At 57.9% G+C, this 54,624-nt stretch carries 58 protein-coding genes, 5 tRNA genes and 1 riboswitch (1 of these 64 only partly in view); of the genes, 32 read left to right on the top strand and 31 right to left on the bottom strand.

Features of this window, described 5'->3' with window-relative positions:
* Both trxB and G5182_RS09800 read left to right on the top strand, forming a co-directional pair.
* Positions 1-857 carry the 3' portion of a thioredoxin-disulfide reductase gene (gene trxB, locus G5182_RS09805; RefSeq protein ID WP_019445530.1) on the top strand. It extends 94 nt beyond the left edge of the window, so only the last 857 of its 951 coding nucleotides appear in the window; the start codon falls outside the window, past its left edge; the stop codon is at positions 855-857.
* Between the two features lie 62 nt (positions 858-919).
* Positions 920-2,167 (top strand): diguanylate cyclase, encoded by a 1,248-nt coding sequence (locus tag G5182_RS09800; protein ID WP_193860409.1) that lies wholly within the window; start codon positions 920-922, stop codon positions 2,165-2,167.
* A 108-nt stretch (positions 2,168-2,275) separates the two neighbouring features.
* On the opposite strand, the gene G5182_RS09795 is transcribed toward G5182_RS09800, so the two are convergent.
* Entirely contained in the window at positions 2,276-2,746 is a 471-nt protein-coding gene (locus G5182_RS09795; protein ID WP_227342589.1) for a glycine zipper 2TM domain-containing protein, read from the bottom strand.
* Between the two features lie 19 nt (positions 2,747-2,765).
* Here G5182_RS09795 and aat point away from each other — a divergent pair, with 19 nt between their 5' ends.
* The 3 genes from aat to infA all read left to right on the top strand — a co-directional run bounded on the left by aat (position 2,766) and on the right by infA (position 4,473).
* Positions 2,766-3,473 carry a leucyl/phenylalanyl-tRNA--protein transferase gene (gene aat, locus G5182_RS09790; protein ID WP_042080501.1) on the top strand — a complete coding sequence of 236 codons (708 nt, stop codon included), beginning with the start codon at positions 2,766-2,768 and terminating at the stop codon, positions 3,471-3,473.
* Positions 3,470-4,186, top strand: a complete 717-nt coding sequence (locus G5182_RS09785; protein ID WP_227342588.1) for an arginyltransferase — start codon at positions 3,470-3,472, stop codon at positions 4,184-4,186. The genes aat and G5182_RS09785 overlap by 4 nt, the downstream gene beginning before the upstream one ends.
* A 68-nt stretch (positions 4,187-4,254) precedes the next feature.
* The gene (gene infA, locus G5182_RS09780) at positions 4,255-4,473 is read left to right on the top strand and encodes a translation initiation factor IF-1 (RefSeq protein ID WP_005300033.1); all 219 of its coding nucleotides are present in this window, start codon (positions 4,255-4,257) and stop codon (positions 4,471-4,473) included.
* 68 nt (positions 4,474-4,541) lie between these two features.
* On the opposite strand, the gene clpA is transcribed toward infA, so the two are convergent.
* Both clpA and clpS read right to left on the bottom strand, forming a co-directional pair.
* Complete coding sequence (gene clpA, locus G5182_RS09775) at positions 4,542-6,797, bottom strand: ATP-dependent Clp protease ATP-binding subunit ClpA (protein WP_100653551.1); 2,256 nt, start codon at positions 6,795-6,797, stop codon at positions 4,542-4,544.
* Between the two features lie 59 nt (positions 6,798-6,856).
* Positions 6,857-7,174: an ATP-dependent Clp protease adapter ClpS gene (gene clpS / locus G5182_RS09770; protein ID WP_005337111.1), complete on the bottom strand. Its 318-nt coding sequence runs from the start codon at positions 7,172-7,174 to the stop codon at positions 6,857-6,859.
* A 229-nt stretch (positions 7,175-7,403) separates the two neighbouring features.
* Between clpS and cspD the strand changes: the two genes are divergently transcribed.
* The gene (gene cspD / locus G5182_RS09765; protein WP_005300025.1) at positions 7,404-7,622 is read left to right on the top strand and encodes a cold shock-like protein CspD; all 219 of its coding nucleotides are present in this window, start codon (positions 7,404-7,406) and stop codon (positions 7,620-7,622) included.
* Positions 7,623-7,739: 117 nt separating this feature from the next.
* On the opposite strand, the gene folD is transcribed toward cspD, so the two are convergent.
* On the bottom strand, positions 7,740-8,594 hold the full coding sequence (gene folD, locus G5182_RS09760) for a bifunctional methylenetetrahydrofolate dehydrogenase/methenyltetrahydrofolate cyclohydrolase FolD (RefSeq protein WP_005337113.1): 855 nt from the start codon (positions 8,592-8,594) through the stop codon (positions 7,740-7,742).
* 213 nt (positions 8,595-8,807) lie between these two features.
* Between folD and G5182_RS09755 the strand changes: the two genes are divergently transcribed.
* The 8 genes from G5182_RS09755 (at position 8,808) to G5182_RS09720 (ending at position 15,175) form a co-directional block, all read left to right on the top strand.
* Positions 8,808-8,884, top strand: a tRNA-Pro gene (locus G5182_RS09755).
* Positions 8,885-8,921: 37 nt separating this feature from the next.
* Positions 8,922-8,998 (top strand) — tRNA-Arg (locus tag G5182_RS09750).
* 52 nt (positions 8,999-9,050) lie between these two features.
* Positions 9,051-9,126 (top strand) — tRNA-His (locus G5182_RS09745).
* A gap of 317 nt (positions 9,127-9,443) precedes the next feature.
* Positions 9,444-10,154, top strand: coding sequence for a two-component system response regulator RstA (rstA, locus tag G5182_RS09740; protein ID WP_227342586.1), 711 nt, complete (start codon positions 9,444-9,446; stop codon positions 10,152-10,154).
* Positions 10,155-10,175: 21 nt separating this feature from the next.
* Positions 10,176-11,501 (top strand): two-component system sensor histidine kinase RstB, encoded by a 1,326-nt coding sequence (gene rstB, locus G5182_RS09735; protein WP_227342585.1) that lies wholly within the window; start codon positions 10,176-10,178, stop codon positions 11,499-11,501.
* Positions 11,502-11,555: 54 nt separating this feature from the next.
* Entirely contained in the window at positions 11,556-11,735 is a 180-nt protein-coding gene (locus G5182_RS09730) for a hypothetical protein (RefSeq protein WP_227342582.1), read from the top strand.
* Positions 11,736-11,891: 156 nt separating this feature from the next.
* The gene (gene mprF / locus G5182_RS09725; protein WP_227342580.1) at positions 11,892-14,441 is read left to right on the top strand and encodes a bifunctional lysylphosphatidylglycerol flippase/synthetase MprF; all 2,550 of its coding nucleotides are present in this window, start codon (positions 11,892-11,894) and stop codon (positions 14,439-14,441) included.
* Positions 14,442-14,452: 11 nt separating this feature from the next.
* Positions 14,453-15,175 carry a virulence factor gene (locus G5182_RS09720; protein WP_216953396.1) on the top strand — a complete coding sequence of 241 codons (723 nt, stop codon included), beginning with the start codon at positions 14,453-14,455 and terminating at the stop codon, positions 15,173-15,175.
* Positions 15,176-15,469: 294 nt separating this feature from the next.
* Here G5182_RS09720 and G5182_RS09715 read toward each other — a convergent pair.
* Positions 15,470-15,557, bottom strand: a tRNA-Ser gene (locus tag G5182_RS09715).
* Between the two features lie 134 nt (positions 15,558-15,691).
* A complete protein-coding gene (locus tag G5182_RS09710) occupies positions 15,692-16,147 on the bottom strand; it encodes a YbjN domain-containing protein (RefSeq protein WP_005337119.1) in 456 nt (151 codons plus the stop codon).
* A gap of 158 nt (positions 16,148-16,305) precedes the next feature.
* Here G5182_RS09710 and G5182_RS09705 point away from each other — a divergent pair, with 158 nt between their 5' ends.
* Positions 16,306-17,643: a flavohemoglobin expression-modulating QEGLA motif protein gene (locus tag G5182_RS09705; protein ID WP_216953395.1), complete on the top strand. Its 1,338-nt coding sequence runs from the start codon at positions 16,306-16,308 to the stop codon at positions 17,641-17,643.
* Between the two features lie 78 nt (positions 17,644-17,721).
* Here the strand turns inward: G5182_RS09705 and G5182_RS09700 are convergent, their stop codons facing one another.
* Together G5182_RS09700 and G5182_RS09695 are read right to left on the bottom strand one after the other, a co-directional pair.
* Positions 17,722-18,303 (bottom strand): thymidine kinase, encoded by a 582-nt coding sequence (locus G5182_RS09700; RefSeq protein ID WP_005351181.1) that lies wholly within the window; start codon positions 18,301-18,303, stop codon positions 17,722-17,724.
* A gap of 91 nt (positions 18,304-18,394) precedes the next feature.
* On the bottom strand, positions 18,395-19,975 hold the full coding sequence (locus G5182_RS09695) for a Na+/H+ antiporter NhaC family protein (protein WP_005351177.1): 1,581 nt from the start codon (positions 19,973-19,975) through the stop codon (positions 18,395-18,397).
* An 88-nt stretch (positions 19,976-20,063) separates the two neighbouring features.
* Positions 20,064-20,235, bottom strand: a riboswitch (Lysine riboswitch).
* A gap of 302 nt (positions 20,236-20,537) precedes the next feature.
* Between G5182_RS09695 and G5182_RS09690 the strand changes: the two genes are divergently transcribed.
* Entirely contained in the window at positions 20,538-20,942 is a 405-nt protein-coding gene (locus tag G5182_RS09690) for an H-NS family nucleoid-associated regulatory protein (RefSeq protein ID WP_075115902.1), read from the top strand.
* A gap of 69 nt (positions 20,943-21,011) precedes the next feature.
* On the opposite strand, the gene G5182_RS09685 is transcribed toward G5182_RS09690, so the two are convergent.
* The 5 genes from G5182_RS09685 to G5182_RS09665 all read right to left on the bottom strand — a co-directional run bounded on the left by G5182_RS09685 (position 21,012) and on the right by G5182_RS09665 (position 23,900).
* Positions 21,012-21,587, bottom strand: coding sequence for a cob(I)yrinic acid a,c-diamide adenosyltransferase (locus tag G5182_RS09685; protein WP_100646101.1), 576 nt, complete (start codon positions 21,585-21,587; stop codon positions 21,012-21,014).
* Positions 21,584-21,814 carry a DUF3820 family protein gene (locus G5182_RS09680; RefSeq protein ID WP_005337126.1) on the bottom strand — a complete coding sequence of 77 codons (231 nt, stop codon included), beginning with the start codon at positions 21,812-21,814 and terminating at the stop codon, positions 21,584-21,586. Before G5182_RS09680 ends, G5182_RS09685 begins: the two co-directional genes overlap by 4 nt.
* Position 21,815: 1 nt before the next feature.
* Entirely contained in the window at positions 21,816-22,487 is a 672-nt protein-coding gene (gene queE, locus G5182_RS09675; RefSeq protein ID WP_227342578.1) for a 7-carboxy-7-deazaguanine synthase QueE, read from the bottom strand.
* Between the two features lie 61 nt (positions 22,488-22,548).
* Positions 22,549-23,256: a 7-cyano-7-deazaguanine synthase QueC gene (queC, locus tag G5182_RS09670; protein ID WP_201990205.1), complete on the bottom strand. Its 708-nt coding sequence runs from the start codon at positions 23,254-23,256 to the stop codon at positions 22,549-22,551.
* A gap of 20 nt (positions 23,257-23,276) precedes the next feature.
* On the bottom strand, positions 23,277-23,900 hold the full coding sequence (locus tag G5182_RS09665) for a tRNA-uridine aminocarboxypropyltransferase (RefSeq protein WP_201990207.1): 624 nt from the start codon (positions 23,898-23,900) through the stop codon (positions 23,277-23,279).
* On the opposite strand from G5182_RS09665, the gene rrtA reads away from it, so the two are divergent.
* Positions 23,899-24,492, top strand: a complete 594-nt coding sequence (gene rrtA / locus G5182_RS09660) for a rhombosortase (protein WP_179214420.1) — start codon at positions 23,899-23,901, stop codon at positions 24,490-24,492. The two genes, G5182_RS09665 and rrtA, sit on opposite strands and share 2 nt — an antisense overlap.
* On the opposite strand, the gene pyrF is transcribed toward rrtA, so the two are convergent.
* From pyrF to cmk, 6 genes are all read right to left on the bottom strand, one after another.
* Positions 24,467-25,168 carry an orotidine-5'-phosphate decarboxylase gene (gene pyrF / locus G5182_RS09655; protein WP_227342577.1) on the bottom strand — a complete coding sequence of 234 codons (702 nt, stop codon included), beginning with the start codon at positions 25,166-25,168 and terminating at the stop codon, positions 24,467-24,469. The two genes, rrtA and pyrF, sit on opposite strands and share 26 nt — an antisense overlap.
* Before the next feature lie 18 nt (positions 25,169-25,186).
* Positions 25,187-26,353: a lipopolysaccharide assembly protein LapB gene (lapB, locus tag G5182_RS09650; protein ID WP_227342575.1), complete on the bottom strand. Its 1,167-nt coding sequence runs from the start codon at positions 26,351-26,353 to the stop codon at positions 25,187-25,189.
* 9 nt (positions 26,354-26,362) lie between these two features.
* Entirely contained in the window at positions 26,363-26,647 is a 285-nt protein-coding gene (locus G5182_RS09645) for a LapA family protein (RefSeq protein ID WP_005337143.1), read from the bottom strand.
* Between the two features lie 158 nt (positions 26,648-26,805).
* Complete coding sequence (gene ihfB, locus G5182_RS09640; protein WP_005299934.1) at positions 26,806-27,090, bottom strand: integration host factor subunit beta; 285 nt, start codon at positions 27,088-27,090, stop codon at positions 26,806-26,808.
* 92 nt (positions 27,091-27,182) lie between these two features.
* The gene (gene rpsA / locus G5182_RS09635; protein WP_005337148.1) at positions 27,183-28,853 is read right to left on the bottom strand and encodes a 30S ribosomal protein S1; all 1,671 of its coding nucleotides are present in this window, start codon (positions 28,851-28,853) and stop codon (positions 27,183-27,185) included.
* 94 nt (positions 28,854-28,947) lie between these two features.
* Positions 28,948-29,640 (bottom strand): (d)CMP kinase, encoded by a 693-nt coding sequence (gene cmk, locus G5182_RS09630; RefSeq protein ID WP_019444698.1) that lies wholly within the window; start codon positions 29,638-29,640, stop codon positions 28,948-28,950.
* Between the two features lie 247 nt (positions 29,641-29,887).
* Here cmk and ribA point away from each other — a divergent pair, with 247 nt between their 5' ends.
* Positions 29,888-30,481, top strand: a complete 594-nt coding sequence (ribA, locus tag G5182_RS09625) for a GTP cyclohydrolase II (protein ID WP_005337152.1) — start codon at positions 29,888-29,890, stop codon at positions 30,479-30,481.
* Between the two features lie 81 nt (positions 30,482-30,562).
* On the opposite strand, the gene G5182_RS09620 is transcribed toward ribA, so the two are convergent.
* Both G5182_RS09620 and G5182_RS09615 read right to left on the bottom strand, forming a co-directional pair.
* Entirely contained in the window at positions 30,563-31,519 is a 957-nt protein-coding gene (locus G5182_RS09620) for a LysR substrate-binding domain-containing protein (RefSeq protein ID WP_216950608.1), read from the bottom strand.
* A 63-nt stretch (positions 31,520-31,582) separates the two neighbouring features.
* Complete coding sequence (locus G5182_RS09615) at positions 31,583-32,458, bottom strand: LysR family transcriptional regulator (RefSeq protein ID WP_216978982.1); 876 nt, start codon at positions 32,456-32,458, stop codon at positions 31,583-31,585.
* A gap of 95 nt (positions 32,459-32,553) precedes the next feature.
* Between G5182_RS09615 and G5182_RS09610 the strand changes: the two genes are divergently transcribed.
* Positions 32,554-33,777: an MFS transporter gene (locus tag G5182_RS09610; protein WP_021231402.1), complete on the top strand. Its 1,224-nt coding sequence runs from the start codon at positions 32,554-32,556 to the stop codon at positions 33,775-33,777.
* 145 nt (positions 33,778-33,922) lie between these two features.
* Here G5182_RS09610 and G5182_RS09605 read toward each other — a convergent pair whose 3' ends face one another.
* From G5182_RS09605 to G5182_RS09585, 5 genes are all read right to left on the bottom strand, one after another.
* Positions 33,923-34,477: a VOC family protein gene (locus tag G5182_RS09605; protein WP_031227877.1), complete on the bottom strand. Its 555-nt coding sequence runs from the start codon at positions 34,475-34,477 to the stop codon at positions 33,923-33,925.
* Entirely contained in the window at positions 34,471-35,235 is a 765-nt protein-coding gene (locus G5182_RS09600) for a DNA repair protein (protein WP_216953387.1), read from the bottom strand. Before G5182_RS09600 ends, G5182_RS09605 begins: the two co-directional genes overlap by 7 nt.
* Before the next feature lie 192 nt (positions 35,236-35,427).
* Positions 35,428-36,153, bottom strand: a complete 726-nt coding sequence (gene nfsA, locus G5182_RS09595) for an oxygen-insensitive NADPH nitroreductase (protein WP_216978983.1) — start codon at positions 36,151-36,153, stop codon at positions 35,428-35,430.
* Between the two features lie 71 nt (positions 36,154-36,224).
* Complete coding sequence (locus tag G5182_RS09590; protein ID WP_227342572.1) at positions 36,225-37,790, bottom strand: AbgT family transporter; 1,566 nt, start codon at positions 37,788-37,790, stop codon at positions 36,225-36,227.
* Positions 37,791-37,933: 143 nt separating this feature from the next.
* A complete protein-coding gene (locus tag G5182_RS09585; protein ID WP_421172599.1) occupies positions 37,934-39,886 on the bottom strand; it encodes a putative bifunctional diguanylate cyclase/phosphodiesterase in 1,953 nt (650 codons plus the stop codon).
* Positions 39,887-40,719: 833 nt separating this feature from the next.
* Between G5182_RS09585 and G5182_RS09580 the strand changes: the two genes are divergently transcribed.
* Genes G5182_RS09580 through G5182_RS09570 form a run of 3 tightly spaced genes read left to right on the top strand, consistent with a single transcriptional unit; the run spans position 40,720 to position 43,175 of the window.
* The gene (locus G5182_RS09580; protein WP_216953384.1) at positions 40,720-41,658 is read left to right on the top strand and encodes a LysR family transcriptional regulator; all 939 of its coding nucleotides are present in this window, start codon (positions 40,720-40,722) and stop codon (positions 41,656-41,658) included.
* A 54-nt stretch (positions 41,659-41,712) separates the two neighbouring features.
* Complete coding sequence (locus G5182_RS09575; RefSeq protein WP_103251765.1) at positions 41,713-42,735, top strand: response regulator; 1,023 nt, start codon at positions 41,713-41,715, stop codon at positions 42,733-42,735.
* An 8-nt stretch (positions 42,736-42,743) separates the two neighbouring features.
* On the top strand, positions 42,744-43,175 hold the full coding sequence (locus G5182_RS09570) for a PAS domain-containing protein (protein WP_005337175.1): 432 nt from the start codon (positions 42,744-42,746) through the stop codon (positions 43,173-43,175).
* Between the two features lie 89 nt (positions 43,176-43,264).
* Here the strand turns inward: G5182_RS09570 and ltaE are convergent, their stop codons facing one another.
* The 3 genes from ltaE to G5182_RS09555 form a co-directional block, all read right to left on the bottom strand.
* A complete protein-coding gene (gene ltaE / locus G5182_RS09565; RefSeq protein WP_227342570.1) occupies positions 43,265-44,284 on the bottom strand; it encodes a low-specificity L-threonine aldolase in 1,020 nt (339 codons plus the stop codon).
* 112 nt (positions 44,285-44,396) lie between these two features.
* Positions 44,397-45,098 (bottom strand): short-chain dehydrogenase, encoded by a 702-nt coding sequence (locus G5182_RS09560; protein WP_227342568.1) that lies wholly within the window; start codon positions 45,096-45,098, stop codon positions 44,397-44,399.
* A gap of 87 nt (positions 45,099-45,185) precedes the next feature.
* Positions 45,186-45,593: a helix-turn-helix domain-containing protein gene (locus G5182_RS09555; protein WP_033137628.1), complete on the bottom strand. Its 408-nt coding sequence runs from the start codon at positions 45,591-45,593 to the stop codon at positions 45,186-45,188.
* Positions 45,594-45,742: 149 nt separating this feature from the next.
* Between G5182_RS09555 and G5182_RS09550 the strand changes: the two genes are divergently transcribed.
* Positions 45,743-46,642, top strand: a complete 900-nt coding sequence (locus G5182_RS09550; protein WP_227342566.1) for an aldo/keto reductase — start codon at positions 45,743-45,745, stop codon at positions 46,640-46,642.
* Positions 46,643-46,713: 71 nt separating this feature from the next.
* Here G5182_RS09550 and G5182_RS09545 read toward each other — a convergent pair whose 3' ends face one another.
* Both G5182_RS09545 and G5182_RS09540 read right to left on the bottom strand, forming a co-directional pair.
* Complete coding sequence (locus G5182_RS09545; protein WP_005337180.1) at positions 46,714-46,995, bottom strand: RNA recognition motif domain-containing protein; 282 nt, start codon at positions 46,993-46,995, stop codon at positions 46,714-46,716.
* Positions 46,996-47,211: 216 nt separating this feature from the next.
* A complete protein-coding gene (locus G5182_RS09540) occupies positions 47,212-47,754 on the bottom strand; it encodes a hypothetical protein (RefSeq protein ID WP_042057259.1) in 543 nt (180 codons plus the stop codon).
* Positions 47,755-47,860: 106 nt separating this feature from the next.
* On the opposite strand from G5182_RS09540, the gene G5182_RS09535 reads away from it, so the two are divergent.
* The 9 genes from G5182_RS09535 to G5182_RS09495 all read left to right on the top strand — a co-directional run bounded on the left by G5182_RS09535 (position 47,861) and on the right by G5182_RS09495 (position 54,150).
* Positions 47,861-48,631, top strand: a complete 771-nt coding sequence (locus G5182_RS09535; protein WP_421254348.1) for an amino acid ABC transporter ATP-binding protein — start codon at positions 47,861-47,863, stop codon at positions 48,629-48,631.
* The gene (locus G5182_RS09530; protein ID WP_227342561.1) at positions 48,624-49,421 is read left to right on the top strand and encodes an amino acid ABC transporter permease; all 798 of its coding nucleotides are present in this window, start codon (positions 48,624-48,626) and stop codon (positions 49,419-49,421) included. The genes G5182_RS09535 and G5182_RS09530 overlap by 8 nt, the downstream gene beginning before the upstream one ends.
* A gap of 2 nt (positions 49,422-49,423) precedes the next feature.
* Positions 49,424-50,245, top strand: a complete 822-nt coding sequence (locus G5182_RS09525) for a transporter substrate-binding domain-containing protein (RefSeq protein WP_227342560.1) — start codon at positions 49,424-49,426, stop codon at positions 50,243-50,245.
* A complete protein-coding gene (locus tag G5182_RS09520; RefSeq protein ID WP_321537293.1) occupies positions 50,245-51,150 on the top strand; it encodes an amino acid ABC transporter permease in 906 nt (301 codons plus the stop codon). Before G5182_RS09525 ends, G5182_RS09520 begins: the two co-directional genes overlap by 1 nt.
* The gene (gene mepA, locus G5182_RS09515) at positions 51,144-51,881 is read left to right on the top strand and encodes a penicillin-insensitive murein endopeptidase (RefSeq protein WP_227342556.1); all 738 of its coding nucleotides are present in this window, start codon (positions 51,144-51,146) and stop codon (positions 51,879-51,881) included. The genes G5182_RS09520 and mepA overlap by 7 nt, the downstream gene beginning before the upstream one ends.
* A gap of 85 nt (positions 51,882-51,966) precedes the next feature.
* A complete protein-coding gene (locus G5182_RS09510; RefSeq protein WP_227342554.1) occupies positions 51,967-52,557 on the top strand; it encodes a LemA family protein in 591 nt (196 codons plus the stop codon).
* A complete protein-coding gene (locus G5182_RS09505) occupies positions 52,554-53,279 on the top strand; it encodes a TPM domain-containing protein (RefSeq protein WP_227342552.1) in 726 nt (241 codons plus the stop codon). Before G5182_RS09510 ends, G5182_RS09505 begins: the two co-directional genes overlap by 4 nt.
* Positions 53,280-53,299: 20 nt before the next feature.
* A complete protein-coding gene (locus tag G5182_RS09500; protein ID WP_227342551.1) occupies positions 53,300-53,917 on the top strand; it encodes a TPM domain-containing protein in 618 nt (205 codons plus the stop codon).
* Positions 53,918-54,062: 145 nt separating this feature from the next.
* Positions 54,063-54,150: transfer RNA gene (locus G5182_RS09495), tRNA-Ser, on the top strand.
* Positions 54,151-54,624 lie beyond the last annotated feature (474 nt).

Below are 54,624 nucleotides of genomic sequence, written 5' to 3'. Positions count from 1 at the left end.
CCCTGCTCATCACCGGCATGCAGCAAGGGGGTCAGCTGACCACCACCACCGAAGTGGAAAACTGGCCAGGTGATCCGGAAGGCCTGACCGGCCCGGCCCTGATGGAACGCATGAAAGAGCATGCGGAGAAGTTCGATACCCGCATCCTGTTTGATCACATCAACAGTGTCGAACTGACTCAGCGCCCGTTCCGCCTCAAAGGGGACAACGGCGAATACACCTGCGATGCCCTGATCATTGCGACCGGCGCCTCCGCCAAGTATCTGGGCCTGCCCTCCGAAGAGGCCTTCAAAGGGCGCGGCGTCTCTGCCTGTGCCACCTGTGACGGTTTCTTCTACCGCAATCAGGAAGTGGCGGTGATCGGCGGTGGCAACACCGCAGTTGAAGAAGCCTTGTATCTGGCCAACATCGCCAAGAAGGTGCACCTGATCCACCGCCGCGACGAATTCCGTGCCGAGAAGATCCTGATCAAGCGTCTGCACGACAAGGTTGCGAGCGGCAACATCGTGCTGCACACCCACCAGACCCTGGACGAAGTGCTGGGTGATCAGATGGGGGTCACCGGTGTGCGCCTGCGCAACACTCAGGACAACAGCACCAGCGAGCTACCGCTGATGGGCGTCTTCATCGCCATCGGCCACCAGCCCAATACCCAGATCTTCGATGGCCAGCTTGAGATGCAAAACGGCTATCTGAAGGTACGTGGCGGCCTCGACGGTTTTGCCACCCAGACCAGCATTGAAGGAGTCTTCGCTGCTGGCGATGTGGCCGATCACAACTACCGTCAGGCGATCACCTCTGCCGGTACCGGCTGCATGGCAGCCCTCGATGCCGAACGCTACCTCGACGCGCAATAAACAAGCGCAGTTGTGATATAAGGCATACCAGTCGGTATGCCTTTTTTATTTAAAGGAGTCTAATGAAACAGAAGATATTGATTGTCGAAGATAGCCTGACCATCCGCCGTATGCTGACTCAGGCCATTGCCCAGCAGACAGGCCTCGAGATCGATGCCTTCGATACCCTCGAAGGCGCCCGTCACTGTCGGGGCGAGGAGTATGTGGTCGCGCTGGTGGACTTAACCTTGCCGGATGCGCCCCGTGGCGAAGCGGTCAACGAGCTGCTGGCTCGAGGTTTGCCGGTGGTGATCCTCACTGCCGACATCAGCGAGGATAAACGTGCCGCCTGGCTGGAAACCGGCGTGTTGGACTATGTGATGAAGGATTCCCGCCACTCGCTGCAATATGCAGTCAGTCTGGTGCACCGCCTCTATCTCAACCAGTCGATCGAAGTGCTGGTAGTCGACGACTCACGCACCTCCCGTCACCGCACCATGGCCCAGTTGCGCAAGCAGTTGTTGCAGGTGCATGAGGCCAGTCATGCCCGTGAAGCGATGGCGATGCTGGAGCAACACCCGGACATCCGGCTGGCACTGGTCGACTACTATATGCCGGATATCGATGGCATCAGTCTGGTGCGGATGCTGAGAGAGCGTTACAGCAAGCAGCAGCTCGCGATTATCGGGATCTCGGTCTCGGACAAGCGCGGTCTCTCTGCTCGCTACCTCAAGCAAGGCGCCAACGACTTTCTCAACCAGCCGTTCGAGCCGGAAGAGCTGCAGTGTCGGGTCAGCCACAATCTGGAAGCGCTCGAGCAGTTCAACAGCATTCAGGAGTCAGCCAATCGTGATTACCTGACCGGTCTCTACAACCGGCGCTACTGGTTCAACGAAGGGCAAAAATGGTTTGAAGAGCATCAGCGCCAACAGACGCCTCTTGCACTCTGTGTGCTCGATGTGGATCACTTCAAGCAGGTCAACGATCACTGGGGCCATGCCATCGGCGATCAACTGCTCTGCCATCTGACCCGGCTACTGACCCAGTTCTTCCCCGATGCCATGATCGCCCGGTTTGGCGGAGAGGAGTTTGCCATGATGGTGCCTCACTGTACCGTCCCCGTGTTGATCAAGCGTCTTGAAGGGCTGCGTCAGCAGCTGCGCCAGCAACCCTTGTCACCGGAAAACCCGCTCTTTGTTCGCGCCAGTTACGGCGTGATCAGCGTCGGGCGGATATCCATGGACGAGGCGCTGAGCGTAGCGGATCGGCTGCTCTATCAGGCAAAGAACACCGGTCGCGATAAGATAGTCTCTCAAGAGACAGCTATCTGAATCCTCAGGGCATCAGTCCCGTGTATTACCGCCCGACAGACTTTCCGACAGGAGAGTCTGCGGGTTCCTTCCCTGCCACAGTCTCCCCATCACCATGACTATCGAAAGTCAGTAAGTCTTGTCGACTCGCACCCCATCATCGAAGTAGAGAATGCGCACCTTGTCCCCATTGGCAAAGACCATGGCGGGATCATAATCCTGGATCACGTTGATAAGGGCATTTTGCTCGTTGCGGATCAGCAGCTCCACCAACTTGTTTTCCACCACGGTTCCCTCGGACTGGTATTGCTGCGCAGCCGCAGCACCTGCGAGCGCGCCGACGGCGGTGGCGATTTCACGGCCATGACCGCCACCAAACTGGTTCCCCAGCAGGCCGCCCAACACAGCCCCCCCCAGCGTCTTCCAGCCAGAGTGCTCTGACTCCAGGATCTGGCGCTGGGTAATATTGCGCACCGTTTCGACCTGACCAAACACCACCAGATTGACCGGCCGCGCGGTATTGCGCTGGTAGACCTCCGCCCCGGCGGGCGCCGTGACAAAGCAGAGCAAGCTGGATACTATCAGGATAATGGCCTTCATCTATGAACCTCGTTGCCTTATGTCTCGCTATCTTACCCAACTGGATGATGAGCTTTGCTGGTTTCCCGACCCCAGCCATGCGCTGGAAGAGCCCAACGGCTTGCTGGCGATCGGCGGAGATCTCTCCCCTGCCAGATTGCTGGCAGCTTACCACAAGGGGATCTTCCCGTGGAATGAACCCCACCAGCCGACCCTGTGGTGGTCACCGGACCCCCGCGGAGTGATCCGCCCAGACCAACTCCATGTGGGACGGACACTGCAGAAGATTATCCGCCGTACCCCATTCGATATTTCCGTCAATCGCGCCTTTAATGAAGTCATTACCGCCTGCGCCGCCCCTCGTCGCACTGCCGATGGCACCTGGATCAGCCAACCCATGATCGAGGCCTACCAGCAGTTGCACCGGCTGGGTCATGCCCACTCTATCGAGATCTGGCAGGAGGGAGAGCTGCAAGCGGGACTGTATGGCCTCTCTATCGGCCGACTGTTTTGCGGTGAATCCATGTTCAGCCGGATTGATAACGGCGCCAAACTTGCCATGGTGGCACTCTGTCGCCACTTCGCCCGCCATCACGGCGCCCTCATCGATTGCCAGATGCAGAACCCGTTTCTGGCGACCCTGGGTATCGAGGAGTGGCCAAGGGCCCGTTTTCTGGCAGAGCTGGCGCGCCTTGGCCATCAACCACTGTTGGCTTCCTGCTGGCAAGAGGGGGAGATCAGCTTATGACTGAAGAAGTGATCCTCAAAGTAGGGCTGACTCCCAAGCATCCCTGCAGTTATCTGGATCATGAACAGGAGCAGTTGCTGGTGCTCATGGATCACAATCTGCTCAACGCCAACGGTTACGAGCGATTGTTGACTGCCGGTTTTCGCCGCAGTGGCAACGACATCTATCGCCCCCACTGCCCGGCGTGCCATGCCTGCCAGTCCCTTCGTATTCACAGCGAACGCTTTCGTCCCAGCCGCGGCCAGAAGCGGATCCGCCAGCTCAACAGGGATATCGAGATCGTCCTGAGCTACGATGACAAGCCCGAGTATTACCTGCTCTACGAACGCTATATCCGCGAACGCCATCACGATGGCAGCATGTATCCCCCCAACCGCAGCCAGTATCGCGGGTTTCTCCATTGTGACTGGATGCCGCCGCTCTACCTGGAGATGCGCAAAGATGGCCACCTGATCGGTGTCGCCACCACAGACCTGCTGCCCCACTCCTTGAGTGCCATGTACACCTTCTTCGATCCGGATTATGCCGATCGCTCCCTGGGCACCTTTGCCATCCTCTGCCAGCTCGATCTGGCCAGGAGAACCGGGCGAAGCTGGCTCTATCTTGGCTATCTGGTAGAGGCGTGTCGCAAGATGAATTACAAACGCAATTACCTCCCTCACGAGCTGTTAATTCAGGGGGAATGGAAAAATATCGACACCAAGCCCGAGTAAACTTTACACATAGCCTTAAATCCGGCATGATCCAGCGGTTTTTTGTTGTGGCTTATCAAGAGGATTCAATGGCTAAAGAAGACAGTATTGAGATGCAGGGCACTATTCTCGAAACCCTGCCCAATACCATGTTCCGTGTGGAACTGGAGAATGGTCACGTGGTTATCGCTCATATTTCAGGCAAGATGCGCAAAAACTACATTCGTATCCTGACTGGAGACAAAGTAACGGTAGCACTGACTCCCTACGATCTCTCCAAGGGACGTATTGTTTTCCGCTCTCGCTAAGCCAGGAATTCAGCAAAAAACCCCAACCTTTCGGTTGGGGTTTTTTGTCGTTTTCTGATCACTGACGCTTAGTGGGAAACAGCTTCAACATTGACCTGAAAATCAAAGCTGAGGCTGTCATTTACCAACTCAACCTTCACAATTCCCCCGTCAACCAGTGAACCGAACAGGATCTCGTTGGCCAGGGGTTTCTTGAGGTGCTCCTGGATCACCCGCCCCATCGGTCTGGCGCCCATGGCTCTGTCATATCCCTTCTCTGCCAACCAGTGGCGGGCACGCTCGGACACCTCGAGAGAAACTCCCTTCGCATCCAGTTGAACCTGCAATTCGACAATGAACTTGTCGACCACCTGATGGATCACCGTCATATCGAGATGGTTGAACCAGATGGTGTGATCAAGCCGGTTACGAAACTCCGGACTGAAGGTCTTGTTGATCACCGCCATGGCATCGTGGCTCAAATCCTGTTGCTGGAAGCCAATCGATTTGCGTTGGGTCTCCTGCACACCGGCGTTGGTAGTCATCACCAAAATGACGTTACGGAAATCCGCCTTGCGCCCGTTGTTATCGGTCAGGGTGCCGTTGTCCATCACCTGCAACAGCAGATTGAATACGTCCGGGTGAGCTTTCTCAATTTCGTCAAGCAACACAACGGAATGAGGATGCTTGATCACCGCATCAGTCAGCAGACCACCCTGCTCAAAACCAACATAGCCGGGAGGCGCACCAATCAGACGAGATACGGTGTGGCGTTCCATGTACTCGGACATATCAAAGCGCAGCATCTCGACACCCAGCGCCTTGCCAAGCTGCTGGGTGACCTCGGTCTTACCCACCCCGGTCGGACCAGCAAAGAGGAAGCAACCAACCGGGCGACGCTCGTTACCCAAACCTGAACGAGAGAGGCGAATCGCATCGGTCAGCACCTCGATGGCTTTATCCTGACCAAAGACCACCATCTTCAGATTGCGTTCCAAGTTCTTCAGTACTTCTTTATCTGAAGAGGAGACTGATTTTTCCGGAATGCGGGCGATCTTGGCCACAATGGACTCAATTTCCTGCACATTGATCACTTTCTTGCGCTTGCTCGCCGGCAGCAACCGTTGACCGGCACCCGCCTCATCGATCACATCGATCGCCTTGTCGGGCAAGTGACGATCATTGATGTACTTGGCAGAAAGCTCGGCAGCTGCACGGATCGCCTTGGCGGTATAGCGCACGCCGTGGTGGGCTTCATAGCGACTCTTGAGCCCCATCAGGATGCGAGTGGTGTCATCGATAGTCGGCTCGACAATATCGATCTTCTGGAAGCGACGGGCCAGCGCACGGTCTTTCTCGAAGATCTGGGCATACTCCTGATAAGTGGTGGATCCCACACAGCGGAGCAAACCATTGGAGAGCAGCGGCTTGATCAGGTTGGCTGCATCCAGCTGACCACCGGATGCCGCACCGGCACCGATGATGGTGTGGATCTCGTCGATAAAGAGGATGGCCCCTTCCTGACGCTCAATCTGCTTGAGCAATACCTTGAGGCGCTTCTCGAAATCACCACGGTATTTGGTGCCCGCCAGAAGAGAACCCATATCCAGCGAATAGATGGTACTGCCCGCAATCACCTCGGGGACATCCCCCTTGACGATGCGATAGGCCAACCCTTCGGCAATGGCGGTTTTACCCACGCCCGCTTCACCCACCAGCAGCGGGTTGTTCTTGCGACGGCGGCAGAGCACCTGAATGGTACGGTTGAGCTCCTGATCACGACCAATCAGCGGATCGATGCGCCCTTCCAGCACCAGCTGGTTCAGGTTGGTGGCAAAGCTTTCGATCTGGGCGGCCGAAACATCATCATCAGACTCGGGATTGTTATTGCTGCCGAGATCCGGCTTGTTATCCTTGCGCACCCCGTGGGAGAGGAAATTGACGACGTCGAGACGGCTGATCTCGGCTTTTTTCAGGAAATAGGCAGCTTGTGACTCCTGTTCACTGAAGATAGCGACCAGCACGTTGGCACCACTGACTTCGGTATTGCCGGAGGATTGCACATGGAAGACTGCACGCTGCAACACGCGCTGGAAGCCCAAAGTCGGCTGGGTTTCCCGATCTTCATCGTCGCGCGGTATGAGCGGAGTAGTTTGGGTGATGAATGCGCGGATCTCCTTGCGCATCTGCTCAACATCGGCACCACAAGAGCTCAGCGCCTCATGGGCTGAACTGTTATCCAGAAGGGCTAACAACAGGTGCTCGACGGTCATGAATTCGTGGCGCTCGTCACGGGCCAGTTTGAAAGCCTCGTTCAGCGTCTTTTCTAGATCTTTATTCAACATAGGCACCTCCCCTAGTACAGCTACAATGTGGTGTCACACTCGCCATCAAGTCATCAGATTCAAGCCTTTTCCATAGTACAGAGCAGTGGATGTTCGTTGTTACGTGCATAGGTGTTGACTTGGACAACCTTGGTTTCGGCGATCTCTGCGGTAAACATGCCGCAGACACCCTTACCACTATAATGCACACTCAGCATGACCTGAGTCGCCTTGTCCAAATCCATACCAAAGAACTTTTGCAGCACCTCCACCACAAACTCCATGGGCGTGTAGTCATCGTTGTTCAACACAACCTTATACATGGGTGGCGGCTGCAGCTTTGTTTTCTCTGCTTCTGCAATCTCTTCATTAGCAAAGAGTTCTTTCTGCTTGCTCATAATCGCGCTTTGGTACCTCTAGATTACTACCGTCTAACACAAGGTTGTCAATAGACTTGTTAACCAGATCACATCAGCTGTTAACAACTTCTTGACTCGCTCAAAAGTTAGACTAGATTGGTTACTTGCTAATCTGTGCCCGTCTGCTATGGGCCCATGTCCCTAGTTATAAAGGGCTGGCGCAGGTTACTCAACGACTTCTGGGTAATCAATAAAAGGATGTAGAAGTATGGCAACCGGCACAGTTAAGTGGTTTAACAACGCAAAAGGATTTGGGTTTATCTGTCCGGAAGGGGGCGGTGAGGATATCTTCGCTCACTACTCCACGATTCAAATGGAGGGCTACAAGACCCTGAAAGCGGGTCAGGCTGTCAATTTTGAACTGCAACAGGGGCCGAAAGGAAATCACGCTTCTGTGATTGTGCCAAACGAAGCACAAAATATGTAAATAACACTCGTTGGATAAATAAAAAACCGGTTCCTCTCTGAGCAACCGGTTTTTTATTGTCAGATTTCTGGCCAACCCTGCCTCCTCACGGGATCACAGGGTTATCACCAACCATGATCAGTCGTGATATTCACTGCAGGCGATCAGGGTATTTTCCATCAGGCTGGCGACCGTCATCGGGCCCACGCCACCGGGTACCGGGGTAATGAAGGAGGCATGGCTGCGCGCCGTCTCAAACTCTACATCCCCGACCAGCGAGCCATCAGCCAGGCGGTTGATGCCCACATCGATCACCAATGCCCCCGGTTTGATCCACTCGCCAGGTATGAAGTTGGGCTTGCCGACCGCAACAACCAGCAGATCGGCACGGCGTACCTGCTCTTCCAGATCCCGCGTAAAACGGTGACAGGTCGTGGTTGTGCAGCCCGCCAGCAACAATTCGAGGGTCATGGGACGCCCGACGATGTTGGAAGCACCGACCACAACGGCGTGCAAACCATGGGTTTTGACACCGGTGGTTTCAATCAGCGTCATGATCCCTTTCGGAGTGCAGGGGCGCAGCGCCGGAATACGTTGGGCCAGACGGCCGACGTTATACGGGTGAAATCCATCTACATCCTTGTCAGGCTGGATCCGCTCCAGCACCTGAGTGGTATCAAAGTGATCCGGCAACGGCAGCTGAACCAGAATGCCATCTACGTGGCTATCCGCATTCAACTGGTCGATCAGCGCCAGCAACTCTTCCTGACTGGCGGTTGCACTCAGATCATAGGAGCGGGAGAGAAACCCCACCTCCTCACATGCCCGACGCTTGCTGCCGACATAGACCTGAGAGGCGGGATCCGCCCCCACCAGAATGACTGCCAGCCCTGGAGCCCGTTTCCCTGCCGCCAACCGCTGTTGGACTTGCGCCGCGACCTGGCTGCGAATCGTTTGCGCAACCTGTTTTCCATCTATGATTTTGGCAGACATCGTTCTCCACTCACCATGTGTTCAACTGCCGCGCATTGTCGCATTTTTTTAGCCGGGATGTTAGCGGCAGACGCACGCCATACCTGTAGCGGGCAATAAGTAGGCACTTGAATTTACTGGGGGAAAAAGTCGTTGACGCTGGCCCTTACGCTTGGCTATGATGCCCGCCCGTTGCCCAGCACGACTCTTGTCGATATGCTGGTCAGGGATTTTCGGTGATTAGCGCAGCCCGGTAGCGCATCTGGTTTGGGACCAGAGGGTCAAAGGTTCGAATCCTTTATCACCGACCATGTTCATCAACTCGTCATCAAGACGAGTTGATACAAAGCGCCCTTAGCTCAGTTGGATAGAGCAACGGCCTTCTAAGCCGTGGGTCGCAGGTTCGAATCCTGCAGGGCGCGCCATTGATACTCTCCTTTTCTTCTGGATTGGCGAGTGTTGATGAAGATTTTAGTGGTGGCTGTAGCTCAGTTGGTAGAGTCCCGGATTGTGATTCCGGTTGTCGTGGGTTCGAGCCCCATCAGCCACCCCATTATTTTGTCGATAATCGCCGCAAGGTGGTGTCCATCGACTTGGAGCAGTGACCTTCTGGTCTGCTCCGCGAAAAACCGGCCTTGGCCGGTTTTTTTGTTTTTGCGCTCGACAGCACCTTACCTTGTCTGCAAGGCCATCATCCTCCAGATCGATAAACGCGGCTCCGCCCATTTGTCACGATGTGCGCCTCCTCATCGATACACACAGCCACTCTCCCCCACACATCAGCCTGCCCGGTTCTTTTTCTGTATTTCCCAAGCGCCATTGATATGCTGATCGCTCTTCTTCTCTCCTGCTTTCCGTTGGAGCTTTTCTATGCAACGCATTCTTTTTGTCGAAGATGATCCCGAGATTGGCCAGCTCATCAGCAGTTGGCTCGGTCGCCACGATATGGACGTGATCCTCGAGCCCAGAGGGGACATGGCGCTGGCCCGAATCGAGGCCGAACAGCCCGATCTGGTGCTGCTCGATATCATGTTGCCGGGGCAAGATGGCATGTCCCTCTGTCGGGATCTTCGGCCACGCTTCGACGGCCCCATCGTAATGCTCACCTCGCTGGATAGCGACATGAACCAGATCCTGAGTCTGGAACTGGGCGCCAACGACTACATCCTTAAAACCACCCCGCCCCCCGTGCTACTGGCCCGACTTCGGGTGCAGTTTCGCCAACACCAGCAAGCATCAACCCAACCGGCCGCCACCAGCAGCGTTCCCCAGCAACTGCAATTTGGTCTGCTGCGGGTGGATGGTCCGGGGCGAGATGTGCGCCTCGATGGCGAGAGCATTGCTCTCTCGACCGCCGACTTTGATCTGCTGTGGGAGCTCGCCTGCCACGCGGGCCAAATCTTGAGTCGGGAAGCCCTCTTTCGCAGCTTGCGCGGCCGGGAGTACGACGGCCAGGATCGCAGCATGGATGTGGCCATCTCCCGCCTGCGCCGCAAACTGGGTGATAACCACGACAACCCGACCCGGATCAAGACGGTGCGCCAGAAAGGTTACCTCTTCGTCCCCCACGCCTGGGCATAACCCTCTTTCGGGAGCACCGCCATGCGCCGCCTCTTTATCCAGTTCTATCTGTTGTTGATCGGCTGTTTCACGCTGGCCATCCTGCTGGTTGGCGTGGTCTATCAGGTGACCGCCGAACGGGCGGGTGATCGCTATCTCGAACGCATGATGCAGGGCTCTCTTGGCCTGTTGACCGGCGAGTTGGCAAGAACTCCACCCGAGCGCTGGCCCGATCGACTGGCCGAGCAGAGCAGTCAGTTTACCCTCCCCCTCAAGATCGGCGAGCTGACACGCCAGCCCTTGGCCAGCGAGGATCAGGCCTTTCTGGCCGCCGGCAACATTGTCATCGTCGAGGAGGATGACACCTTCCTGCAGCGCATCCCCGATACCGATCGGGTGCTGATTGTCGGCCCTGTCCCCTACCTCTCCTACCTGCATGAGCTGCACTGGGTCGATGTAGGGCTGTTGCTGGTGATCGGCCTATCCCTCGGCCTGCCCATCCTTCTGTGGTTGCGTCCCCACTGGCGCGGCTTGCAGCAGTTGGAGCAAACCGCACGTCGCGTAGGCGATGGGGATCTCTCCTGCCGAACCAATCTGCCACCGGGCAGCAGTCTGGCCCGGGTGGGGCTTACCTTCGATCAGATGACCGCCCAGCTGCAAGCCATGCTCACCAGTCGCAAGCAGCTGACCGATGCCATCGCCCATGAGCTGCGTACCCCGCTGGTCAGATTGCGCTATCGGCTTGCCATGCTCGATCCTGCCCCTGCCGCAGAAGAGCAGCGAGCACTGGAGCGGGATCTGGGCGCGCTGGACTCGCTTATCGAAGAGATGCTGACCTACGCCAAGCTGGACAGGCCGGAGCTTCCGCTGCAGCGGGATGAACTGGAGCTCGGCAGTTGGGCAGAGCATCACCTCGGCGACTGGCAAGCGTTGCGGCCGGAGAAACATCTGACCCTCGCTCTGCCTCCCATCAAGATGCCCTGGTGCGGCGATCAGCGTCTGCTGACGCGCGCGGTGGAGAACCTCATCGGCAATGCCCTGCGCTACGCCGAGAGGGAGGTTACCCTCTCCATCTCGCGGCTGCAGGAGAACTATTTGCTGGAGGTGAGCGACAATGGGCCGGGGATCGATCCGGCGCTGGCGCCCCAGATCTTCGAGCCGTTCGTGCGTCTTGATCAGAGTCGGGATCGCCGCACCGGCGGCACCGGGCTGGGGCTCGCCATTGTGCGCAGCATAGCGCTCCACCATGGTGGTGATGTGGCATTGCTTCCCGCCGCCAAGGGAGCCCGCTTCTGCCTCACCCTGCCTGTACATTTGGATACAAACCGTCACCAACCGCTCACTGAAGGGCCGCTGCTACCGTCATAGGATGACTGTCATGGAGAACGCTCCATAACATCAACCCGAATAAGGAAATTGAACATGAAAAAGATCATTCCTCTGACCCTGGCAGCCGTCTTCGCCCTCACTTCCGGTTTCACCATGGCGGCCACCCCGACCAAGACAGCCACACCGCAGGCGACCCAGACCAAGGTGGTGAAAAAACACCATAAAACCACTCACGCCAAGACTCCTGCCGTCAAAGTCGCGCCGAAAACCTAGTGATCCAACCGGTCACTGGATATCACAGAGGGAGGCTGACGCCTCCCTTTCCATCTCTTCCCGAAATTTTCCTGACGAGCGCCTCCCTCGTCCAAACCGGATCCACGACCCGGCTCCCCCTTTGCGGGAAACGGTCAATGACCACAGGAACATGGCATGTGGCGTCATCTGCTTAAATGGCTCGGCCCCTTGTGCAGCTTGCTGCTGCTCGGCACCGCACTGACCGTGCTGTATCACCTGACTCAGGCATGGCACTGGCACGATATTCGTGTGGCCATCTGGTCCCAACCCCTGCCGCGACTGGCGGGCGCCCTGCTGCTGACCCTGCTCAGTTATGGTTGCCTCTGCAGCTATGACATGCTGGCGCTCCATGCGCTGGGCAAGCGCCTTCCCTGGCAACAGGTCAGCATTACCTCCTTTATCGCCTACACCTTCTCCAACACCCTGGGATTTGCCCTGCTGACCGGCACCTCGGTACGCTATCGCCTTTACTCCGCACTGGGGCTCGCCACCGGGGAAGTGGCACGCGTGGTGCTGTTCTGCTCCATCACCTTCTTCCTCGGCCTGCTAGCGTGGGGAGGTGGCGCCCTACTGACCTGCGATGCATCACAGTTGCTGCCTGACTGGCCGCAATGGGCAGATACCTTGCTCAATCTGGCTGGCGCTATGGCGCTGCTGTTGGTGGCCTGCTACCTCTGCTGGCCCGCCCCACATCTCTCTTTGCGGAAACACACCCTGACCCTGCCGGGCTTTCGGATACGTCTGTTGCAACTGCTAGTCGCGCTGGCCGACTGGATGGCCGCCGCCGCCGTGCTGTTTGTGCTGTTGCCTGCAGATAGCGTCCCCTACCCTGTGCTGCTCAGTGCCTTCGTGCTGGCCAGCTTCCTCGGGGTACTGGCCCACGTGCCGGGCGGGATCGGCGTGTTCGAAGCAAGTATGAGCCTGCTGCTGGCCCACTACCTGCCGGCCGACAAGCTGCTCGCCTCGCTGCTACTCTACCGCTGCATCTATTATCTGCTTCCCTTTCTCTGTGCCCTGCTGCTCTTTGCGAGTCAGGAGATGCTGCAACAAAAAGCGCGCTGGCAGCGGCTACAGGGGCTGATGAGCGCGGTGCGCGAATTTCTGCCTGCCCTTATCAGCATGGGCACCTTTGCCGCCGGCAGCCTGCTGCTCTGCTCGGGCATGATCCCGACCATGCGCAGCCACATCGAAGTGTGGTTGCAGGTGCTGCCGCTCCATCTGCTGGAGCTCTCCCACGTGCTCGGCAGCGTGAGCGGTATCCTCCTGATCCTGCTGGCGCGCAGCCTCTACCGCCGTCACGACGCCGCGTTTCGCATCACCCAGCTGCTGCTGGCACTGGGTGTCGCCTTCTCCCTGCTCAAGGGCGGAGACTGGGAGTCAGCCCTGCTGCTCGGCAGCTTCCTGCTCATCATGACTCCCTGCAGCGCCCTCTTCTATCGCAAGGGATCGCTGCTCTATCCCCAGTACACCCCGGGCTGGCTCATCTCGGTCGGCGCCGTGCTGCTGGGAGCACTGTGGCTGCTGCTCTTCTCCTATCGTCAGGTGGAGTATGACCACGCCCTCTGGTTCCACTTCTCGCCCCACGGCGGGGCTGCCCGCGGCCTGCGCGCCATGGGGAGCGTGGTGGCAGTGCTGGCCGTGGCCGGGGCTGCCCAGCTGCTTGCGCCGCTGCGCGTGGTCGGTGAAAAACCGGACAAGGAGACGCTGGCGCGCGCTCACGAGCTGGTGGTTCGCGAAGGGGGGATCCACGGTTATCTGGCCCAGCTGCAGGACAAGTCCCTGCTATTCCACCCCGCCGGCGACGCCTTCCTGATGTATGGCATCGAGGGCAACAGCTGGATTGTGATGGGGGATCCCGTCGGTCGCCCCGAGCAGATCGAAGAGCTGCTCTGGCAATTTCGCGAGCGATGCGACGAGCACGACGCCAATCCGGTCTTTTATCAGGTCTCGGCCCGCTATCTTCCGCTCTATCTGGAGCTGGGGCTGATCCCCTTCAAGCTCGGTGAAGAGGCGATGGTCGATCTGGCCACCTTCGATCTGGCTGGCAGCCGGCTGCGCAACCTGCGCCAGAGCCACGCCAAGGGCAAACGGGAAGGGTTGACCTTCGAGGTGGTCGAGGCAAGCGCCGTGGCCCCCCTGCTGCCTAGGTTGCAGACCGTCTCCGATACTTGGCTGCAGAGCAAAATGGGCAAGGAGAAGGGTTTCTCGGTCGGCCGTTTCGAGCCTGACTACCTGACCTTGAGCCCGGCTGCGCTGGTGTGGCACGAGGGGCAGATCGTCGGCTTTGCCAACCTCTGGGTGAGCGATAACAAGGAGATGCTCTCCATCGATCTGATGCGCTACAGCCTGGATACCGGCACCGCCCCCATCATGGATTTTCTCTTTGTCGAACTGCTGCTGTGGGGCAAGGCGCAAGGGTACGCCAGCTTCAATCTGGGGATGGCCCCCATGTCCGGCTTCAACGATCACCCGCTCAACAGCTACTGGGCCCGCCTTGGCAATACCCTGTTTGTGCGTGGCAGCCGTTTTTACAACTTTCAGGGGCTCAGACGCTACAAGGAGAAATTTTCGCCCCGCTGGGAACCCCGCTACCTGCTCTGCAGCAGCAAGCTGGTACTGCCCAGAACCCTGACTCACCTGATCACCCTGATTAGCCGCGGCCCGCTAGGGCTGATCAAGAAATAGGAGGATGGCCAATGAGAGCCCTGATATTGCTGTTACTCAGTCTCGTACTGCCCGTTTCATCTTTTGCGGCGCACGCCGCCCCGGTCAAGGATGACCTGAGCCTGATTGAGCTGCCGGTCAAGCAGTCATCCGACACCCCCATGGTGATCTTTCTCAGCGGCGATGGTGGCTGGGCGGCCCTCGACAAGGGGCTGAGCGCCCAGTTTCAGCTGAACGGCATGCCGGTCGTGGGCTGGAGCTCCCTCACCTACTACTGGAAGAAGAAAACCCCGGAGCAGGTGACCGCCGATCTGGAGCGGATCCTCAATGATTACCAGACTCGCTGGCAGCGCCCTCACTGGCTGCTGGTAGGCTTCTCGTTTGGTGCCGAGATTGTCCCCTTCGTCATCAACCGGTTGCCGGAGCACTATCGTCAGGGGCTGGTCGGGGCCGTGATGCTCTCCCCCTCCACCAGCTCGGACTTCGAGATCCACGTCAGCGATATGCTGACCCACAAGGTGCGCAGCTACCCGACCGAACCGCAGGTGAAAACCATCCGCGACCTGCCGATGCTCTGCCTGCAAGGAACCGATGACGATAACGGCGACCGCCTCTGCCCCCGTCTCAACCAACCCAACGTCACCACCGTCACCCTGCCGGGAGGACACCATTTTGACGATAACTACCCCCAGCTCTATCAGGCCATCACCAAGCATCTGAACCTGCCCCCGGATCCGCTGACTGTGGAGCATTAACCCGTATCACCACGGAATGCCTTTCAAGTACCGAGCAGGGCAAATCAGCGAGCAATGAAAAGGGCCTCTCTTGCGAGAGGCCCTTTTACTGAATTGGGCGGAAACTTTAAAAGGATCGACCAATGGGTTGGCCGTGGCGTCAAAGTCACCGAGGCTTTTCACTACGATTGCCCAAGAGGTTCAGCCAGATGCTGGGCTATCAACAATGAGGATTTGCATTCCTATGCCAGCAACCACGCGGGGATTGCGCCAGAAAGCAAAAAGCCCTGATGTTTCCATCAGGGCTTTGCAATGTGGCGGTGAGGGAGGGATTCGAACCCTCGATACGTTGCCGTATACACACTTTCCAGGCGTGCTCCTTCAGCCACTCGGACACCTCACCAAATTTTGGTCTGTGGTTTAACGTGTTCAGCCAACACGGTGTTCGCTGCGCTGTTGCGCTGGAACGGGGCGTAATTTAGGGGAAAGCCCCGCCCGCGTCAACGGCTTTTTTCACCTGGCGAACCGTTCGAACACTTAATGCACAGATTCCGGTGCAACCTGGATTTCCGGCAGGTTGAGGAAGCCGGAACGTTCGCATTCGGCAACCAGTTCGTGGGTGGCAGCGATGGTGCTTTGCACGAACAGCAGGAACTGCTCGACGCTGAGTCCGGCCTTGGTAAAGACGGTGTGCCCGACCACCAGCCGCGGCAGGTTGTCATCGATGATATCGAGGAACACCTTGAGGGAGGGGTACTGCATATTGAGTCGGCCCAGTTCGGCAACCAGCGGCAGCATTGCGGAGGGGCGCACTTCCAGCTCGGAGGAGAACAGCAGGCCTTCCTCTTCCACGAAGATCCGGCTCTCCTGAATACCATCGACCGACTGCAAAGAGACAATGTGGATACCGTGACACTGGTCGCAGACATAGTGCTCGATACGAGCCTGTTGCAACCAACGCATTATCATTTCGGAGCTGGGGATATTCATCATTTCCACGACAAGATTGGGATCAAGGGGCGCAGTCTAAACCAATTTGCTATCAACAAAAAGCACGCCAACCCAATAACCCTGCGGCTCGCTTCTTTTTGGCAAGAGCTATGCATATACTCAGCCAAATCCACGACGACGCTTGCCCCACAGGGGGCCCCATGACTATCCAAGAAAAGTATCGCCTTCATCTGAAATCACTCTCGGATGAGCTGCTCACCCTGCAAAAACCCATCCGCATTCTGGATGCCATCAAATGGCCACGCCATCTGCAGGATCGCTTTCTGGCAAGCGGTGGCAGGGAGCTGCCCGCTATCGACAGGCACTTCTATGATGCCCTCCCCCTCGGCTTCGATCCGCGCAACAAGTATCTGGAACTCAAGGAGCTGCGGGACAGGATCCGCAGAAAACTGGGGCCACAGGACGATCTTGGCCGGATCCTGCAAGAGACGGTCGATCAGTACATGGTGGTGATCGAGATGCTGCGCCAGCGCGGCCAACCCGATTTTCAGCGTTACAGCCAGCTGCTTTATGGCTCTGCCAGCGATCACCTGCGCGGGGATCGCAAGACTCTCAAGGAGCTGGGCGCCCGCCTGTGCGATATCTTCTCCCTGCCCGGCGCCCGCCATCTGGTGCGCCCCTACCCCAAGGAGTTCGAAGGAGAGGCCGCGGTCGCCAAACTGCAGGGCAAGCTGTCGAGCTACTTCAGTGACGGCACTGTGCAGGTGAAGCTGAGCGATGGGATTGTCTCCGATGCCGCTGCCGGTGGCGACTACATCAAGCTCAACTCCCACGCCCGTTTCTCCGAGCTGGACTTGCAGGTGCTGGAGGTGCACGAGGGGTGGGTCCATGTCGGCACCACCCTCAACGGTCGCCAGCAGCCCTATGCCACTTGGCTGAGCGCCGGTTCACCGCGGATCACCGCCTGTCAGGAGGGGCTGGCTGTCCTGATAGAGACCCTCACCTTCAGCTCCTTTCCGGATCGGGCCAAGCGCATCTCCGATCGGGTGATGGCCATCGACATGGCCGAGCGCGGCGCCGATTTTATCGAGGTGTTTAAGCACTTCGTACAGCAGGGCACCAGCGAGCACGACGCCTACAAGATCACCCAGCGGGTCTTTCGTGGCGGCATGGTGGGCGGCGGCGCCTGTTTTACCAAGGATCTCTCCTACGTGCGTGGCTATGTGGAGACGGTCAACTTTATCCGCAGCGCCGTGCTGGAAGGGGTGCCCGAGATCCTGCCAATGCTGTTTGTCGGCAAGGTGACGCTTGATGATATTCCGGTACTCTATCAACACTATCTGGAGGGGCTGATCGCCGCCCCCCGCTATTTGCCGCCGATGTTTCGCGATCTCACCGGCCTCTATGTCTGGTTCGGTTTTGCCTCCGGCATGTCGCTGGTGGATATCGGCCGGGTACAGCACCATTTTCGCCAGCTATTTCAACGCCTGCCGGTGGCCGACCCCATCATTGCGCCGGTGGATATCGAGATCGACTGAACCGCAGAGAAGCAAGCAGGAAAATAAAAAGGGCGCCAGATTGGCGCCCTGCTCGACGATTCAAATATCGCAGCCGACTTACTTGTAGGCCCGACCTTCGAGATAGTGTTTGCGACAAAGCGATACATAGCGATCGTTGCCGCCGATCTCCACCTGTTCGCCATCACGCATCACCTGCCCCGCTTCGTTGACCCGGGAGTTCATGTGAGCCTTGTTGCCACACCAGCAGATGCTCTTCAGCTCTTCAAACTTGTCGGCCAGACAGAGCAGATGGTAGGAACCGGGGAACAGCTCACCGCGAAAATCGGTCTTGAGGCCATAGGCCATCACCGGAATATCCTGCTCATCGACGATGCGGGCCAGCTGGTAGACCTGCTCACGGGTCAGGAACTGGGCCTCGTCCACGATGAAAACATCGATATGTTTCTTCGCATGGCGCGCTTTCACCATTTCAAACAGATCACAGCTGTCGCTGAACACGTCCACCTTCAGTTCAAGGCCAACCCGGGCACTGATCACCCCGACCCCGAAACGGTCATCGATGGCTGGCGTCATCGCCAGAGGATGCATGCCCCGCTCCAGATAGTTGAAGTGCGCCTGAATGAGCTGGGTGGATTTGCCTGAATTCATGGTGGCAAATTTGTAGTGCAGTGAAGCCATGATACTGTTCCGAAACTGAATTTATGGGGCGCATGCTAACCAAAGCCCCTGACAAAACCAAGGGGCCCGCGGGCCCCTTGCTCTATAAATGTTACGCGGTGGCCAGCACTGGCCGCGCTTTGGCCTTTTTCAGGTGATAGCCGGTAAAGAGCACGAACCAGAGGGCACTGACACTGAAACCGGCCAGGCTGGAGTGCATCAAGCCCATCGCCAGGTAACCGATGGCCGCGCCGAAGGCGATGGCCAGTGCATAGGGCAGCTGGGTCATCACGTGATCGATGTGATGGCAACCGGCACCGGTGGCAGAGAGGATGCTGGTGCTGGAGATGGGTGAGCTGTGATCCCCGAACACCGAGCCAGCCAGTACCGCAGCCAGCATCGGCAGCATCAGGCTGATGTCGCTGGCGGCGGCCATGTCACCGGCCAGCGGCAGCATGATGCCGAAGGTACCCCAGCTGGTACCGGTAGCAAACGCCATGGCACAGGAGAGGATAAAGACCACGGCAGGCAGCACTTCGATCGGCAGGTTGCCGTTAGCCAGCGAAGCCAGGTACTTGCCGGTCTCCACGTCGCGCACCACGGCACCTATGGTCCAGGCAAACAGCAGGATGTTGATGGCTGGCAGCATGGCCATGACGCCTTGCGGCGCGGCCTTGATCCAGTTCTTGGCTCCCAGCTTCAGGCGCATCGCCAGACCGATGGAGACCACCAGACTGCACAGGGCACCGTAGACCAGCGAAGAGCCGACGTTGGTATTTTCGAACGAGCCGAGCACGCTGAATGGCAGCCCTTTCTCGCTCAGCACCGCAGCACCGGAATCAATCATGAAATAGATGGTGGCGGCGGTCAGAGTCAGGATCGGCAGTACCATGTCGATCATGCCGCCGTTGCTCTCCTCCGGGCTCTCCATATCCAGACCGATGGGGCGGCCCTTGGACTCATCCCACAGCTTGCCTTCCAGCGCCCACGCTTCGTGTTGACGCATCGGGCCGATATCCAGCTGACAGGCGATCACCACCAGCACCATGATCAGGGTGAAGACGGCGTAGAGGTTCATCGGGATCATCTCGACAAACGCAGCGATGGGGCTCTGCTCGGTCAGACCGTGGGCCGCCATGATGCCGCCAACCAGGGCGATGATATAAGCCCCCCAGGAGGAGATGGGCATCAGCACGCAGACCGGCGCCGCGGTGGAGTCCAGCAGATAGGCCAATTTGGCACGGGAGATCTGGAAGCGGTCGGTGACCGGACGGCAGATGGCACCCACCGACAGGCTGTGGAAGAAGTCATCAATAAAGAAGGCAAACACCATCATCCCAGTCAGGGCTTTGGCGCCCTTGCGGGTCTTGGCACGACGCTCGGCCCACTCGGCAAAGGCACGGGTCGCCCCGGAGACGCTCATCAGGCTGATGAGGCCACCCAGCAGCAGCATAAACAGGATCATGTTGACATTGTCACGATTGAGCGCGCCATCGACCCAGAAGATCTTGAGCACGGTATTCAACATGTAATGCAGGGATTCGAGGGGTGAAAACTGATTGAGCAGCAAACTGCCGGTGACGATGCCCACACCAAGGGACAGCAGCACGCGGCGGGTCATGATCGCCAGCGCGACAGCCAACAGGGGGGGAAGAACGGACCAACCGGAGTCGGCGAAATGACTAATGTCCATGATCTCTTTGCACCTAAAGATTACAGGTGGAGATCTACCGAGAGGATCTAAAGAAACAAAACCTATGGGGAGGTCATACTCCTCAGCCCCTTCAGGTAGCGCTCCATAGTGGATGACTATGGCAGTCCTGCACCTATTAGATGCAGAACCAGCAGCCCGGTATGATGGCCTGGCCACTTCGGCGCTGACTCCTTTCCTTGTGCATCACAGGCATCACCCTCCGCACAAATACTCATAGGCAGCGCGCCTCTACTTAAAGGTATTCGCCGCACATTTTATCGAGATGGCAGCTTATAGCAAGTTTTTTGATTAAATAGTCACGATAAACATATCAAGGTCGAAAAATGGTAGTCAAATGATGCAACAACGCCAGCTTTGGCGCTATTTTCACCTACTACGGCTTCATTGGCATCCAATCACCAAGCCTATTGCTGGCCATATTAAATATCTATATTGATGTTCCCCACGGATATTATATTTAACCCGGCTTGACTTATTTAAATCACCAAGCAAGAATCAGCTGGAACATAATATTTTTCTCTGACTCGACGTGGTAACTCCTATGAATGAATTTTTAAAGGTACTGCTTAATATCCGCAGTCTGCGTGCGACCTGCCGCGAGCTTTCTCTGGAACAACTGGAAGAGGCACTGGAAAAACTCTCTACTATCGTTGCTGAACGTCAGCAGGATGAAGCTGCCGAGCGTCAGGCCCGTGAAGAGCATCTGCGGAAAATTAACGAATATAGCGAAATGCTGAAAGCCGCCGGTATTGACCCGGCAGAATTGGTAAGCGCTGTCGCTACCAACCCCGGCAAATCAGAAAAAGCCAAGCGGGCGCCACGTCCTGCCAAATATCGCTATCAGGATAATGGCGTAGAGAAAACCTGGACCGGCCAGGGCCGTATGCCTTCAGTCATTGCCAGCGCAGTGGCAGCAGGCAAATCACTGGAAGATTTTGCTATCTGACAGCGCTTGCGTTGCTAATAAAAAACCTCGCCAAGGCGAGGTTTTTTATTGCCGCTTAAACGTGAAATATCAGATAGCCGATTGCGGACGATCTGCTGCCTTGACCCACAGCACTTCACGATCCCCTGCCACGCAGATGAGATAGCGGGCAACGGTAAAGAACCAGTCACTCATCCGGTTCAGATAGGGCAGCACCTCGGGATTGACCCGCTCTTCCCGGCTCAAGGTCAGCAGCAAGCGCTCGCAATGACGCACCAGAGTACGCACCACATGCGCTTGCGCCGCGGCACGGGAACCACCCGGCAATATAAATTGGCGCAGCGGTGGCAATGGCTCGCTATAACGATCTATCTGCTGTTCAAGGCGAGTGGTCCAGGCAGCATTAACTTGCCAAATTGATTCATTCTGGGCGTCGCTGGAGAATGCCAACTCGCCCCCCAGATCAAACAACTCCTGTTGCAACAGCTGTAAATCAGCCAATAAGCCGACCTCTTGCGATGGCACGTCACAAATCAGCAAGCCAATATGGGAGTTGAGCTCATCGATATAACCGTAGGTCTCGACCCGCAAATGATCCTTGGGCAATGGGATACCATCGGCCAGCCGGGTCATGCCCTTGTCGCCCTGCCTCGTATATATTCTCATACCGACATCCTGTTAATAATGGGAATAATCATGGACTCGAGTCCATTGAGTTTGATTTCGTAAGCCAACGCCAGCGTCTGGCCCAATTTACCCGCCGGAAAACCGCTGCGCGCCATCCACACCAGATAGGGCTCGGGAATATCGATGATACGCCGCCCCTGATATTTACCGTAAGGCATCTTGTTAGTCAGAGTCAGCAGTACCTGTTCGTCGGATAGCCAATCCATATTAATCAATATCCAGATATTTATGAGTCTGGATTGAGAGTCGCCAGTTACGCGCGATACAGGTATCCATCGCCAATTGGGTGGCCCGTGGTTTCTGGCTGATCGGCTGCAAGGCAATGACCACGTCCGGGCGCAGAGTTGCGGTCGCCAGCAGCACATCCAGCTCTTCAATATGGTGCTCGGTGGCCACCGGATGCTTGATCTCGTTGGCCCGCTCCAGCGCCGAGACCAGCACAGGCAGCCCCCCTTTCATACCGATCTTGGGGGAGACTGTTACCCAGGTCTGCTCATGAGTCTTGATCTCGCTGGTGCCACTGGTTTCAATTTGCACCTGATAACCCGCCGCCAGTAATGCTGACGAGAGTTCGTGCAGATCGTAGAGGCAGGGCTCGCCACCGGTGATCACCACATGGCGCGCCTGATAACCCAGATCGCCAAAGCTCTTGATAATCTGCGCTGTGCTGAGTTGGCTCCAGCAATCGGATTCGTTGGAACGATCCAGCACCGCCTCCTTGCCCACTTCACGAGCCGGATCAACAACCCAGGTATGACGGGTATCGCACCAGGGGCAGCCCACCGGGCAACCCTGCAGGCGAACAAAGATGGCGGGCAGGCCGGTAAAGATGCCCTCCCCCTGGATGGTCTGGAAAATCTCGTTGATTGGGTAGTGCATCTCGATCACAGCTTGTTGCAAAAGTCGCGGATTATACCCCAAGCCACGGCAAGACGCAGGCTCACTCTGCGCTTTTCTCGCCCAGCCCGGTTTTCTCAAATAGTCTGGCCATGATGCCCGCCTTATCGGCCAGATAGTTGTTCAGGCCGCGACGGCGCAGTTCACACGCAGGACACGTGCCGCAGCCGTCACCGGCAATGCCGTTGTAGCAGGTCAGGGTCTGCTGGCGCACCGTGTCGAGGTGACCATAGTGATCCGCCAGTGCCCAGGTCTCGGCCTTGTCGAGCCACATCAAGGGAGTTTCAAAACGGATACCGCGATCCAACCCCAGCGACACCGCCTGATTGAGGGCCTTGACGAACGCGTCACGGCAATCGGGATAGCCGGAGAAGTCAGTCTCGCAGACACCAGTGATCACCGCTTCGGCGCCTACCTGATAGGCATAGATGGAGGCCAGGGTCAGGAACAGGATATTGCGGCCCGGCACGAAGGTGTTGGGCAGCCCGTTATCCTGCAGCTCGCAGCTGACAGGAATGTCGTCACGGGTCAGGGCAGAGACCGCCAGCTCATTGAGCAGCGTCACATCCATCACCTTGTGGGCGGCAATCCCCAGTGCACTGCCCAGACGGCGCGCGGTGTCGATCTCTTCCCGATGGCGCTGGCCATAGTCGAAGGTGATGGCGTGCACTTCATCATACCGGGCCAATGCCTGCACCAGACAAGTAGTGCTGTCCTGACCGCCGCTGAAAACCACGACTGCTTTTTTCATCTTGATAACTCCTTGAATTGTCACGCGCGGCGGCCTTCGGCAAAGTCCTGCCACTGGGTATTCAACCGATTGAACAGGGTCAGCAAGGGCGCATAGCGCTCCGGCCTTCCCTCCCACCGGGACAAGAGGTGATAGCCCGCCTCTATGGTAGAGAGGGCATCGGGAAAGGGTTTCTTGCGAATGGCATATTGACCGGCAATGGCACCAATGCCGATGCGGGGCAAGCGGGCCAGTGCCGGGTTGCTCTGCAACATGCGATAGGCTTTGCGCCAGGTGCCGTCAAGCAAGATAAAGGCGACGGATACGGAGCCAGAGGATTCACTCTCCCACTGTTGGCGAAGATCGGTCAGCGAAATGGCATCCTCATCCGGCCAGAGTAGATAGCAGCGACGGGAAAGATCTGCGAGTAACCCATTGAGCCACTCATCGCAGGAAAAGTCCTCCCCCACATGGATCTCGCACTGTTGCAAAGAGGCCGCCAGCAGTGCCGCGGTCCCCTTGGGATGTGCCACCTCGTTGGGGTGCTGCAAGATGTAGAGGGGCGTGTGATTGTCAACCGGCACAATATAATCGCACAGGCAGGCTTTGAGGGCTCGGGTGCAACGTGTACAGTATCGACTGTTCTTGTCGTTGGACTGTTTCATGTTGTCAGACAAATCTGGATTGCTCTGGGTTATCACGCTCTCTCTCACCAGCTTGCTACTCTTCTTTACCGTTCCCAATCTTCAGCTCTCCTTCGATCGGCCCTTGATCGCCGGGGGCGAAGGGTGGCGGATCATAACAGGCAATCTGGCTCATACCAATCTGTGGCACCTGCTGCTCAATCTGGGCGGCCTCGCCATCCTCTATAGCCTGTTTCGCGACTATCTGGGTGGGGCTCGCCTGCCGCTGCTGATGTTGCTGCTCTGGTTGGCAGTGGGCTTGGGGATCTGGTGGTGGTGCCCGCAGACCCAATGGTACATGGGGCTATCCGGCTCGCTGCATGGCCTGTTTGTCTGGGGGGCAATGCAGGATATTCGCCACGGACGCCGCACATCGGGCTGGCTACTGTTGGCAGGGATGGGGCTCAAGCTGGCGATGGACTTCTACAACGCAGGAGAGACCCCGATATCCACCCTGATCAATGCCAGGGTACACATCGGCTCTCATCTTATCGGGGCCGGTGCAGGCCTGTTGCTCGGCCTGCACCGTGTATCACTGAGTGAGCCTGTTACGCACCAACCAGCTCGGCATTGATGCTGGCCAGCATGGCGGCCGGATCGGCAGCCTGCGTAATGGGGCGACCGATAACCAGATAATCGGACCCCGCCTCGACCGCGGATTTCGGTGTCATCACCCGGCGCTGATCCCCGGCTGCTGAACCGGTCGGGCGAATACCCGGGGTCACCAGCTTGAAATCGGCGCCCAACAAGGCTTTCAGCTCATGGGCCTCGTTGGCAGAGCAGACAACCCCATCCAAGCCGGATGCCTTGGTCAAGGTAGCCAGCCGGATCACCTGCTCGGCAGGGCTCACATCCAACCCGAGGGGGATCATGTCGGACTGCTCCATGCTGGTCAGCACGGTCACGCCGATAAGCAGGGGGGCCTTGTCGCCATAAGGCAGTAGCGCCTCTTTGGCGGCACGCATCATCCGCTCGCCACCACTGGCATGCACGTTGACCATCCAGACACCGAGCTCGGCACTGGCTGCCACGGCTTTGGCAACGGTATTGGGAATATCGTGAAATTTCAGATCCAGAAAGACATCGAATCCCTTGGCCACCAGCTGGCGTACAAACTGCGGGCCAAACAGGGTAAACATCTCCTTGCCTACCTTGAGACGGCACTGGGCCGGAGAGATACGTTCAACGAACGCTAAGGCATCTGCCTCGTGCTGATAATCCAGCGCTACCAGTACTTTGGGATCTTGCATCTCACATCCTATTGCTTGTTATTCACCGTCCAGACCACGGATCGGCTTGATGGAACCCCACTGGCGACAAGACGGGCACTGCCAGAACAACGAGTGAGTGGCAAAGCCGCACTGCCGACACTTGTGGGTTGACTTGATTTTGATCTGCTCGCCGACCAGCTGTTGCAACAGTTCGAGGCTCTCCTTGGCTGGCCCCTCTTCCGCACTGGCCAGCTGAAAACCCACCAGCTGGTAAAAACCTTTCATCGACGGATGACGACGCAGCTGACGCAGCACCAGCGAACGGGCCTGGCTCAGGCCATCACGCTCTTCAACCAGCTTGGCAAGGGCCAGGGTCACGCTGACGCCGGCGTGATCTTCCACTGCCTTCTCAAGCAGCGGGATCAACGCAGGCGTGCGCCCCAACTGCTGATAGCACTCGAGCAATTTGGGCATTGCCTCGGAGGCAAAATCGATATCCTGCTCGAACACCCGCAGCAGCTCCTTGCTGGCCTGCTCATACTCCCCCTCTGCTATGGCGAGCTCAGCGAGGCGCAAACTGGCCCGGGCACATGCCGGATTGATACTGAGCGCCCGTTTGAGCTTGGCCAGCCCCTCCCCTTTATTGCCCTCACGCAGCGCGATCTCGGCTTGTTCGCAATAGAAATGGGAGATGGGGTCGGCCAGCTTCTTGCCCTGGAATTTTTGCAGACGCACCGCCACATCGATGGCCTTATCCCAATCCCGCAACTGCTGATGGATGATCAACAGCTGTGCCAGCGCCGTCTCTTCATAGTCGCTGTCGTCACACAGCTCATTCCAGAGCGCTTCCGCTCGGTCCAACAGACCAGCAGCCAAAAAGTCGCGCGCAAGCTCCTGCAAGGCAAGCTGTCGCTGCTCCCGGGTCAGCTGGCGGGTTACCAGGTTCTGGTGGATCTTGATGGCACGATCGACCTCCCCACGCTGGCGAAACAGGTTGCCGAGGGAGAGGTGTGTTTCGATGGTTTCACTGTCCACCTCAAGCAGTTGGATAAAGAGATCCACCGCCTTGTCGGATTCATCGGACAGCAAATAGTTGAGGCCCGCCACATACTGGCGGGAAAACTGGTTACTCTGTTTTTGGGTGTCCTGGCGAACACTCCTGCGACCCATGTACCAGCCATAACCGGCGGCGATGGGCAACAGCAGGAAAAGCAGTTCAAGCATTGAGGAACATTATTCCTTACCCGGTGACCGGGCCAGCTCCAACTCGCGGGATTGACGACGCATGGTGCGGTTGAGGGTGCGGTTTTGCATTTTCAGGCGCAGGAACAGCAGGCCGAATACCAGCCAGCCCAGCAAAAAACCGCCAGCGAAGAAGAAGCCCAACAGCATGGCAAGCGAAAACTCACCCTGAGCGATCAGGTAATTGAACTGAACCAGCTGGCCATTTTGTGAGCCCAGCGCCAGGGTCAGAACAAACACCAGCACCAGCGGAATGAGGGCCAAAATACGCTTCATAAGAGCTCCCTGTCAGTATCTAATGAGAGGCTGATTATCCTTAAAATCGCAGGCAGACTCTAGAGTGAATGGGAAAAGAGTTTAAGAAACAAGACGATTGGCACAGGAATCGGTGCCAAAAAGAAAAAAGGCATACCCGAGGTATGCCGATTTCTGCATTATTCAATGATGTTGACGCGCTCGCGCAACTCTTTGCCTGGTTTGAAGTGCGGGACATATTTCCCGGTCAGTTCAACCTTGTCCCCAGTCTTGGGGTTGCGGCCCACACGGGGCGCACGATAGTGCAGTGAAAAACTGCCAAATCCGCGGATTTCAATCCGGTCGCCGTTTTGCAAGGTCGACGCCATCTGCTCAAGGATCTCCTTGATGGCGGCTTCGACATCCTTGGCCGGCATATGCATGCGGCTGGCTGCCAGTTGTTCGATGAGATCTGATTTGGTCATAACGTTAAATCTCCTTCCCCGATCACATGCAATATTCATTTTGCCAGGATAAAAAAGGGCGGCGCAATGCCGCCCTTTTCTTGCATCAAGGATTACTCACCCTTGGCGGCTTTGAACGCTTCCATCATAGCATTGCTGAACACAACTTCTTCTTGTTGGTTCAGGTTATCGATAGCAACACGCTCATCAGCCTCGTCCTTAGCACGGACAGACAGGCTTACGGTGCGGTTCTTACGATCAACGCCCATGAATTTAGCTTCAACTTCGTCACCAACAGACAGCACCAGAGTGGCGTCTTCTACACGGTCACGAGCAGCGTCGGAGGCACGCAGGTAGCCTTCTACGCCATCAGCCAGTTCGATAACGGCACCTTTGGCATCAACCTCGGTAACCTTACCCTTCACGATAGCACCTTTCTTGTTGTCAGCCAGGTACTTGTTGAACGGGTCTTCTTCGATCTGCTTGACACCCAGGGAGATGCGCTCACGCTCCGGATCCACTTGCAGAACAACGGCTTCGATCTCGTCGCCTTTCTTGAATTCACGCACGGCTTCTTCGCCCTGGTTGTTCCAGGAGATGTCAGACAGGTGAACCAGGCCGTCGATGCCGCCATCCAGACCGATGAAGATACCGAAGTCAGTGATGGACTTGATCTTGCCGGAAACACGGTCGCCTTTGGCGTGAGTTTCGGCAAACAGCTGCCACGGGTTGGATTTGCACTGCTTCAGACCCAGGGAGATACGACGACGCTCTTCGTCGATGTCCAGAACCATCACGTCAACCACGTCGCCAACGTTAACAACTTTGGACGGGTGGATGTTCTTGTTGGTCCAATCCATCTCGGATACGTGTACCAGGCCTTCAACGCCTTCTTCGATTTCAACGAAGCAGCCGTAGTCGGTCAGGTTGGTCACGCGGCCAGACAGACGGGTGGTCTCCGGGTAACGCTTGGCGATAGCAACCCAGGGATCTTCGCCCAGCTGCTTCAGACCCAGGGATACGCGGGTACGCTCGCGGTCGAACTTCAGAACCTTGACAGCGATCTCGTCGCCAACGTTGACGATTTCGGAAGGATGCTTAACGCGCTTCCACGCCATGTCGGTGATGTGCAGCAGGCCGTCAACACCGCCCAGATCTACGAATGCACCGTAGTCGGTCAGGTTCTTGACGATACCCTTAACTTCTTGACCTTCTTGCAGGTTAGCCAGCAGGCTTTCGCGCTCGGAGGTGTTCTCGGTCTCGATCACGGCACGACGGGAAACAACAACGTTGTTGCGCTTCTGGTCCAGCTTGATGACTTTGAACTCGAGTTCTTTGTTTTCCAGGTGAGCGGTGTCACGGATCGGACGCACGTCAACCAGAGAACCCGGCAGGAAGGCACGGATGCCGTTCAGTTCAACGGTGAAACCACCCTTGACCTTGCCGTTGATGATACCGATAACGGTAGCTTGCTCTTCGTAAGCCTTCTCAAGCTGCAGCCAGGCTTCGTGGCGCTTGGCTTTTTCGCGGGACAGCTTGGTTTCGCCGAAACCATCTTCGATAGAGTCCAGAGCCACGTCAACGGTGTCGCCGACGTTGATTTCCAGCTCGCCCATGGCGTTCTTGAATTCTTCAGCCGGGATAGCGGACTCGGATTTCAGACCGGCGTCAACCAGTACAAAACCGTTCTCGATAGCAACGACAGTACCCTTGACGATGGAACCTTGACGGGTTTCAACGGCGTTCAGGGACTCTTCAAAGAGTTGAGCAAAAGATTCGATCATTGTTTATGTCACAAATGAAACATCCACTTGCAATCCGGCACAAGCGGGGCTGTTTTAAATAATCTGCGCCATCCTTGGTGCAGACGACCGGATGTCAGCTTGCGCTGGCATCACCAAGTTGTTGCTCTGCATAGGCGAGTACTGTTGCCAGCACTTCATCTATGGTCATAGCGGTAGAGTCTACCACCAGAGCATCTTCTGCCGGTTTCAGGGGTGCAGTAGCGCGATTTCTGTCGCGATCGTCACGTTCCCGAATCTCGGTTAAAAGACGCTCAAAGTTAACATCAAAGCCCTTATCTTGCAACTGCTTATAGCGACGCTGGGCCCGTTCTTCGGCACTGGCGTCGAGGAAAATCTTCACCTCGGCCTCGGGGAAAACAACTGTGCCCATGTCACGACCGTCCGCAATCAGACCCGGGGCCTGACGAAATGCCCGCTGACGGCGCAGCAAGGCTTCGCGCACACGGGGGAAGGCGGCGATTTTACTGGCAGCATTACCCACTTCTTCGGTGCGGATGGTACGGGAGACATCTTCCCCTTCCAGGATCACCTTGACCAGATCGCCCTCAACCTGAAATTGCACATCCAGATTGGCGGCCAGCGGCACCAGTGAGGCTTCACTGTCCAGCTCTACATCGTGATGCAGGGCGGCCAGGGACAACACCCGATAGATGGCGCCCGAGTCCAGCAAGTGCCAACCCAGCTTCTCAGCAAGCAGCTGACACAAGGTGCCTTTACCTGCACCACTGGGGCCATCAATTGTCATTACGGGGGCCATCTGAGGCATAACTTCTCTCCTGCTCTGTGTTGCTCCCATCCCGAAGGGTGGGTTAATGGGCGCCGATTATACCCGAATGTGGTGAGCCTGGCAGTCATCAATCCGCACAAAGGGCCAAAACCCCGGCAGGCGACTGTGCTTGTATCTCATTTGGAGATTTCATTAAGCAATGCAGGGACTTGTTCTTATGGTCGTTCCTGACAAGGCGCGCTAAACTGGCCCCCTTTTTTGAGCCGTTAGTAGTAAGGAGCAACCTATGAGCAGCGTTACCCTCGTGGCCAAATCCAAATTGCCCACCCCTTGGGGCACCTTCACGCTGGTAGGTTTTCAGGAAACCGGCACAGGCAAAGATCATGCCGCACTGGTGATGGGCGACATTACCGGTGAAGAGCCCGTGCTGGGCCGGATCCACTCAGAGTGCCTGACCGGCGACGCCCTGTTCAGCCTGCGTTGTGACTGCGGTTTCCAGTTGCAGGCGGCCATGGAGAATATCGCCAAAGCCGGTCGTGGCGTGTTGCTGTATGTGCGTCAAGAGGGCCGAGGCATCGGCTTGCTCAACAAGATCCGCGCCTATCACCTGCAGGATCAGGGAGCCGATACCGTGGAAGCCAACGTGGCCCTTGGTTTCGCCGCCGATATGCGCGACTACACCATCTGCGCCGATATGCTCAAGCAGCTTGAGGTCAAGTCTCTCAAACTGATGACCAACAACCCGCGCAAGATGAAAGCGATGGAATCCTTCGGTATTCCGGTGGCCGAACGGGTACCGTTGCAGGAAGGGCGCAATCCCCACAACGAGTTCTATCTGTCGACCAAGGCCAACAAGCTGGATCATATGCTGAAGAAGTGAGCCTGAATTGACGAATGTCAGATTGTCAAACGCCTCCCATTGGGAGGCGTTTTTCTTGGGATGACCACACATCAACCCAAGCTATCTAAGTGGCACGGTCAAATTGGCCAGCATAGCTTCAAGCTCTTCGCCAGTGCGGGCAGCACAGTATTGTTCAACCCGCTCCCGGGTCAATTGCGGCGCGAGACGTCCAATCAGGTCATACAGATAGCCGCACAAAAACGCCCCTCTGCGCAACCCGATAGCGGCAACGCCACTAGGTAGCCAAGGCACCTGTTTGAGCAGCAGATCACCATCGCGCTGGGGCTCCCAGGCAAAAGTTGCCATCACTCCGATGCCCATCCCTTGTCTGACATAGGTCTTGAGCACATCGCTGTCGCTCGCACAGCAGGCGATCCGGCTCTCGGCATGAGCGCAATCAGAGCCATGAGTTGTGGAGAGAGCCCTTCCATCGGTCACCAATGCAAATTCCACCAGCTCGGCCGGGGTCAGCGATGTTGCTCTGGCCAATGGATGCTCCTTGGGCAGCACCAAGCCCCGTTGCCACTGAAAAGAGGGGAGCACAAGCAGATCGCTCCCATCCTCCGGTTCATCCGCCAGCAGCAGATCGGCAGCGCCATCATGCACGGCTGCTCGGCACTGCGCCGCACTCCCCTGCATCACCGTTACGGCCACTTTGGGAAAGCGGGCCATGAAACCCTTGAGGATGGCAGGCAGAATATAACGGGCCTGCAGATGAGTAGCGGCAATGGTGAGGGTTCCCTGCTCCGGATGCACATGCTGCCTGGCCATCACTTTGATGGTGGCGACCTTGTCGAGCACCTCGGCGGCGACTTTGATCACATCCCGACCTATGGGGGTGATCTGGGTCAAGTGTTTGCCGCTGCGCTCGAAGATCTGGATCCCCAGCTCATCCTCCAGCATCCGCACTTGTTTGCTGATCCCGGGCTGGGAGGTAAAGAGGCTCTCGGCGGTGGCCGACAGATTCAGCCTGTGGTTCGCCACCTCGACGATATAGCGCAATTGCTGCAATTTCATGGTGTAGCCCTCAAGCGAACCCACCGTTAATAGTAACAAACTTTCAGCAATGACCCGCCGCCATCAGGCCGGGCGCTCCTTGAGTAGAAAATCACGCAAGGCACGATTGGCCATGGAGAGCGGATCGCCACGCCGCCACGCCACACAGAGGTCGAGGTAGATGGGCGGGTCGAAGGGCACGCCACTCAGATCCGGCTCCTCTTCCAGCACCATTCGCAAGAAGGTGGTTACCGCAAAACCTTGCCGCACCACCGCCTTGAGCAAAGGGATCAGATTGCTCTCGAAGGCGATATCGGGCTCGACGCCGAGGCTCTGGGCCAGCGCCTCCATATGCTCGCGGTGGTAGAAACCGCGGCGAAACAACGCCAGCTCCTGAGCGAAAAACTGTGAGAGGGTGACGGCCGGTTCGCCGCGCAAGGGGTGATCATCCCCCACCACCATCAACATCTCTTCACTCAACAGATGTGCCCCCTCGATGGCGGGCGGCAGATCACTGGTGATGAGAATGGCCAGATCGAGGGAGCCATCCACCATCCGGCTGAGCAGCTCGCGGGTACCGGCCTCTTCGACCCGGATCTTGAGGCCGGGGTAGCGGTGCTTGAAGGCCATCAGACGAGGGGGGAAATAGTAGGAGCCCATCATATAGGGGATCCCGATCCGTACCTCCCCCCGCTCCAACCCCTTGAGCTCTGCCATCTCGGCCTCGGCCTGATGCATCTGCAGCAACAGACGCTCGGCATGGCGACAGAGCACCTCTCCCTCAGGGGTGAGCCGTACCGCCCGGTCCTGTCGATCAAACAGCCGCAGCTCGAGCTGCTGCTCCAGTTTGGCAATGGCCATGCTGATGGCCGGCTGTGCCACATGCAGACTGTTGGCTGCCTTGGTAAATGAGCTGGCATCCCTGACCGCCAGCAGATAGGTGAGCTGTTTCAGATCCATGTATCAATTCATCTTATGAGATGGATAACTTAAATATATTATATTTATAACTGCAAGGACTCTACCCTGACCAAAAGCAGTCAGGACAATACGCAATGATTGAAGTCGGAAGTCGCGAGTGGATACGTGCAACCCTGGCCCTCAGCCTGGGCTCTTTTCTGGTGTTTCTGAACCTCTACCAGACCCACCCCCTGTTACCCCTGATTGCCGAGGTCTTCTCGGTCAACTCCCTCTCGGCCAGCTGGACCCTGGCAGGATGCACAGCAGGCCTTGCCGCCTCCTTGCTGATCTGCGCCAGACTGGCGGATCGCCATGGCCGTCGGCAGGTCATGCTGGGTACACTCACCCTGGCGATCCTGCTCTCACTGTTGATCCCCCTGGTTGAGCAGTTTGGTTCACTGCTGTTGCTACGCATCCTGCAGGGTGCGCTGCTGGCCGGGTTACCAGCCACTGCGATTGCCTATATGGGGGAAGAGTTCAGTAAACGGGCGCTGCTCTCGGCGGTGGGGGTCTATATTGCCGCCAACTCCCTCGGTGGCATTGCCGGTCGGGTGGTCGGCGGCCTGCTGGCGGGCTGGTTTGGCGACTGGCAACATACCTTTCTGGGGATCGGTGTGATCAGCCTGTCACTGCTGCCGCTGGTCTTCTGGCTGCTGCCCCATCAGACCCGCTTTGTGGCGAGCGCCCCCGTTCGCGGCCAATTTGCTCGCGCCTTGCAGCAGCACCTGACCAATCCCTTGCTGGTAGGGGCTTACCTTATCGGGGGACTCAACTTTATGGTGTTTCTGAACCAGTTCAGTTATCTCACCTTCCTGCTGGCAAAGCCCCCATTCTCCTTGCCCACCCAGTGGCTCGGCATGCTGTTTCTCACCTATCTCTCGGGGACGGTGGCCTCCTCACTGAGCGGCCGCTTTGCCAACCGCTGGGGGGCACAACGCATGCTGCTGGTCGGGATCGCCCTGATGGCCCTCGGCAGTCTATGGCTACTGCAAGCTAGCCTGCTCGGGATCCTGAGTGGCTTGCTGATCTCCAGCTTCGGCTTTTTCCTGGCACACGCCTGCGCTAGTGCCTGGGTTGGTCATCATGTCGAACACAACCGCGCCCTCGCCTCCTCTCTCTATCTGGTAGCCTACTATCTGGGAGCCAGTCTGGGGGGACTTTACCTACACCCCTTCTGGGAGCAGGGCGAGCTGGGCGGTCTGGTCATGGGTATTGAACTGGTCCTCATCTTGACGGCCGGCTTGAGCCTCTGGCTCGGCCGTCTCAAGCAGCGAAGCCAATCGCCACTGCCCGCCCAGCAACCCCACCGACACGGGTAACAGGCTCAGCGCAAACAGGGTCACCCACGAGCAGATAGCGCTCTCGCAACCCAGCACCGCCAGATAGCAAAAGGGGTCACACCGGTGACCCCTTTTGCTGCGTTATTCAAGAGCCTGTCAGGCTCGCACCGCATAGAGCGCAGGATCACTCCTGATCGAAATAATCCGCAGGCACCGCGACCACAGCACCGGTCGCCACCTCTTCGGCGATCACCTCAGCCAGCGAGCGTAAGTGAAACTTGATCTGACCGGAGGGCAACATCAGGCCGATATCGGGGTTGCGGGTATCCTGCATATTGCCGGTTTTGAATGGCTGCTCGGGATAGCGCGCTACCAGATCCTGCAGTGAAGTAACCACCAGCTCGATATGTTCCAGTCCTGCCTGATGGATGCGCCCCGGTTTCGGCGCCGCCAGCTCGATACAGGGTACCTGCACCTCACCAGCCAGCAGTGGCTGATGCAACTGATAAGTGGCAATCGGGCGACCGCCGATCATCCCCTCCACCAGCAAGGAGCCCGCTTCAGCCAATACAGCACACAGCGCGCGGTACTCCTGCAAGGTCGCCGCCCGATAACAGAGGTGATCGACCGTTGGCTGGGAAAATGTGACGCCAGCAGCGGCCAGTTCGGTCAACAGCTGAGAAACAAATGGGGCCATTGGCCCCAGTGTGGAATCGAGTGGGTGGGACATGCTTACCATTTCTTCTTGGGTTGAAACAGGACATCGAGCTCGTCGGCTTCCTTGTCCTTGATGTTTTGCAGATCCTGCGCGCTGTTTTGCTGCTGCAGCTCTTCAAGCTCCTTGAGCCCCTGACGCATATCCTCTTCACGAGCCAACAGATAGGGATCCTTGTCGCCAATGCTGGCCATTGCCGACAACCCCTTGGTATAGAGCTGGCGGCAAGTACCATATTGGCCCTGAATGCGGGCATCCATCGCCCGCTTGACCAGATTCGAGATGTTGATTTTGAGCTGCATCAGCTCGAGACGACGATCTTCCTGAGCAAACCCCTGCGGATCAATTTTGCCCTTGTTGTGCTCGACACGCAGTACGGCACGTAGCTTTTTTACCAGCTGCAACATCTGGATCGCCTGACGATCAGACTCGGGGGTTTTGAAGTGCCCCTCATCCTGCGCACTGTAATTTTCCTGCACGTTCTTGATCTGGATCTGCACATCGGCGATGCGCTGCTTGATCTGGTTGTTGGGCATCACCTGGGCGATGGCGCGATAGGCATCAAGGATCCGGTGCTGCAACAGCAACACCATGTTTTTGGAGAAAGGCACCAGATTGACGTTCAGCAGTACCTCTTCGGTCTCGTCGGCTACCGTCTTGTGTCTGGCAACGGCGTGACGCTTTTCAGCCTCCGCCTTCTGCTTATATTGCTGTACCACGTTATAGGCGATAACCAAAAACAGGAGCGCGCCGATAGACAGCAATACCAAAGTTAAAATCATAGGATGTCCAAACCCCTGTCCCAATCCAATTGCGTGATCCTACAACAGCTTATCTACTTAAGGTAGCCTGTAGATCCCCCCTTGCCCACGATTTGTCGCCAAGCTGTATACCCGGTCTCAGGGAAAGATTTCAGGATCACGGGAAAATGACCATGGTGGTCATCACTCCCATAGTATCGCCCATCAGCGCCATTACTTGAGGTTAAAGCCCTGCGATTGCAGGAATCCCAGCATGAAAGGGCGGGACTCCTTGCCCAGAATGGCGCGGATCTGGCTACTCCAGGTCTGCTGTTTGTTGTTGCTGCTGCGGGCCTGATAGTAGTCCGCGATCTGCTGATCGTACCGGGCCAGCAGGTCGCGATCCAGCTCGTGCTGGTAGCGCTCCTGATGCACCACCAATCCCCTGGGCAGGCGGGGTTTCTGCTCCGGCTGCTGAGCAGGGTGGCCAAGGCAGAGGCCAAACAGCGGGATCACCTGATGGGGCAAGCCCAGTAGCTCGCTCACCTCGGCAGGATGGTTGCGAATGCCGCCGATATAGACCCCGCCCAGTCCCAACGACTGCGCCGCCAGCAGGGCATTTTGCGCCATCAGGGCGCCGTCAATGGCACCGATCAACAACTGCTCCGCATAACCGGTCTGGGCCTCGGGCACGATCTGGCTGTGACGATGGTAATCGGCGCAGAACACCAGAAACTCGGCCGCCTGCACCACATAGGGTTGATTGCCCGCCAGCATGGCCAGCTGCTGACGCGCCTCGGGTTCACTGACTCGCACAATACTGGTCACCTGCAAAAAGCTCGAGGTCGAGGCGGACTGGGCGGCGGCGAGAATGACATCCAGCTGCTGCGGGGCGATCGGCTCGGCAGTGAACTGACGAATGGAGCGATGGGAAAGGATAAGATCGATGGTCTGATTCATGGCACCTCCAAAATGAGGTAACACCATAGCGAAAAAAACGAGGGAGCCCAAGGCTCCCTCGCACACCCAGCTTAAGGGGCCGGATAGACGTAAGGGGCTTGCAACCCGAGCGGGAAGCCGAGCGCCCAGTAGAGCAGCAGGAAAATCGTCCAGCTCACCAGGAAGGCCAGCGAGTAGGGCAGCATCATGGAGACCAGAGTGCCAATCCCGGTGCTCTTCACATACTGCTGGCAATAGACCACCACCAGCGGGAAGAAGACCATCAGCGGGGTGATGATATTGGAAGCAGAATCCCCGACCCGATAGGCCGCCTGGGTCAGCTCGGGGGAGATCCCCACCGCCATCAACATGGGTACCAGGATCGGGCTGATCAGCGCCCACTTGGCGGAGGCCGAGCCGACTACCAGATTGACGCTGGCTGTGAGCAGGATCATCCCGACGATAGTCACCTCACCGGGCAGCGCCAGCGCATGGAGCACTTCGGCACCGGAAAGGGCCAGCAGGGTGCCCAGATTGGAGTCACCAAACGCCTTGATGAAGAGCGCGCAGAAGAAAGCCATCACCATGTAGGAGCCCATCTTGTTCATGGTGGCCGACATGGCATCGATCACATCCTTGCCGCTCTTGAAGCTGCCTGCGACAAAGCCGTAGACAATCCCGGGCAGGATAAAGAGCAGGAAGATGAGCGGCACTATGGACTTCATCACGGGGGCAGCGAAGGTGGTCAGGGAGCCATCGGCAGCACGCAGCGGGGAATCGTTCGGGGAGAGCGCCAGCGCCAGCAGCACGATAGCCGCCAGCATGGCAAACCCGGCCCAGTTGAAGGCTCGGCTCTCTTGCGCGCTGTAGCGCCCCATCTCGTCGGCACTCTCCAGATCCTCGTTAAGCGCCACATGCTTGAGGCGCGGCTCCACCACCTTTTCGGTAATGAACCAGCCGACGCAGATGATCAGCAGCGAAGAGGCTCCGGTAAAGATGATGTTGCAAAGGGTGTTGACCATGTAGTCAGGATCGAGCAACTGAGCGGCGGACTGGGTAAAGCCCTGCAGCAACGCATCCCCGCCGGAGGGCAGGAAGTTGGCGGCAAAACCGCCGGAGACACCGGCAAAGGCGGCGGCGATCCCCGCCAGCGGATGGCGTCCGGCAGCGTGGAAGATGATGCCACCGATGGGGATCACCAGCACATAGCCCGCATCTGCAGCGGTGTGGCTGACGATCGCTACCAGGATCAGCATGGGAGTGAGAAAACGGGCAGGCGTCACTTTGAGCAACTTTTTCAGACCGGTATTGATAAAACCGGACTGCTCGGCCACCCCGACCCCCAGCATGGCCACCAGCACGATCCCCAGCGGGGCAAAGCCGGTGAAAGTGGTCACCATGGTGGAGAGAAACTCGGCCAGACCGGCACCGGTCAGCAGGTTGTTGACCACTACCGCCTCCCCGGTACGGGGGTTGACCAGATCAAACTGGAATTGTGACAACACCCAGGAGCCGACCCAGACGATCAGCAAGGCGTAGAGGAACAGCATGGCGGGGTCGGGTAATTTGTTCCCGGCTTTCTCGACGCCATTGAGGAAACGGTTCAGCCAACCTTTGGGAGGGCTGGCCGGACGGTCATTGACAGCAGCACGACTCATTATTGCGATACTCCTTTCCCTAGAAACGAGGTCGCATGCTAGCAATTCCAGCCAATCCGTCTCATGACCGATCGCAAAAGAATGATTAATTTTGATTAAATATTGCGGAATAAAATTCCAAGTTGTGGCCTAACGCACACTTGTTACTCTGCCATCACGGCATCTAACAGTGGATAACGCCCAACCTGACACTCCACCACGAAACCGCTTGCCTCGACTTGTGCCACCGTCAGCGGCTTGCTGAACAGATATCCCTGGAACACATGGCACCCCTGGGTCTGCAGTGCGGCCAGTTCGTGAGGCTCCTCCACCCCTTCCGCCATGATCCCCAACCCCAGATTGGTGGCCATGGCCGCAGTCGCCCGGATCACCGGCAGGTTGAGGCCGACCACGAAAGAGCGATCCAGCTTGATCGTATCGATGGGCAGGCGATTGAGATAGGCAAGGGATGAGTAGCCGGTACCAAAATCGTCGATGGCAATCTTGATCCCCAGTTCACTCAAGTCATCGAGAATATCGAGGCACCCCTTCATATCCAGCATAAGCACAGTTTCGGTCAGTTCCAGCGTCAACAGGGAGGCATCCACCCCGTGCAGCTCCAGCTGCTGGCGCACTTGCCCGGGCAGTGCCGACGAGAGCTGGAAACCAGAGAGGTTGACGGAGACTGGCACCCGGTGATGGAGGCGCTTCTTCCAACTGGCCATTTGGGCAAGCGCGGTAGAGAGCACCCAGCTGCCGATCTCGCGGATCAGCCCCATCTCTTCGGCAAGGGGGATAAACTCCACTGGCGAGACATGGCCAAGCACCGGGTTATACCAGCGCAGCAGCGCCTCGTAACCGATCAGACGCCGTTTGGCGACATCGACCTGTGGCTGGTAACAGAGGCTCAGCTCCTGACGACCGATAGCCTTGGCCAGAAACTGCTTGAGATTGAGCTTGCGCTGCAGGGTCTGTTGCATGCTGGGGGTAAAACGCTGCCAGCGCAGCCGCCCCATCTGCTTGGCCTGATACATGGCCATATCGGCGCGGGTGATGAGGTTATCACCATCGTCCGCATCATCGGGATAGATGGCAATGCCGATACTGCCGCCGATGGTTACCTCCGGCAGACCGCTCAGTTGCAGCGGCTTGGTCATCTGGGAGAGCATCTGATCGGCCACATCCTGGGCTCGTTCGCTCTGGTTTCCCAAGGGAACCAACGCGGTAAACTCGTCCCCGCCAAGACGGGCCAGCTCAACATCGCGGGGGCAAATCTGTTTGAGGCGACCGGCAACCCGCTCCAGCAGGCGGTCTCCCGCCTTATGGCCGTAGTTGTCGTTGACCAGCTTGAAGTTGTCCAGATCCATGAATACCAGCGCGAAACGCTCCCCCAACCCGCAATAGGCCTCGAGAGATTTCATCAAGCCATAACGGTTGAGCAGGCCGGTCAGGGAGTCATGCCAGGCGAGGTGGCGATGCTCCAGCTCCTCGAGTTTGCGATCGGTAATATCGCGCATGGTGAGCAGGATCCGCGCTCCTTGCTGGATATAGCGGAACTGATACTGGAACCAGCGCATCCCCTTGAGGGTTCGGCACTCCCCTTCGGTCACTACTTCATCGAGTCGGGAGAGCTTCTGGTAAAAACTGTCGTCACTACCGGAAAAAACTTGGGAGAGCGTGGCGATCCGATGACCGAAACACATCTCGAAGTGATAGTTGCCGCTTTCGAACGCGCCATTGCTATCGAACAGGCAGGCCAGGGTATCACCGGTTGCCAGCGAGGACTCCTGATAGAGGGTATCGGAGTCGAGCACCGCCTCGGTCATCATCATCAGCCGGCCAGCCAGCTGAATGCCGGAGAGGCGTAGATAGATCTGCTTCTTGACCCCCTTTGGGGAGATAGTCCACCACTCGTTGTAACTTCGCCCCTGCTGAAAATCACCGAGGTAGCGTTGCAACAACAGCGCTATGGCTGTGGCCATATCAGCCGAAAAATCCCTGGAACAGAGCTCGTCAAGGGAGGTGGCCTCCCAGAGAGGAAGTGCTGCGCGGTTTGCCCAGAAAATATGGTGATGTTCGATGTCATATACCCAGATAGGGGTATGCAGAACATCCATTGTCTTCAGTAACCGTTCGTCAAGCGTATTCATCTGGTCAAAATCATTCATGCTGGATGGTCACTGGTGAACCGGAAAACAAATGGGCAAACCGCCGTATGCAGAATGCAAGGTGACAACACCTCTCGGCCACTATTTCTCGCGATGGCCAAAAGCAGATAACTGATTTCAGAAATCAACAACAGGAGAGCCAATCCAGCCACAGAAAAAAGGACTCAGCCAATACTCCTGTCAATCAGAACAAATCCCTCGTTCGTTTTTAACTTTTTTTCCCAGCAAAAACAAGCACTAAGAATTGCACTCTGGATACTTCAAAAAACATTTTTACGATTCACAACAAACACTTATTTACTGACAAAAAAGTCAACTAAAAAAAGTGCCGGCATTTCCCTCGTAAAACTTTCATTTATTAACCAGCGCGTTGAATAAACAGACAAAAAAGAGCAAAACCGGCCCCAAATAGCGACTTAACAAGGAACTTAAATACCTCAAAACCGAATATCTACCTTCACCAGACCGGCATGATGAATATGCGACTGTCATCACATTCACATCGCCGAAAAAAAGAACTGCTCTTGACCAGCGCGATCCTCTTTTTTCCTGAGGATGGGTCGTATTGTAGTCATACCATGTCGCCTCTCTCTCTTGAGCTAACGGGTGACATCTCGCAACAATGACTGTGGCGCAGAAAATAATCCTCATTCGAGAACAATTGAAAATTTAAACTGGTATCAGTAGAAATCGAATCCAGATCAATTAAACGCTGAATTACCCTTGCCAAGCGATAAGGCTCTTTTTATGGTTGCCCCCTTGTTACACCCAGAACAGCGTTTATGAAGCACATCGAAGAGTTCTACCTGTTCGTCAAGGTGGTGCAAGAGGGAGGATTCTCCCATGCTGCAGCCGCACTGGGCATGCCAACAGGCACCATCAGTCGACGCATTTCCCAGCTGGAAGAGCAACTGGGTTGCTCCCTGCTACATCGCTCTACCCGTAAACTCCGTCTTACCGATGAAGGGCTCAGATACTACGAGCGTCTCTGCACACCGCTTGCACAAATCGAGCAGGCCACCAGCGAGATCCGGGGTAAAGAAGCAGACATCACCGGGCTTATCCGGATAGCCGCGCCGATCGCGCTCTCCAACACCATCCTCATCGATATGCTGGCCGAATTCGGGCTGCACTATCCCGAGGTACAGTTCGATATCACCCAGACCAATGATCACCAGCACCTGTTCGACAATGATCGGGATCTGGTGTTCTTCAACGGTGAGCTGCCCCAGTCGCTGCCCAATGCGATCTGTCTCGGTCATATCGAGTACGGCCTGTTTGCCTCGCCACTCTATCTGACCAAGAAGGGAACCCCCTCCCACCCCAGCCAGCTGGAAGAACATGATCTCATCTACTGCTGGCCACACCAGCACTGGCAACTGACCGACAAGGATGGCCAGAGCGTCTGCATCAAACGCAGCGCCAAACTGACCGTCAACCAGACTCAGGCCGCCGTGCGCGCAGCCCGGCGTCATCTGGGGATCGTCAACGCCCCGCTGCACTATCTGAGCAGCTTCCTCCATGACGAGCAGCTGGTACCGGTACTGACCGACTGGCAGACCGGCAATCGCCCCTTCTACATGTTGTGTTGCCAGCACCAGTTCGCCCCGTTGCGTGTTAAGATGTTCGCTGAATTTGTTGAGAAATACTCCGCACGCTATCGTAACCGGCAATGGGATAACCAATTTTCACAGGGTGACAACCTCCCACATTGCATCTGACTGTTAGCGGGCCACACTTATAGCAATCCTTGCCAACAGAGCCTGCCTAACGCCATGAATGTATTGATATGTGATGACTCCGGGTTCGCCCGCAAACAGCTGGCACGAGCGCTACCGGCTGACTGGAAAGTCGATTTGCACTATGCGGCGAATGGCCTTGAAGGGATCGAACAGGTGCTGATGGGCCATGGGGATCTCATCTTTCTCGATCTGACCATGCCGGAAATGGACGGTTACGGTGTGCTGGAGACCCTGAAACGGGAAGGACTACGCAGCAAGGTTTTCGTGGTCTCCGGAGATATCCAGCCTGAGGCCTATCAGCGGGTCATGGGGCTGGGGGCGCTCGATTTCATCAAGAAGCCCGCCGCCCCAGATACCCTGCTAGCCCTGCTCAAACAACATGGCTTCTGGAGTGCTTCATCGGGTAATCAGCCGAGTGCAGCCGAGCCCTTGCCAAGCGGCGTGGTAGCCGATGCAGGCGTCAAGATCACCCCCGAAATCCGCGATGTCTATCAGGAGCTGGCCAACGTCTCCATGGGTCAGGCCGCCGACTTGCTGGCTCGTCTGCTCAACGCCTTCGTGGTGCTGCCTATCCCCAACGTCAACGTGCTGGAGGTCTCCGAGCTGCATATGGCCCTCTCGGCCGCTGCGGATTCAGATACCCTCTCCGCCGTCTGTCAGGGGTTTATCGGAGCTGGGATCGCCGGTGAAGCGCTGATCCTGTTCCATGACTCCAGCTTCAAAGATTTGGCCAAGCTGATGAACCATCAGGGGACGCTGGATCGCACCGCCGAACTGGAGCTGTTGATGGATACCGCCAACGTGCTGATCGGCGCCTTCCTACGCGGCTACGCCAACCAGCTCGACACCCCCTTCAGTCAGGGGCACCCGGTGGTGCTCGGCCAGCACAGACCCATCAACGAGCTGATCAACACCAACAAGAGTCGCTGGCGCCGCACGCTCGCCATCGAGATCAACTACCGGATCCAGGATTACGCGGTGCAGTGTGATCTGCTGCTGCTGTTTACCGAAGATTCCATCGCCACCATGAACAACAAAATCATGCACATGCTCTAGGAGTGACTATGGAAATCCGTGAATTTCATTGGCTGATGAACATAGTCCAGAACCTGGACGTAGGCCTGGTAGTGCTCGACAAGGAGTACAAGGTACAGGTGTGGAACGGCTTTATGGAGAGCCACAGCGGCCGACTGGCCAGTGACGTGCGCGATGGCGTACTGTTCGAGCTCTTCCCCGATGTGGACAGAGCCTGGTTCGAGCGCAAGGCCAACATGGTCTTCAAGCTCAACAACCGCGCCTTCAGCACCTGGGAGCAGAAGCCCTATCTGCTACGTTTCTCCAACTATCGCCCCATTACCGGCTCGGCCCCCCATATGTTCCAGAACCTGACGCTGGTGCCACTGGCCGATTTCGGCGGTCAGGTGACCCACATCGCGGTGATGATCTACGACGCTACCGATGAGGCCATGCTGATGAGCGGCCAGCGGCAGGCTTGAGCTTGCAGCAAATAACAGAGGGCGCCGCGGCGCCCTCTTTTATTTCGGTATGAACAGGTCTCGGTATAACCTCTACCTCACCAGCCGTCTCAACGCGCCCCGAGATACTCGGTGAAGGCGTCGATCACCTCTTCAATATCGTCATCGTTGATTTGCAGATGGGTCACCAACCGCAGCTCGCCGTAACCGGAAAAGAGGATCCCCCTCTCCTTCATAAAAGCGAGCAGAGGGGCTGATTCCCCCTCACGCAGCCGCAGGAACACCATATTGCTCTGCACCAGCGAGAGGTCGAGCTCGATGCCCGGCAGTGCAGCCAACCCTTCGGCCAGCCGTTTGGCACGGCGGTGATCATCGGCCAGGCGGGTCACGTGCTGCTCGAGGGCAAACAGACCGGCTTGCGCCAGAATCCCCGCCTGACGCATGCCGCCCCCCAGCATCTTGCGCAGTCGGCGCGCACGGGCGATGAAGTCGTGACTGCCCACCAGCAGCGAGCCCACCGGTGCGCCCAACCCCTTGGAGAGACAAATCGAGATGCTGTCAAATGGCGCGGCGATCACCTCGACCGGGGTCTCGCTGGCCACGGCGGCGTTAAAAAGCCGTGCGCCATCGAGATGGAGCTTCAAGCCACGTTCAGCAACAAATGCCCCCATCTCTTGCAGATAGGGGAGCGGCAGCACCTTGCCGTTGTGGGTGTTCTCAAGGCAGATCAGGCGAGTCTGGACGAAGTGGGCATCATCAGGGGCCAGCGCAGCCCTGATATCATCGAATGCCAGTGTGCCATCGCGCTGCATCGGCAAGGGTTGCAGGGCTACGGAGCCCAGCACGGCACTCCCCTGCGCTTCATAGCGATAGATGTGAGCGGCGTTGCCGAGGATGGCCCCCTCACCGCGCTGACAGTGGCTCATCACCGCCAGCAGGTTGGACATGGTGCCCGATGGCACAAATAGCGCCGCCTGTTTGCCCAGCAATCTGGCCCCAAAGGCCTCCAGCGCGTTGACGCCCGGATCTTCACCATAGACATCGTCACCGACTTCGGCGTGGAGCATGGCTTGACGCATGGCGTCAGTAGGCTGGGTGACGGTGTCACTTCGTAAATCGATATAGCGCATGAGATCCCTCCTGAAACAGGAGAGTGACGTTAGCCATGCGCCCCTCGCTTGGCAAGGGGCGCATGGGCAGAATGTGAAGCCAATAGACGTCCGTAGAACCCGCAGGCGGGATTTACCAGGGCAGCGGCTGACCGTTCAGATCCAGTAGCTGGCCCGATTGGGCCAATGATAACCCCTTGATGAGATTGAGCAGTTTCACCGCCACCTCGGCAGGATCCAGCAATTGCTCCGCGGGCAACTCGCTCAGAAAGGGGGTATTCATCGGGGAGTCCATCAAGCCGGGCGCAACGGCCACCACCCCTGCTTGCGGGAAACGCTGCGTCCACTCAAGGGCCAGGGTTTTCACCCCCATGTCGAGGGCCGCCTTGCTCATCCGGTAGCTGTAACGTCCCCCCTCCAGATTGGCGGTGATGGAGCCCGCCAGATCGGAGATGGCGCAGAGCCACAGCGGATGGTCATTGCCCATCAACCGGCTGAAACGGGCAGCCAGCGCCAGTGTTGGCCAGGCATTGGCCAGCAGGCTGTCGCACAGCCACTTGGGGTGCACCTCTTCGACCCGCCGCTCCGGCATAAAGCTGACATCGTGCAACACGCCGATGGTATTGATCACAACGGTGGGAAGCGGATCGCAATCGTAGAGGGTAAACAAGGCATCGAACGAGATGGCATCGACATCTGGCAGCGGGAAGAAGTCCTCCATCTCGATCCCTTTGGGATAGTTGCGCCCGGCCAGCAGGAATGACTCCCCCCTTGCCATCAGCTCTCTTGCCAGCGCCGAGCCCAGCGCACCACTTCCGAGGATCAAGTAGCTCATCGCCCATTCCATGGAGACTTATCTTGCTTAGAGCGTATCAGAATAATCAACCGGCCGTGACACGACCAAAGGGTAATATGCTCCTCATCACGCTTCCCCCAGATGGCGGCCAAACTCCCGCGCCAGCGCCAAGTCGAGAAAACCGTCCGCTTTCTTGTGGGTGCGCAAAAACTGGTAGTAGGCGAGCAGGGTGACCAGCGCCTCCTCATCGGGCAGCCCCACCCCGGGTTGCTGCTCGCCCAGCAGTTGCTGCGCCGCAGCCAGCGCCTCCCTGTCCACCACTTCCGCCTGACGGTAGAGATAACCGCATCCGGTCGCCAGCCACTCCAGCGAGCAGTTGGCCCCCATGGCGATCTGGTTGGCCCGCGCCAGGCCAGGCTCGGCCCCCTTCAAATATTTGCGGATCAGCGCTTCACTGAGCCCCACCTTGCGGGCAAAGGCGCTCACGCTCATCTCCCCGATCAGGCTCTGCAAGCGCTCGGCAAATCCTTCCATCCAATTATCTCCCCAACTCTCTTCGGTCAGAACCAAAGTTCGAATCATGCCACTGTCCATTATTGCTTTGCCAGCCACATGGGGCCAAGATGCCCGCAGTCATCCATGTTGCACATCGTTTTCGCATCGCGTTTTTAAAGGAGTCAACCATGTCTGTATCCCGTGTCGCCCTGCATCCGCAAGGCCCCACCTTCTCTCGCCTCATCATGGGTTACTGGCGCCTGATGGAGTGGCAGCTCTCTCCGGCCGCTCTGCTCGATCTGATGAAATATCATCTGGATCTGGGGGTCACCACCATCGATCACGCCGATATCTATGGTGGCTACCAGTGCGAAGAGGCCTTTGGTCACGCCCTACGCCTCGAGCCTTCCCTGCGCAGCCGGATGGAGATCGTCACCAAGTGCGGTATCGCCCTCACCGCCAAGCCGGAGCATGCTCTCAACCACTACAACACCGGCAAGGACCATATCATCGCCAGCGCCGAGGCCTCGCTGCGCAAGCTCGGCACCGACCATCTGGACCTGCTGCTGATCCACCGCCCGGATCCCCTGATGAACGCCGATGATGTGGCCGACGCCTTTATCACCCTGAAACAGGCGGGTAAGATCAAGCACGCCGGGGTATCCAACTTCACCGCCCGTCAGTTCGAGCTACTGCAATCGCGCCTCCCCTTCCCGCTAGTCACCAACCAGCTGGAGATCTCGCCGCTTCATCAGGAAGGGACCCTCGATGGTACCCTGGATCAGTGCCAGCAGCTTGGCATCAAGCCGATGGCCTGGTCATGTCTCGGCGGCGGCCGACTGTTCAGCGATGAGGCCTATGCCCCGCTGCGTGCCGAACTGGAGCAGATCCGTCAGGAAGTGGGCGCCCAGACTATCGAGCAGGTGGTCTACGCTTGGGTAATGATGCTGCCAAGCCAGCCGCTGCCATTGATTGGCTCCGGCAAGCGGGAGCGGATTGCCGCCGCCGTGGCCGCCGAATCCATCGAGCTTAACCGCCAGCAGTGGTTCCGCATCCGCAAGGCGGCACTCGGTTACGACGTCCCCTGATCACAGCAAAACATTCAGAAACAAAAACGGCATGGGGGAAACCCATGCCGTTTTTTTATTGCCGAGGTACCTTAGCGGTGGCGCTGTTGCGGGCGACCACGGGGAGCATCTGTCTTCGGTTTGGCCTGGTTGACGGTGATGGTACGGCCACCGACTTCTGTGCCATGCAGACCAGCGATGGCCTTTTCGGCATCACCATTGACCGGCATTTCAATAAAACCAAACCCCTTTGACTGGCCGGTATCGCGGTCGATGATGATATCAACCTTGTCGACCTGTCCAAACTGGCTGAACAGGGTTTTCAGTTCGTCGGCCGTCATCCGGTACGACAGATTTCCTACGTAAATCTTCATGCCATCCACTCTCGATTCAAGGTGCCTTCTCTATGCAATTCCCAGCATAACGGTAAGGGCACAACCCCTATGCCGGACCTGCCATGGCTTCATGCCGTGGCCTTCTCCACACTGTCGTCAAGTGATTGATCTCTTGGGGTAACAGTGCAGACAAGATCAATTCGAGTCACTGGCAGTATCTGAGCTTTGCCGGGAATTGTCGAGAAAATAGTCGACTCAGGCCGATTGCAGATCTGACAACCGTTGCGCCAGCATCCGGCGACCGTGCCAGGCCCGTTTAAAGCCGAAGCGATAGACAGACGGGCTCACCAGATGCAGCTCCCCCGCCTTGAGATCCAGCAAGGCCATGGCCGCCGCCAGCTCCTCTTCACTCAGTTGCAGATCGAGGCTGAAGTCGAGCCACTGGCCGTCGTGACCCACTCGCCGCTCCCGTTCGAGCGCCACCAGCTGGTTGCGGGGCAGCGCCAGCGCTTCGTCCTTGTTGCCATTGAGCAGATAGATATGCTGTTCATCCCACCCCAGCTCCGCCAGGCGCCAGGGCTGCCAGCTGCGGGGCAGCGACACCATGATCCCGGTGATACCACCAAAGACCACGCCCACCCAGTTGAGCAGCGCCATGGCGCCCAAACCATCCCACAAGGAGGCCGCCACCACGCCCCAACTCACCAGCAACAGCAGAAAAATGACGCAGCGATAGCGAACCGCTGGCGGCATCAACAGCTGCACCTGCGAACCGGCAAGCAAGGATGTAATACGCATGAAAAGCTCCTGTCATCACGAAATGGCGCCATTGTGAATAGCCATCAGGATGCTGACAAGGGGGTTTTCTTTGTCATCCCCCTATAAAATCAATACCATGGCGTAAATGATTCTCAGTGGAACCCGCTTCTTGACCAGCTCGCAACCCTGTGTGCGCTTTTGTGGCGTCGACAAATTCTATGGCGACTTTCAGGCTCTTCATCACATCGATCTCACCATTGAACGGGGAGAGAAGTGGGTTATCTGTGGCCCGTCAGGCTCGGGAAAATCGACCCTGATCCGCACCATCAACGGGCTGGAGGGGATCGACGACGGCCAGCTGTTCCTGTTTGGCGAGCCGGTGACCCCTTCCTACCTGCGCCGCCTGCAAGGTCGGGTCGGCATGGTGTTTCAGCAGTTCAACCTCTTCCCCCATATGACGGTGCTGGAAAACCTGATGGTGGCGCCGGTGCACACCCTGGGGCTGCGCCCTCAGGAGGCCAAAGCCCGGGCGCTCGGGCTGCTCGAGCGGGTGCGCATTCAGGCACAGGCCGACAAGTACCCCCACCAGCTCTCCGGCGGCCAGCAGCAGCGGGTCGCCATCGCCCGCTCCCTCTGCATGCAACCCGAGCTGATGCTGTTTGACGAGCCCACCTCCGCCCTCGACCCCGAGATGATCCGCGAAGTGCTTGATGTGATCCGCGAGCTGGCCGACGAGGGGATGACCCTGATCTGCGTCACCCACGAGATGGGCTTTGCCCGTCAGGTGGCGGATCGGGTGCTCTTTATGGACGAGGGAAAGATCATCGAGTCGGCCCCGCCCGCCCAGCTGTTCAGCGCCCCCCGGCACCCGCGCACCCAGGCCTTCCTCGAACAGGTGCTCAGCTATCATGGCTAGGCTCAAACGCCCCCGCCTGCTTGGCTGGCTGTCGGGCACAGTGATGCTCTCTGTGTTGCTCGGCTGGGCGCTCTATAGCGGCGCTCGCCAGATGGGCTATGAGTGGCAGTGGCAGCGGGTGTTGCCCTTTCTCGGCGAATTGGATGAGGGAACCTTTTATGCCGGCCCCTTGCTAAACGGCCTGCTGGTCACTTTGCAGGTGGCGCTGCTCAGTCTGTTGGGCACGATGGCGGTCGGTGTGTGCGTAGTTAGCCTGCGGCTGCTTCCCTCCATGCTCGGCCCCTGGCTCGCCATCGCCTATCTGGCGCTGGTGCGCACCACGCCCCAGCTGGTGCAGCTCTATATTCTCTATTTCTTGCTGGGCCCCATGCTGGGATTGACCCCCCTTGCCTGCGCCGTGTTGAGCCTCTCCCTCTATCAGGGGGCCTTCACCGCCGAGGTGTTGCGTGCAGGGGTACAGGCCATTCCCAAAGGACAGTGGGAGGCAGCCCACTCCCTTGGCTTGTCGCGAACCATCACCCTGCGCAAGGTGATCCTGCCCCAGCTGGTGCGCATCACCTTGCCGCCGCTCACCAACGAGCTGGTCTCCCTTATCAAACATTCGGCGCTGGTGAGTGTGATCGCCATCTTCGATCTGACCAACGAAGGGCGTACTCTGGTTGCCGATACGTTTCTGACCTTTGAGGTGTGGTTTACCGTAGCTGCCCTCTATTTGCTGTTAACCCTGACGCTGTCAGCCTGTTCGCGGGCACTGGCCCGTCACCTGAATCCGGATCAACAAGGACGCTAACCATGAATCTGTCATTCAAGACCACCCTGTCGGGCGCAGCCCTGCTGCTGGCAAGCCTGCTCACTCCGGCACTGGCAGAAACTGCCCCCTCCGACACCCAGGCACAGATCGAGCAGAGCGGTACCCTGCGGGTCGGCATGTCCACCTTCACCCCCTGGGCGATGCGCGACAAGCAGGGGGCCCTGATCGGTTTCGAGATTGACGTGGCCCGTCGCCTCGCCACAGATAACGGCTGGCAGGTAGAGTTCGTGCCTACCGCCTGGGATGGCATCATCCCCTCCCTGTTGGCGAAAAAATATGACGTCATCATCGGCGGCCTCACCATCACCCCCGAGCGGGAGAAGAGCGTGCGCTTCACCCAGGCCTACTCCCATTCGGGGGTGCAGCTGGCCGCCTCCAGCACCCTGGCCAAAGAGAAGAAAACCGTGGCGGACTTCAACCAGCGCGGGGTGATCCTGGCGGTACGTCGTGGCGCCTCACCGGTACAGGTGGCAAAAGAACACTTCCCCAAGGCCACCCTGCGCCAGTTCGATGACGAGTCACAGGTATTTCAGGAGGTGCTGAACGGCCGCGCCCACGGCGCCCTCTCCTCTTCCCCGAAACCCGAGCAAGAGGCGCTGCGCCACCCGGATGCCCTCTTTATGCCGTTTGCCGAGCCGTTGGCACAAGGCGATGAAGGCTTTGCCCTGCGCAAGGGGGATGATGCCCTGGCTGAGCAGTTCAACGAGTGGATCGCCGCCCGTCAGGCCGATGGCTGGCTCAAGGCGCGCCATGACTACTGGTTCAAGTCGCTGGCATGGGAAGCGCAGGTCGCCAATCCCTGATGCTGATGGCCCTCAAACAGACCATCCGGCGCATCGTCCGGGAGCCATGTCGGAACATCAACTGGCTGGATGGGGCGATCGCCCTGATCCTGCTGCTGGCTGGCCTCTGGCTGGCCAGCCGCTTGCACATCGGGGTGGCCTATCAGTGGCGCTGGCATGAGGCCTTCGATCTGCTGTTCACCCCAGGCCCTCACGGCGAGTTGCCCTACTTTTTCAGCGGTCTGCTCACTACCTTGCGCATCGCCCTGCTCGGCATGGTGCTGGCGCTGCTGCTCGGCACTGCGCTGGGGGTAGCCGCCTTCAGCCGCCGACCCTGGCTGGTGATGCCCGCGACCCTGTTTATCCAGCTGATCCGCAATCTGCCGCCGCTGGTCTTTATCTTCATCTTCTACTTCTTTATCGCCAACCAGCTGCTGCCTGCAAGCGGCCTCTCCCGCTGGCTCGGCACCGTATCACTCTCCCCGTGGCAAGAGGCGCTGTTTGGCCCACCAGCCCGCTGGGAGAACCTCATCTCAGGCATCCTCTGCGTTGGCATGATCAGCGCAGCCTTCGTCGCCGAGATCGTCCGCGCCGGGCTGGCCGCCATCCCCCGTGGCCAGTGGGAGGCGGCGCAGAGCCTCGGGCTCTCTCCCTGGGTGCGGCTGCGCCATGTGATCCTGCCGCAGGCCATGCTGCTGATGCTCCCCCCCCTCACCGGCCAGCTCATTGCGCTGGTGAAGGATACCGCCATCGTTTCCCTTATCTCGGTGCAGGAGCTCACCTTCGTCGGCACCGAGATGGCCAACTCCAGCGGACTGGTCTACGAGGTCTGGCTGCTGGTGGCCGCGGCCTATTTATTTATATGTTTGAGTCTGTTCGTATTGCTGAGCCGACTCGAAGCAAGACAAGGAGCACGCACATGCTGACGTCCCTGTTGCTGGCGACTGTCTTGCAAGCGGAAGCCATCGGTGGTTATGCCGCCGGGTGCCTGAAAAACGGCGTATCCCTGCCCCTTGAAGGGCCGGGTTATCAGGTGATCCGCACCAAGCGGCTACGCTACTACGGCCACCCCGACCTCATCCACTATCTGCAAGCGCTGGCCAACCAGACCCGCATGGCCGGGCTGCCGGATCTCTATATCGCCGATCTGGCGATGGCCCGTGGCGGCCCCTTTACCTCCGGCCATCGCAGCCATCAGACCGGACTTGATGCCGATATCTGGTTTCGCATGGCCAACCGCCCCATCAGCAAATGGGAGCAGGATGCCCCCAAGGAGTGGGCGCTGATCGACGAACCCAGCTACAAGATGTTACCGGGCCGCTTTGGCCCCCAGCAGCTCACCCTGCTGCGGCTTGCGGCCAGCAAACACGAGGTGGCCCGCATCTTCGTCAATCCGGTGATCAAATCCGCGGTCTGCCAACAGGCTGGTAACGAACCCTGGGTCGCCAAGCTACGCCCCTGGGTGGGCCACTTCAGCCACTTCCACGTGCGGCTGCGCTGCCCGGTGGGCAGCCCAGATTGCGAGCCCCAGGCTCCCATTCCGCCCGGCAATGGCTGTGGGGAAGAGCTGGCCTCCTGGCTCAAAGACAAGCCCCAGTTGCCCAAGGTCTCCGGCATCAACAAGCGACCTGAGCTACCTGCGCGTTGTGGCAACTGACCCCAAGCTGGTATGGTGGTGCACTCTTGGTCGTACACCATCCATGGCGCACTATCGACTCGAAATATCAAAGGAGAACAACAAGATGGCCACATCACTCTGGCGCAGAACCACGCAGAGCCTGTTGACCCTGACCCTGCTGCTCGGCCTGACCGGCTGCGGCATGAACAACATCCCGACCCTGGATGAGCAGGTTAAAGCAAGCTGGGGGCAGGTGGAGAACCAGTATCAGCGCCGCGCCGACCTCATTCCCAATCTGGTCGCCACCGTCAAGGGCTACGCCAGCCATGAGCAGGAGACCCTAAAGGCGGTCACCGATGCCCGCGCCCGGGTCGGCAGCGTGCAGTTGAGCGACCCTGCCCAGCTCAAGGAGTTTGAAGCGGCCCAGAACCAGCTCTCCAGCGCCCTCTCCCGCCTGATGGTGGTGGTAGAACGCTACCCCGAGCTGAAAGCGGATCAGCAGTTCCTTGCCCTGCAGGCCCAATTGGAAGGAACCGAGAACCGCATCTCGGTGGCTCGCCGCGACTATATCGAGGCGGTGCGCCAGTTCAATACCGAGATCCGCACTTTCCCCGGCGTCATCTGGTCCAAGCTGCTCTACTCGGACCTGGAGGCCAAACCCAGTTTCAGTGCCAAACCCGGTGCCGATGAGGCGCCCAAGGTCAGCTTCCAATGAAGATGATGCTGCGCTGGTTTCTTCCCTGTCTGCTGCTCTGGGCCAGTGCCCTGCAAGCGGCACCGGACTTCCCGACGCTGAGCGGACGGGTGGTGGATGAAGCCAGTCTGATGTCCCGCAAACAGGCCCATCAACTGACCCAACAGCTGGCCGCCTTTGAAAAGCGCAGCGGTATCCAGCTGGTGGTGGTCTCTGTCGACAGCCTCGATGGGGAGACTATCGAGGAGTACGGCTACCAGCTCGGTCGCCACTGGGGGATCGGCCAGAAAGGCAAAAACAATGGCGTGCTGTTGCTGATCGCCCAGGATGAGCGCAAGGTGCGGATCGAGGTGGGATATGGGCTAGAAGGCGCCCTGCCCGACGCCATCGCCGCCAACATCATCCATGGCCGCATCCTGCCCGCCTTCAAACGCGGCGATATGGTGGCCGGGATCATGGCGGGCAGCCAGAGCATCATGAAGGCACTCGCCGGAGAGTATCAGCCGGTCGAGCAGCCGAAAAGTGACAACGGCGGCGGCCCCTTGCTGTTTATTCTGGTGGTGATTGCGATGATCGTGCTCCACAACCTGCGCGGCGGTGGTGGCGGTGGGCCAGGAGGACGACGTCGGTCGGCCTACATGGCCGGTGGATTGGGTGCCGGCTCCTTTGGTGGTCGCTCTGGCGGCGGATTCAGCGGTGGCGGCGGCAGTTTTGGCGGCGGCGGAGCCTCCGGTGGCTGGTAACAGGAGTAAAGAGACAAATCATGATTTCTAAACAGTTCTTCCACACGCTTCAGGCCAAGGTGCGCGAAGCGGAGCTAGAGACTGATGCTGAACTGGTCACCGTGCTGGCCCCGGCCAGCGATGGCTATCGCTACATTCCCACCCTCTGGGCGGCGCTGCTGGCGATGCTCACCCCGCTGCTGGTGTTCCAGCTCGGCTTCTGGCTCGGCTGGTACGAAATCCTGCTGGTGCAGTGGTCGGTCTGGCTGCTGCTGAGCCTGCTGTTCCACTGGACCCCCATCAAGATGCGGCTCATCCCGAAGAAGGTTCGCCAGCACCGGGCGGCCCTGATGGCTCGCCTGCAATTTGTCGAGCAAGGGCTGCACCGCACCCGCGACCGGCTCGGGGTGCTGATCTTCGTCTCGGCCGCCGAGCACTATGTAGAAATACTGGTGGATGACGGCATCGCCCAGCATATCGACAACGGCCAGTGGCAGGAGATCATCGACGACTTCGTGGCGCGCGTGCGCAACAAGGAGATCGAACAGGGTTTTCTGGAGTGCGTGGAGCGCGTTAGCGCCATTCTGACCGATGCCTTCCCGGCCACCCGGGATCAAAACGAACTGCCGGACAGTCTGATCATCCTCGGCAAGCCCTGATCCGGTTTAAAAAATCGGCATTCTGCACAAGGGTTAGGCATTCGGAAAAGATTATGAAAAATAAGGGGAAAAGAGGTTGACCCACACAGCCCTTTCCCCTAAATTACGCCCCGTTCCAGCGCAACAGCGCAGCGAACGAAAATTTGGTGAGGTGTCCGAGTGGCTGAAGGAGCACGCCTGGAAAGTGTGTATACGGCAACGTATCGAGGGTTCGAATCCCTCCCTCACCGCCAAATTAAAAAAACCGACCTCAGGGTCGGTTTTTTGCTTTCCGGAAAACACAAACATCGGTGTCGACAACGGCAACAACGACAAAAACAGGTGAGCACTCTCGCCAGACCATCCCCTGTATGAGCAACACCTCCCCGGCACTTCCCATGGAGCAGCTGGTTGGGCATGGGCTTGCTCATCGCCGTTGTGTCATTAGCCGGCATGCCCCCCTTTTCTAACGCTCAGCGACGGGTACCCAGCAAACCACCCTCAGGGCGATGGTGAGGCATGCCACGTCGGCGTCATCTATCTCCTCAGCATGACAGCTTTATGGCAGCCTGAGCGCTCACCACAAGGCTCTGAGCACAGTTTTCCTGTTATCCTCGGCGCACCAGCACCTTACCGCCTCGCGAGAGGCTGTGTCCCGTCCTGAATATGGTTTACACCTTTCCCCCCCAATAAATGGAGAACCCGATGGGACAAGGTGTGAAACGGAC

The sequence above is a fragment of the Aeromonas sp. 600948 genome (assembly GCF_049174875.1).
Lineage (GTDB): Bacteria > Pseudomonadota > Gammaproteobacteria > Enterobacterales > Aeromonadaceae > Aeromonas > Aeromonas veronii_A.
The sequence above is the reverse complement of the archived record's forward strand: the minus strand, read 5'-3'. Positions and strand labels throughout refer to the sequence as shown.

Excerpts from the sequence above, each read along its gene's own strand:
- G5182_RS09585 (WP_421172599.1), bottom strand. The coding sequence starts at position 39,886 with ATGGATGTTCTGCATACCCCTATCTGGGTATATGACATCGAACATCAC.
- infA (WP_005300033.1), top strand. The coding sequence starts at position 4,255 with ATGGCTAAAGAAGACAGTATTGAGATGCAGGGCACTATTCTCGAAACC.
- G5182_RS09530 (WP_227342561.1), top strand. The coding sequence starts at position 48,624 with ATGGCTAGGCTCAAACGCCCCCGCCTGCTTGGCTGGCTGTCGGGCACA.
- nfsA (WP_216978983.1), bottom strand. The coding sequence starts at position 36,153 with ATGAATCAGACCATCGATCTTATCCTTTCCCATCGCTCCATTCGTCAG.
- ltaE (WP_227342570.1), bottom strand. The coding sequence starts at position 44,284 with ATGCGCTATATCGATTTACGAAGTGACACCGTCACCCAGCCTACTGAC.
- G5182_RS09700 (WP_005351181.1), bottom strand. The coding sequence starts at position 18,303 with ATGGCTTCACTGCACTACAAATTTGCCACCATGAATTCAGGCAAATCC.
- G5182_RS09710 (WP_005337119.1), bottom strand. The coding sequence starts at position 16,147 with ATGATGAATATCCCCAGCTCCGAAATGATAATGCGTTGGTTGCAACAG.
- G5182_RS09645 (WP_005337143.1), bottom strand. The coding sequence starts at position 26,647 with ATGAAGCGTATTTTGGCCCTCATTCCGCTGGTGCTGGTGTTTGTTCTG.
- G5182_RS09785 (WP_227342588.1), top strand. The coding sequence starts at position 3,470 with ATGACTGAAGAAGTGATCCTCAAAGTAGGGCTGACTCCCAAGCATCCC.
- mprF (WP_227342580.1), top strand. The coding sequence starts at position 11,892 with ATGTGGCGTCATCTGCTTAAATGGCTCGGCCCCTTGTGCAGCTTGCTG.
- G5182_RS09695 (WP_005351177.1), bottom strand. The coding sequence starts at position 19,975 with ATGGACATTAGTCATTTCGCCGACTCCGGTTGGTCCGTTCTTCCCCCC.
- G5182_RS09730 (WP_227342582.1), top strand. The coding sequence starts at position 11,556 with ATGAAAAAGATCATTCCTCTGACCCTGGCAGCCGTCTTCGCCCTCACT.
- lapB (WP_227342575.1), bottom strand. The coding sequence starts at position 26,353 with ATGCTTGAACTGCTTTTCCTGCTGTTGCCCATCGCCGCCGGTTATGGC.
- aat (WP_042080501.1), top strand. The coding sequence starts at position 2,766 with ATGTCTCGCTATCTTACCCAACTGGATGATGAGCTTTGCTGGTTTCCC.
- G5182_RS09520 (WP_321537293.1), top strand. The coding sequence starts at position 50,245 with ATGCTGATGGCCCTCAAACAGACCATCCGGCGCATCGTCCGGGAGCCA.
- mepA (WP_227342556.1), top strand. The coding sequence starts at position 51,144 with ATGCTGACGTCCCTGTTGCTGGCGACTGTCTTGCAAGCGGAAGCCATC.
- clpS (WP_005337111.1), bottom strand. The coding sequence starts at position 7,174 with ATGAGCAAGCAGAAAGAACTCTTTGCTAATGAAGAGATTGCAGAAGCA.
- G5182_RS09560 (WP_227342568.1), bottom strand. The coding sequence starts at position 45,098 with ATGAGCTACTTGATCCTCGGAAGTGGTGCGCTGGGCTCGGCGCTGGCA.
- G5182_RS09685 (WP_100646101.1), bottom strand. The coding sequence starts at position 21,587 with ATGAGAATATATACGAGGCAGGGCGACAAGGGCATGACCCGGCTGGCC.
- G5182_RS09525 (WP_227342560.1), top strand. The coding sequence starts at position 49,424 with ATGAATCTGTCATTCAAGACCACCCTGTCGGGCGCAGCCCTGCTGCTG.
- G5182_RS09535 (WP_421254348.1), top strand. The coding sequence starts at position 47,861 with ATGATTCTCAGTGGAACCCGCTTCTTGACCAGCTCGCAACCCTGTGTG.
- G5182_RS09600 (WP_216953387.1), bottom strand. The coding sequence starts at position 35,235 with ATGATTTTAACTTTGGTATTGCTGTCTATCGGCGCGCTCCTGTTTTTG.
- G5182_RS09570 (WP_005337175.1), top strand. The coding sequence starts at position 42,744 with ATGGAAATCCGTGAATTTCATTGGCTGATGAACATAGTCCAGAACCTG.
- clpA (WP_100653551.1), bottom strand. The coding sequence starts at position 6,797 with ATGTTGAATAAAGATCTAGAAAAGACGCTGAACGAGGCTTTCAAACTG.
- G5182_RS09795 (WP_227342589.1), bottom strand. The coding sequence starts at position 2,746 with ATGAAGGCCATTATCCTGATAGTATCCAGCTTGCTCTGCTTTGTCACG.
- ihfB (WP_005299934.1), bottom strand. The coding sequence starts at position 27,090 with ATGACCAAATCAGATCTCATCGAACAACTGGCAGCCAGCCGCATGCAT.
- cspD (WP_005300025.1), top strand. The coding sequence starts at position 7,404 with ATGGCAACCGGCACAGTTAAGTGGTTTAACAACGCAAAAGGATTTGGG.
- folD (WP_005337113.1), bottom strand. The coding sequence starts at position 8,594 with ATGTCTGCCAAAATCATAGATGGAAAACAGGTTGCGCAAACGATTCGC.
- rrtA (WP_179214420.1), top strand. The coding sequence starts at position 23,899 with ATGTTGTCAGACAAATCTGGATTGCTCTGGGTTATCACGCTCTCTCTC.
- G5182_RS09605 (WP_031227877.1), bottom strand. The coding sequence starts at position 34,477 with ATGGTAAGCATGTCCCACCCACTCGATTCCACACTGGGGCCAATGGCC.
- G5182_RS09690 (WP_075115902.1), top strand. The coding sequence starts at position 20,538 with ATGAATGAATTTTTAAAGGTACTGCTTAATATCCGCAGTCTGCGTGCG.
- G5182_RS09680 (WP_005337126.1), bottom strand. The coding sequence starts at position 21,814 with ATGGATTGGCTATCCGACGAACAGGTACTGCTGACTCTGACTAACAAG.
- ribA (WP_005337152.1), top strand. The coding sequence starts at position 29,888 with ATGAGCAGCGTTACCCTCGTGGCCAAATCCAAATTGCCCACCCCTTGG.
- G5182_RS09540 (WP_042057259.1), bottom strand. The coding sequence starts at position 47,754 with ATGCGTATTACATCCTTGCTTGCCGGTTCGCAGGTGCAGCTGTTGATG.
- rstB (WP_227342585.1), top strand. The coding sequence starts at position 10,176 with ATGCGCCGCCTCTTTATCCAGTTCTATCTGTTGTTGATCGGCTGTTTC.
- G5182_RS09620 (WP_216950608.1), bottom strand. The coding sequence starts at position 31,519 with ATGAAATTGCAGCAATTGCGCTATATCGTCGAGGTGGCGAACCACAGG.
- G5182_RS09555 (WP_033137628.1), bottom strand. The coding sequence starts at position 45,593 with ATGGAAGGATTTGCCGAGCGCTTGCAGAGCCTGATCGGGGAGATGAGC.
- G5182_RS09575 (WP_103251765.1), top strand. The coding sequence starts at position 41,713 with ATGAATGTATTGATATGTGATGACTCCGGGTTCGCCCGCAAACAGCTG.
- G5182_RS09705 (WP_216953395.1), top strand. The coding sequence starts at position 16,306 with ATGACTATCCAAGAAAAGTATCGCCTTCATCTGAAATCACTCTCGGAT.
- G5182_RS09590 (WP_227342572.1), bottom strand. The coding sequence starts at position 37,790 with ATGAGTCGTGCTGCTGTCAATGACCGTCCGGCCAGCCCTCCCAAAGGT.
- cmk (WP_019444698.1), bottom strand. The coding sequence starts at position 29,640 with ATGCCTCAGATGGCCCCCGTAATGACAATTGATGGCCCCAGTGGTGCA.
- queC (WP_201990205.1), bottom strand. The coding sequence starts at position 23,256 with ATGAAAAAAGCAGTCGTGGTTTTCAGCGGCGGTCAGGACAGCACTACT.
- G5182_RS09580 (WP_216953384.1), top strand. The coding sequence starts at position 40,720 with ATGAAGCACATCGAAGAGTTCTACCTGTTCGTCAAGGTGGTGCAAGAG.
- G5182_RS09505 (WP_227342552.1), top strand. The coding sequence starts at position 52,554 with ATGAAGATGATGCTGCGCTGGTTTCTTCCCTGTCTGCTGCTCTGGGCC.
- G5182_RS09545 (WP_005337180.1), bottom strand. The coding sequence starts at position 46,995 with ATGAAGATTTACGTAGGAAATCTGTCGTACCGGATGACGGCCGACGAA.
- pyrF (WP_227342577.1), bottom strand. The coding sequence starts at position 25,168 with ATGCAAGATCCCAAAGTACTGGTAGCGCTGGATTATCAGCACGAGGCA.
- G5182_RS09800 (WP_193860409.1), top strand. The coding sequence starts at position 920 with ATGAAACAGAAGATATTGATTGTCGAAGATAGCCTGACCATCCGCCGT.
- G5182_RS09550 (WP_227342566.1), top strand. The coding sequence starts at position 45,743 with ATGTCTGTATCCCGTGTCGCCCTGCATCCGCAAGGCCCCACCTTCTCT.
- G5182_RS09510 (WP_227342554.1), top strand. The coding sequence starts at position 51,967 with ATGGCCACATCACTCTGGCGCAGAACCACGCAGAGCCTGTTGACCCTG.
- rstA (WP_227342586.1), top strand. The coding sequence starts at position 9,444 with ATGCAACGCATTCTTTTTGTCGAAGATGATCCCGAGATTGGCCAGCTC.
- G5182_RS09500 (WP_227342551.1), top strand. The coding sequence starts at position 53,300 with ATGATTTCTAAACAGTTCTTCCACACGCTTCAGGCCAAGGTGCGCGAA.
- rpsA (WP_005337148.1), bottom strand. The coding sequence starts at position 28,853 with ATGATCGAATCTTTTGCTCAACTCTTTGAAGAGTCCCTGAACGCCGTT.
- G5182_RS09665 (WP_201990207.1), bottom strand. The coding sequence starts at position 23,900 with ATGAAACAGTCCAACGACAAGAACAGTCGATACTGTACACGTTGCACC.
- G5182_RS09720 (WP_216953396.1), top strand. The coding sequence starts at position 14,453 with ATGAGAGCCCTGATATTGCTGTTACTCAGTCTCGTACTGCCCGTTTCA.
- G5182_RS09610 (WP_021231402.1), top strand. The coding sequence starts at position 32,554 with ATGATTGAAGTCGGAAGTCGCGAGTGGATACGTGCAACCCTGGCCCTC.
- queE (WP_227342578.1), bottom strand. The coding sequence starts at position 22,487 with ATGCACTACCCAATCAACGAGATTTTCCAGACCATCCAGGGGGAGGGC.
- G5182_RS09615 (WP_216978982.1), bottom strand. The coding sequence starts at position 32,458 with ATGGATCTGAAACAGCTCACCTATCTGCTGGCGGTCAGGGATGCCAGC.